This window comes from Nonomuraea sp. NPDC049607, assembly GCF_040675375.1.
Lineage (GTDB): Bacteria > Actinomycetota > Actinomycetes > Streptosporangiales > Streptosporangiaceae > Nonomuraea.
Genome location: NZ_JBFAOV010000021.1, coordinates 1 through 54,585, shown reverse-complemented (window position 1 = coordinate 54,585; position 54,585 = coordinate 1). Strand labels below are relative to the sequence as shown.

Here is a 54,585-nt window from a genome sequence, read left to right as displayed (position 1 = left end):
CAGCGCGTCGGCCTGGTCTTCCAGGACCCCGACGACCAGCTCTTCATGCCCACGGTCAAGGACGACGTCGCCTTCGGCCCGGCCAACGCCGGACTCAAGGGCGCCGAGCTCGACCGGGTGGTCCGCGACGCGCTCGACCGGGTCGGCATGCTGGAGGCCGCCGACCGGCCGCCGCACCACCTGTCGTTCGGGCAGCGGCGCAGGGTGGCGGTGGCCACGGTGCTGGCGATGCGGCCGGAGATCCTGGTGCTCGACGAGCCCTCCTCCAACCTCGACCCGGCCGCGCGCCGGGAGCTGGCCGAGATCCTGCGGTCGCTGGACGTGACGGTGCTCATGGTCACCCACGACCTGCCGTACGCGCTGGAGTTGTGCGAGCGCTCGCTGATCCTGTCGGGAGGCGTGATCGCCGCCGACGGCCCGACGCGCGAGCTGCTGGCCGACCCCGGGCTGCTGGCCGAACACCGCCTGGAGCTCCCTTACGGCTTCGCCGTCCCGGCCGGGTGAGGCGACCTGGCGCCCAGGTCGCGGGCCGGGTGGGAACCCTTGGCGCGACCTCCGGCGCGCGATCGATCCGGCCCAGTCCTTCCACATCCGGCTCTTCGTAGTTTGTGCATGCCCGCTATCCGGGGATGTCGAAGTACAGTGGCTCATCGAGGAGGGGCCAAATGAAGCTGCGGCTTGCGCGACACGCCCTGGGTGACGCCGTGGTGGTGGCCGTTGAGGGAGAGCTCGATCTGTTCACCGCACCGTTCCTCCGCGACGAGGTACGCGACGCCATCAAGCAGGACAGCGCCAGGCTCGTGCTCGACCTGCAGCAGCTGTCGTTCATGGACTCCAGCGGTCTTTCGGTGCTGATCGAGGCCTGGCGGCTGGCCACCGGAGAAGGCGGCGGGGTGTGCCTGGCCGCGCCCCAGGCGCCCGTGGCCCGCATCCTGCGGACCACGGGGCTCGACCGGCGGATCAAGGTGTACTCCGACGTCGACAGCGCCGTGGGGGGAATTTAACCCGCCCCGAGTAGAACTTCATTCGGTTGGCGCGTTAAGGTCCGGGATATGGACGTCAACGGATCTGCAGCAATCATCTCCGGCGGTGCCAGCGGCCTTGGCGAGGCCTCGGCCCGTGAGCTCGCCCGGGCGGGCGCCACCGTGGTCATCGCCGACCTCAACGAGGAGCGCGGCAAGGCCGTCGCCGACGAGCTCGGCGGCGTCTTCGTCAGGACGGACGTGTCGGACGACGATCAGGTGCAGGCGGCCGTCGACGCGGCCGTGGCCACGGGCAAGCCGCTGCGCGTCGTGGTCAACAGCGCGGGCATCGGCTGGGCCGAGCGCACGGTCAACCGCGAGGGCAAGCCGCACAACCCGGCCACGTACCGCAAGGTGATCGAGGTCAACCTGATCGGCACGTTCAACCTGATGCGCGTCGCCGCGGCCGCCATCGCCGCCACCGAGCCGGTCGACGCCGACGGCCAGCGCGGCGTCGTGATCAACACCGCCTCCGTGGCCGCCCTGGAGGGCCAGACGGGCCAGCTCGCCTACTCCGCCTCCAAGGGCGGCATCGTGGGCATGACGGTCCCCGCCGCGCGCGACCTGGCGGCCATCGGCGTACGCGTCAACACGATCTGCCCCGGCATCATCGACACCCCCATCTACGGCTTCTCCGGAAACGCCGAGGAGTTCAAGGCCAAGCTCGTGGCCCCGGTCGTCTTCCCCAAGCGCATGGGCCGCGCCGACGAGTTCGCCCACCTGGTCCACTCGCTCATCCAGAACGACTACATGAACGCCGAGGTCGTGCGCTTCGACGGCGGCATCCGCTTCCAGCCCAAGTGAGGTCTCGTGTCTGACGAAGTGCTCGTCGAGCAGTCCGGAAACGTCGCGATCATCACCATCAACCGGCCGAAGGCGCGTAACGCGATCAACGGCGCGGTGGCCCGGGGGATCGCCGAGGCGCTGGACACCTTCGACGCCCGCGCCGAGATCTCGGCGTACGTGCTGACCGGCGCCGGCGGCACGTTCTGCGCGGGCATGGACCTCAAGGGGTTCCTGACCGGCGACCTCCCGGTGGTCGAGGGCCGCGGCTTCGGCGGCATCGCCGAGGCGCCGCCCAAGAAGCCCCTGGTGGCCGCGGTCGAGGGGTACGCGCTGGCCGGCGGGTTCGAGCTGGCCCTGTCCTGCGACGTCATCGTGGCCTCGTCGGAGTCCACGTTCGGGCTGCCCGAGCCGAAGCGCGGGCTGGTGGCGGGCGCGGGCGGGATCATGCGGCTGCCGCGGCGCATCCCGTACCACGTGGCCATGGAGATCGCCCTGACCGGCGACCACTACCCGGCCTCCCGCCTGTACGAGCTGGGCCTGGTCAACCGGATCACCGAGCCGGGGGCCGCCCTGGAGGGCGCGCTGGAGCTGGCCCGCAAGATCGCCGCCAACGCGCCCCTGGCGCTCGCGGCGACCAAGAAGGTGATCATCGAGTCCCAGGACTGGTCGCTGGAGGAGATGTTCAAGAAGCAGGGCGCGATCATCAACCCGGTGTTCGGCTCCAAGGACGCGATGGAGGGCGCGGCGGCCTTCGCCGAGAAGCGCGCCCCCCAGTGGAAGGGCGAGTAACCCTCGCCGGCACGCCGGCCCCTTCCGGGACGTCCGGGAGGGGCGGCGTCAACGCGCGCGCGTGAGCTTTCCTGCGTACGGTAAAAAAGAGGAGACGACCACCAGGAGAGCGCATGAGCGACCAGTCCGGTTCCAGGTTCGAGTCGGCCAGGCGCGGCGCCGGCACCTTCCTGTCGAGCGCGATCAAGGCGATCGTCATCCTCGGGTCCATGCTCGCCGTGATGTGGGTGCTGGAAGGTGTCGACTACGTGATGGGCGGCGCGCTCGACTCGTACGGCATCGCGGGCTGGGACCCCGACGGCCTGCTGGGCATCTTCTTCGCGCCGTTCCTGCACGGCGGCTTCGGCCATCTCATGGCCAACTCGCTGCCGCTGCTGGTGCTGGGCTTCCTGGCGGCGGTGCGCGACATCCGCAAGTTCCTGTGGGCCACGCTGCTGATCGTGGTGATCGGCGGCGTCGGCACGTGGGTGTCCAGCCCCGGCGTGATCACGATCGGCGCGAGCGGCCTGGTCTTCGGCTACTTCGGCTTCGTGCTGGCCCGGGGGCTGTTCGACCGCCGCCTGGTGGACATCCTGATCGGCATCGGCGTAGGCGTGGCCTACTACTCGATCCTGTGGGGCCTGCTGCCCAACCAGCAGGGCATCTCCTGGCAGGGCCACCTGTTCGGGCTCCTGGGCGGCGTGGTGGCCGCCTGGGTGCTGCGGCGCAGGAAAGAGCTGCCCGCCTCGCTCTGAGCCCTACAGGTGCGGCTTGGTGTGCTCGGCCGGCGAGCTGGAGAGCATGCGGTCGATGAGCGCCAGGCCGATCGCCGAGGCCACGAACGCCAGATGGATGATCGTCTGCCACATGATCTTGTCGTTGGGCACGTCACGCGCCCGGATGAACGTCTGCAGCAGGTGCACCGACGAGATGCCGATGATGGCCGTGGCCAGCTTGACCTTCAGCACGTTGGCGTTGACGTGGGAGAGCCATTCGGGCTCGTCGGGATGGTCGTTGAGGTTGATGCGCGAGACGAACGTCTCGTAGCCGCCGATGATCACCATGATCAGCAGGTTGGAGATCATCACGACGTCGATCAGCGCCAGCACCGTGAGCATGACGACGACCTCGGCCGACGTGCCGTCGCCGGTCGCCGGGTGCAGGAAGACGCTGCTCAGCAGGTGCCACAGCTCGGTCATGAACTGCCAGACGTACACCGCCTGGGCCACGATGAGGCCCAGGTAGAGCGGGACCTGGAGCCAGCGGCTGGCGAACATGAGGTAGCCGAGGCTCCGGGGCAGCGCTCGCCCCTGGCCGATAGGGGGCTTTTCAGGCAAGAATGTTTCCTACTGATCGAGCCGGAGGACTGGTGAGTTGGCGAACCTGGGATCCCTGGAACGCGCGATCATGAACGTGCTGTGGGATGCCGGCCGGGCCATGCGCGTCAGGGAGCTGCTCGACAGGCTCAACGAGGAACGCGACCTCGCGTACACGACCGTGCAGACCGTGGCCGAGCGGCTGGTGCGCAAGGGGCTGCTCGTGCGCACGCCCTCGCGCAACGCCTTCCGCTACGCGGCCGCCTGCTCAAGGGCCGAGCACGTCAGCCGCCTGATGCTGGAGGCGCTTGCCGTCAGCACCGACAGGCTGCCGGTGCTGACGAGGTTCGCGCAGAGCGTCGAGGAGGAGGACGCCCTGGCGCTCCTGGACGAGCTGGCCCGCCGGACGCGCCGGCGGGCGCCGGGCTAGAGCCGCTCGACCACGTGGTCGACGCAGACCGTCAGCGCCTCGACGTCGGACGGCTCGATGGCCGGGAACATCGCGATGCGCAGCTGGTTGCGGCCCAGCTTGCGGTAGGGCTCGGTGTCGACGATGCCGTTGGCGCGCAGCACCTTGGCCACCTCTGCGGCGTCGACGTCGTCGTTGAAGTCGATCGTGCCGACCACCTGCGAGCGGAACTGCGGAGCGGCGAACGGCGTGGCGTAGGACGACTTCTCGGCCCAGGTGTACAGGCGCTGGCTGGAGTCGGCCGTGCGGGCGGTGGTCCAGGCCAGGCCGCCGTTGCCGTTCATCCAGTCGAGCTGGTCGGCCAGCAGGAACAGCGTGGCCACGGCGGGCGTGTTGTAGGTCTGGTCCTTGCCGGAGTTGTCGATCGCGATCGGCAGGCTGAAGAACTCGGGGACGTACCGGCCGGAGGCGGCGATCTCCTCGACCCTGGCCAGGGCGCGCGGCGACATGATCGCGATCCACAGGCCGCCGTCGGAGGCGAAGCTCTTCTGCGGGGCGAAGTAGTAGACGTCGGTCTCGGCGATGTCGACCGGCAGGCCGCCCGCGCCGGAGGTGGCGTCGACCAGCACCAGCGAGTCGTCGCCGCCCACGCGGGAGATCGGCATGGCGACGCCGGTCGAGGTCTCGTTGTGGGTGAGCGCGTAGACGTCGACGCCGTCCTCGGCCACCGCGGTGGGGTAGGTGCCGACGTCGGACTTGATCACGCTCGGGTCGCCCAGCCAGGGCGCCTTCTTGGCGACCGCGGCGAACTTCGAGGAGAACTCGCCGAACGCCAGGTGCTGGGACTTCTCCCTGATCAGCCCGAAGGCCGCGATGTCCCAGAACGCGGTGGTGCCGCCGTTGCCCAGCACGACCTGGTAGCCCTCGGGCAGCGAGAACAGGTCGGCGAGCCCGGAACGCACGCGGCCGACCAGGTTCTTGACCGGCTTCTGGCGGTGGGAGGTGCCCATGAGACTCGCGCCGGAGGCGGCGAGCGCGGCCAGTTGCTCGGTGCGAACCTTCGAGGGCCCGCAGCCGAAGCGGCCGTCGGCGGGCTTGATGTCAGCGGGAATCACGATGTCAGCCACGTGCCAAGCGTACTGAGGCCGTCCGGGTGACGTCGCGCGGGTCCGCCGAATGAGACGCGGAACGGCCCGCCCTTGATCGGGCGGGCCGTTCATGACACGGGCGAAATCGTGTCAGATCGTGCCGGCAACCTCGGAGGCGCCGGGGACGTCGCTGAGCGGGCGCGACGCCGGGCCGATGTAGTTGGCGCTCGGCCGCACCAGCCTTCCGGTGCGCTTCTGCTCCAGGATGTGCGCGGCCCAGCCGGCCGTGCGGGCGCAGGTGAACATCGAGGTGAACATGTGCGAGGGCACCTCGGCGAAGTCGAGCACCACGGCCGCCCAGTACTCGACGTTCGTGGCGAGCACCCGGTCGGGCTTGCGGGCGTGCAGCTCCTCCAGGGCGGCCTGCTCCAGCGCCGCCGCGACCTCGTAGCGGGGCGCGTCGAGCTCCTTGGCGGTACGGCGCAGCACGCGGGCGCGCGGGTCCTCCGCGCGGTACACGCGGTGGCCGAAGCCCATGAGCCTGTTGCCCTTGTCGAGCTCACCCTGGACGTACTTCTTGGCGTCGCCGAGCTGCTCCACGCCTTCGATCATGTGGAGCACGCGGGCGGGGGCGCCGCCGTGCAGCGGGCCCGACATGGCGCCGACGGCGCCGGACAGCGCCGCCGCCACGTCCGCGCCGGTGGAGGCGATGACGCGGGCGGTGAACGTGGACGCGTTCATGCCGTGCTCGGCGGCCGAGGTCCAGTAAGCGTCGATGGCCTTGACGTGCTTGGGATCAGGCTCACCGCGCCAGCGGATCATGAAACGCTCGACGATGGTCTTCGCCTCGTCGACCCGGCTCTCCGGCACCATCGGCAGGCCGAGGCCGCGCGCGGACTGCGCGACGAAGGAGAGAGCCATCACGGAGGCGCGCGCGAGCTGGTCGCGGGCCTCCTCGTCACTGATGTCGAGCAGGGGCTTGAAGCCATAGGCCGGAGCCAGCATGGCCAGCGCGCTCTGCACGTCTACACGGATGTCACCGGAGTGGACAGGGATGGGGTACGGCTCCGCCGGGGGCAGGCCCGGCTGGAACTTGTTGTCGACCAGCAGGCCCCAAACGTGCCCGAACGGGACACGGCCGACCAGCTCCTCGATGTCGACGCCCCGGTATCGAAGGGCGCCCCCTTCTTTGTCCGGTTCCGCGATCTCGGTCTCGAAAGCTACGACGCCTTCGAGGCCGGGTTTGAAGTCGGACATGCTCGGCCGCCTCCCTTTCTTGCCATGTAACGGCAATGCCTTGATGTCGAGATACCGGCGGGTCAATTTAACCCCCTCCCAGCTCATGGTCGGTCTCGGGACCCGCCGAAACGCCAAACCCGCTGGTAGGGAGCCTTCTGTGGGATCTGCCACATGAGCGCGCAAGAATACCTTCTCGTGGATGCCACCCCGCGCCCGCCCCTGCTGGCGGGGCTACGCCGAACGTACGAGGGCGAGCCGTTGCTCGAAACCGACCTCGCGTCCGACCCCATCGCGCAGTTCACCGTCTGGTTCCAGGAGGCGCTCGAATCCGGCCTGCCCGAACCCAACGCCATGGTCCTCGCCACCGCCTCCGCGGGCGGCCGGCCGAGCGCCAGGACCGTCCTGCTCAAGGGCTACGACGAACAGGGCTTCATCTTCTACACCAACTACGAGTCCCGCAAAGGCCGCGACCTGGCCGAGAATGGGCGAGCCTCGCTGCTGTTCCCCTGGCACGCCATCCGCCGCCAGATCCGCATCGAGGGCACGGTCGCCCGCATCTCCCACCAGGAGTCGGCCGACTACTACAACTCCCGCCCGTACGGCTCGCGCATCGGGGCCTGGGCCTCGCGCCAGTCGGCGGTCGTCCGCTCGCGCGAGGAGCTGGACGAGCGCTACGAGGAGCTGGCCGCCCGCTGGCCGGAGGATCCGCCGGTGCCCGACTTCTGGGGCGGCTTCCGGGTCACCCCGATCGAGGTGGAGTTCTGGCAGGGACAGCTGGACCGGATGCACGACAGGCTGCGGTACCGGCGTACCCGACCCGGGTGGGCCTTGGAAAGACTTGCCCCTTAAATTGCCTTAGGTGGCATTCGGGGAACTGGTCAAACGTCATTTTGTGGACACCAGGCCGCTGGCCGTGCCCGCTTACCGCCGGATCTGGTCCGGTCAGGCGGTCTCGAACGTGGGCGTCGCCGTCACCGTCGTGGCGGTCGGCCAGCAGGTCTACGACCTGACCCACTCCTCGCTCTGGGTGGGCCTGCTCGGCATGGCCAACCTGATCCCGCTGCTGGTCTTCGGGCTGTGGGGCGGGGCCGTCGCCGACGCCTTCGACCGGCGCAGGCTGCTCGTCATCGGCTCGCTCATCACCTGGGCGGCCACTCTGGTCATCCTGGCGCAGGCCCTGCTCGGGCTGGGCAACGTCTATCTGATCTTCGCGGCGACGGCGGTCAACGCCACCGGGTTCGCGATCACCGGCCCGACCAGGGGCTCGGTGATCCCGCGCATCCTCGACCCCGAGCTGGTGCCGGCCGCCAACGCGCTCAACTCGCTGGTCTACAGCCTCGGCGCGGTCGTCGGCCCGATGCTCGGCGGCGTGCTGCTGGCCACCGGCGGCGACCACCCCAACTACGCCGCCGCCTACGCGGTGGACGCCCTGCTGTTCAGCGCCGGCCTCTACGCGGCCCTCAGGCTGCCCGCCCTGCCCCCGCTGACCGAGGTGGGACGTCCAGGGGCCCGGGCGGTCTGGGAGGGCCTCAGCTTCATCGCCAGGAGCCCGGTGCTGCTGATGTCGTTCGTCGTGGACATCATCGCGATGGTCTTCGCCATGCCGCGCGCCCTCTACCCCGAACTGGCCGCCGAACGTTTCGGCGGCTCGATGACCGCGCTCGGCTGGGCGACCTCGGCCATGGCCATCGGCTCGGTCGCCGGCGCGCTGTTCTCCGGCTGGGTGGGCCGCGTCTCGCGCCAGGGCCTCGCGCTGGTGCTGGCGATCGCCATGTGGGGGCTCGCCGTGGCGGCCGCGGGGCTGGTGGGCGAGCTGTGGCTGGTCGTGGCGTTCATGGCGGTCGGCGGCGTGGCCGACGTGATCTCGTCGGTGTGGCGGCAGTCGATCCTGCAGCTCTACGCCCCCGACGAGATGCGCGGGCGCATGCAGGGAGCGTTCATGGTGGTGGTGGCGGGCGGCCCGCGCCTGGGCGACCTGCGCGCCGGGGCGACCGCGACCGCCTTCGGGCTCACCGGCGCCTGGGTGGGCGGGGGACTGGCGTGCGCGGTCACCGTGCTCGTCGTCGGCCTGTCGGTGGCCGCGTTCCGCGACTACCGCTCCGACACCCGCGCCGCGGCCCTGAGGTCGGAGACGAAGCCCGCGTAGGCCGCGTCCCTGTCGGGCGCGCGCAGCACCGCCGAGGGGTGGATCGTGGCCACCGCGAGCGCGTCGCCGAGCGGCACCGGCTCGCCTCTGTGCTCCGTCAGCCGGAACGCCCTGCCCAGCAGCGACCTGGCCGCCGTCGCGCCGAGCACCACGACGACCTCGGGCCGCACCAGCGCCAGCTCCGCGCCGAGCCACGGCCGGCAGGCCTCGATCTCGGCCACCGTCGGCTTCTGGTGGATCCTTCTCTTCCCCCGCGGAGTGAAGGAGAAATGTTTGACGGCGTTTGTCAAATAGACCGCGTCCCGTTCGATTCCCGCCTCCTCCAGCCCGCGGTCCAGCACGCGTCCCGAAGGACCCACGAAAGGATGCCCTTCCAGGTCCTCGCGATCGCCGGGCTGCTCGCCGACCAGCATGAAGCGGGCCTGCTCGGGGCCCTCGCCGAACACCGTCTGGGTGGCCGCGGCGTACAGGTCGCAGCCCTCGCAGCGGGCCGCCGCGGTCCGCAGGGAGCCGAGATCACGCCGGTCGGGAAGGAACTCGGCCGCCCCGTTGTTGCCGTCCTTAACCATCGTCGGTCGTTCTCCCAATAGGGTTCCTGAAGACTTCTGTGCCCGTAGCGGACGGGCTCAGTCCCCGCCACGACCGGCGTAGCATTTCAGTTGGGAGGAGCCTTGACCGCACACGGCCTGATCGACACGACGGAGATGTATCTCCGCACGATTTACGAGCTCGAAGAGGAGGGCATCGTCCCCCTTCGCGCCCGCATCGCGGAGCGCCTCCAGCAGAGCGGCCCCACCGTGAGCCAGACCGTCGCCCGCATGGAGCGCGACGGCCTCGTCCGCGTCGAGGGCGACCGGCATCTGTCGATGACCGACCTGGGCCGCACGCTGGCCACGCGCGTGATGCGCAAGCACCGTCTGGCCGAATGCCTGCTCACCCAGGTCATCGGCCTTCCCTGGGAAGAGGTGCACATCGAGGCGTGCCGGTGGGAGCACGTCATGTCCGAGTCGGTCGAGGCGCGGCTGGTGACGCTGCTCGACAACCCCACGGTCTGCCCGCACGGCAACCCCATCCCGGGGCTGGCCGAGCTGGGGGCGCCGGAGGCCGCCGAGGGCGCGGCCAACGTCCTGACCTCGATGTCCGAGGCCGCCGGGCCGAGGGACATTCCGGTCGTGGTGCGCCGGATCAGCGAACAAGTGCAAAGCGATCCTGCTGTGATGCTTAAACTCAAGCAAGTTGGGATACAACCCGGACGCGAGGTGACGCTCGCGGCGAGCGACGACGGTGTGCGGGTGACAGGTGACGGTGACGCGAACGACACTCCCGCGGAGCTTCCGCGTGACGTTGCCGCGCACGTTTTTGTCTCCAAGCGCTGACGCGCGCGCAGCCACTTGGTTGAATCCCTCTCGGGAGGCCCTCCACTCTCCCCTGGCCAAGACAGTTGCAGGAGCGCCCGTGGTCCGCTGTGCGCACAAGCCACCCCAAGGAGTGGTCTCCGGATGAAGCGATGGGGGGATCTGTCACAAGAAACGGCTGATCACCTTGGTGCCGGGTCCGTTCTGGACCATGCCGAAATGGCAGTGGTCGTGACAGACCGCTTCAGCAATCTCCTCTACTGGAATCCCTTCGCCGAGCAGCTGTTCGGCCGTCCCGGCAAGGCGCCGGCACGTGACGCGTCCGTCCTGTCCCTCGGGATCATGGACAAGGACCACCCGCAGGCGATCGAGCTGGCCAAGCACGTGCTCAAGGGTGGCGTGTGGGAGGGCACGTTCGACGTCAGGCGCGGCGACGGCACGATCGTCTACGTCCGCGCCCAGGCCGTGCCGCTGCGTCACCCGTCCGGCTCGGTCACCGGCATCGTCATCCTGGCCCGCGAGGCCCTGCGCAGCAACGAACGCGAGAAAGACCGTTTCGGGCTCCTTGAGCGCATCGGCGAACGCCTGGCCGGCTCGCTCTACGTCGAGGAGACGCTCAAGCGCGTCGCCGAGATGCTCGTCCCGCAGTTCGCCGACCACTGCTTCATCGAGCTCATGGAGGGCGACCGGCTCGTCCGCCGGGTCTCGGAGCACGTCCAGGGCTGGACCCCGCCCGCGGGCACGTGGAAGCCGGTGGGCGCGGAGATCCGCTACCCCTCCGGCCACTACGCCGACACCGCGCTGCGCCGCCAGGAGACCATCCTGGTGGAGGACTTCTCCACCACCAGCTACCCGATGCCCCACGAGGGCAGCGCGCGGCTGGCCGGCGAGATCGGCATGACCTCGGCCATCGTCGCCCCCCTGCTGGTGCGCGGCGAGACGCTGGGCCTGATGTACCTCGGCCTGTCCAACCTGACCGACCGGCGCAGCCCCCACTACGACGCCTTCGACCGCGACTTCGTGGGCGCCATCGCCACCCGCGTGGCCCTCGCGATCGACAACGCGCTGCTGTTCGAGGAGGAGCGTCACACGGCCGAGTCGTTCCAGAAGCACCTGCTGCCGCGGGCGCTGCCCCAGCTCGACGGCCTCGACATCGCGGTGCGCTACTACCCGGCGGCCCCCCTCGCCTCCCATGGCCAGGGCATCCAGACCCAGGTCGGCGGCGACTGGTACGACGTGATCCCGCTCTCGGCCGGCCGGGTCGGCATCGTGATCGGCGACGTCGAGGGCAGGGGCGCCAAGGCCGCGGCCATCATGGGCCAGCTCAGGGCGGCGCTGCGGGCCTTCGCCCAGGACGACAAGTCGCCCGCCGACATCCTGGCCAGGCTCGACGAGTGGACCCGCATCATCGCCACCCCCGAGCAGGACGACAACGGCGCCGACGTCAGCATCCCGCCCATCGTCACCTGCCAGTACCTGGTCTACGACGCCTGGTCCCGCCAGCTGTCCTTCGCCAACGCCGGGCACGCGCCGCCGCTGCTGGTGGTCGACGGCCAGTGCCTGGAGATGGACATCGAGGAGGTCGGCCAGCCGCTGGGCGTCCGGGCCAAGGGCCTGCACGCCGACCTGGTCTACAAGGAGGAGACCCGCACCCTCCCGCCGGGCGCGGCGTTGCTGCTCTACACCGACGGCCTGGTCGATCGGCGTCCGGGCCGCGACGGGCGGATGCCGAGCGAGGAGGAGACGCTCGGCGTGCTGTGCGAGAAGCTCGCCAAGATGGCCGACGCCGACGTCGAGCGCATCGCCGACGCCGCCACGGTCGCGGTGCCCGGCGAGATCGACGACGACATGGCGATCCTCGTCGTCCGCTCCAGCGACGTCGACCTCGACGTCGAGGAGCGCACCTTCCCGGCCCAGCCGATCATGGTCGGCGAGGCGCGCCGCATGGCCTCCGAGGCCTTCTCCGGCTGGAACGTGCCCGAAGAACGGGCCGAGCTGGCCTGCCTGCTCGTCTCCGAGGTCGTCACCAACGTGGTGCTGCACGCCTCCACCGCCAACTCCCCGCGCCGGGAGCTGGTCGTCGAGGGGCCGCCGCTGCCGTTCGAGGACTCCTGGGACATGCCGGGCTTCGAGGAGGAGCCGGCCGGCGACAAGGAGTTCACGCTGAGGCTGCGCAGGGGCGAGGAGTCGGTCTGGGTCGAGGTGTTCGACCAGGACCTGCGCCTGCCGCGCATCCGCAGCGCCGGTGAGAACGACGAGGGCGGCCGCGGTCTCTACCTGGTCGACCAGCTCGCCAAGCGCTGGGGATCCCGTCCCACCAGGGAAGGCAAAGCGGTCTGGTTCGAGATTCCCACCCGGCGCAGGTGAGTGGTTCACTGGGCCGCATGGAGCTGGCCTTCGAGCGCCGGGGCACCGGCGAGCCGCTGATCCTCGTCCACGGCATCGGACACCACTGGCAGGCGTGGTTGCCCGTGATGGACCGGCTGGCCGCCGACCACACGGTGATCGCGATCGACCTGCCAGGTTTCGGGGTGTCGCCGCGGTTGCCGGCGGGCATCCCGTACACCGCGGAGTCGCTGGCGGACGCGGTCGAGTCGTTCTGCGCGCTGCTCGGCATCCGGGAGCCGCACGTGGTGGGCAACTCGCTCGGCGGCTACATCGCGCTCGAACTCGCCTCGCGCGGCGTCGTGCGCACGGCGACCGCGTTGTCACCGGCCGGGTTCTGGTCGCGGTCCGAGCTGCTCTACTGCCAGTCGATGCTGAAGGCCCTGCGGGGCTCGGCCCGCGCGATGTCGCCGGAGCAGGCGGCCATGGCGGCCGGCAGCCCGTTCACGCGCGCCCTGTCCAGCGGCATCCTGGTCGCCCGGCCGGGCCGGCTCGACCCCGCCGGGCTCGTCGCGGCCACGCAGGCGCTGGCCGGAGCGGCCGGGTTCGACGAGACGCTGGAGTCGTTCGGCGGGCTGATGCCGCCGGCTCCGCCCAAGTGCCCGGTCACGATCGCGTGGGGCGAGCGTGACCGGCTGCTGCCGCGCCGCCAGGCCGTCCGCGCGGCGCGGTGGTCGGGGCAGCGGGTCAGGCTGCTCAAGGGCTGCGGGCACGTGCCGATGAGCGACGATCCCGGGCTGGTCGCCCGGGTCGTACTGGAGGCCGACCGGGCGGCCGGCTAACGTTCGGCGTTGGCCGCCATGCGGCGCAGCACGTCGACGGCGGTCAGGTACTCCTGCGGGCTCACGCCCTCGGTGATGCGCCGCCTGAATCGGGTGACGTGCTCGGAGACCGCGGCGTGCGTGGCCCTTCCCTCGGCGGTCAGCTCTCCGTCCGCGAGCCATCCCCTCGACGTCAGACTCTGTACGGCCTCCTCCACGCCCTCGAACGGCGCCAGCGCGGCGGCGTTCTGATCGTGGGCGGTGGCGTGGAGAAGCTGCCACTCCCTGCGCGAGGCGCCGTACGCGGACAGGGTCTGGCCCATCGCGTCCTCCAGCAGGTTGTCGAGGTGCTTCACCCAGTATCCGATAGGTTTGTCCATGCATGTACAATAACAACTATATGCATGAAGACAAGGAAATTGCCGCGATCGAACGCGCGATGGTCGCGATCAGGCGCAGGCAGAGCAGGCGGGCGCTGGCCCGGCGACAGGGCGCGACGGGGCCCGAGTTCGAGGTGCTCGACGTGGTCGAGGGCGCCGGCGGGCAGGTCACCGTGTCGATGGTCGCGGAGGCGCTGAACGTCGACCAGCCGCGGGCGAGCCGGCTCGTGACGGCGGCCGTGACGGCGGGGCTGGTGCGACGGGAGGCCGATCAGGCCGACGGGCGGCGGGCGTGGCTGGTGCTGACCGAGGCGGGCGTCGCGGCGCTCGGACAGGCCCGGCAGGCCAGGCAGGCGGCCTTCGCCTCGGCCACGGCAGACTGGTCGGCGGCCGAGCGGGCCGAGTTCGCCCGGCTGCTGACCCGGTTCGTGGAGGGGATGCCGGGCTGAGGCGCTCCCGGCGTCAGCGCATCGTCTGGCCCCAGACGAGCAGCATGGCGATGATGAACACGATCATCACGCCCACGTAGCCGACGGGGCCGAACCGGAACGCCCTGCGCACGCGGTTGAGCCCCCAGGCGAACAGTAACGCCAGGAAAACGAGGAGGATCAGGCCGCCGTCCATGCTGACAGTATGCGGCGCGGCCCGGCCCGGCGCGCGGCTGCCGTCAGAATCCGAAGGACCGGCCGATGATCTCTTTCATGATCTCGGTGGTGCCGCCGTAGATCGTCTGGACGCGGCTGTCCAGCCACGCCTTGGCGACCGGGTACTCCATCATGTAGCCGTAGCCGCCGTGGAGCTGGAGGCAACGGTCGATGACCTTGTTCTGCAGCTCGGTGGTCCACCATTTGGCCTTGGCCGCGTCCACGACGGTGAGCTGCTTGGCGTTGAGCGCCAGGATGCACTTGTCCACGTAGTGGCGGGCGATCTCCGTCTCGGTGGCCAGCTCGGCCAGGACGAAGCGGGTGTTCTGGAACGAACCGATGTTGCGGCCGAACGCCTGGCGGGTCTTGCAGTACTCGATCGTCTGCTCCAGCACCGCCTCCGCCGCGGCCACGGCCGCCACGGCGATCGACAGGCGTTCCTGGGGCAGGTTGTTCATCAGGTGGAAGAAGCCCTCGCCCTCGTTCGGGCCCAGACGGTTGGCCACCGGCACCCGGACGTTCTCGAAGAACAGCTCGGCGGTGTCCTGGGCCTTCATGCCGACCTTGTCCAGGTTCCGGCCGCGGTGGAAGCCGTCCATGCCGCGTTCGACCACGATCAGCGTCGTGCCTCTGGCGCCCGCGTCCGGGTCGGTCTTGGCGACCACGACCACGAGGTCGGCGTTGACGCCGTTCGTGATGAACGTCTTCTGGCCGTTGACCACGTAGTGGTCGCCCTCGCGGACGGCGGTGGTCCTGATGCCCTGGAGGTCGCTGCCGGCGCCCGGCTCGGTCATCGCGATGGCGGTGATGAGCTCGCCGGAGGCGAAGCCGGGCAGCCAGCGCTGCTTCTGCCCGTCGTCGGTGAGTTCGACGACGTACGGGGCCATGACGTCGTTGTGCAGGGAGAAGCCCAGGCCGGAGGCGCCGTTCCCGATGATCTCCTCGACGATCACCGCGTTGTAGCGGAAGTCGGTGATGCCGGATCCGCCGTACTCCTCCGGGACGCCGAAGCCGAACATGCCGAGCTCGCCGGCCTTCTTCCAGACCTCGCGGGGCACGATGCCGTCCTTCTCCCACTGGCCGTGGTGCGGCACGACCTCGCGGGCCATGAACTCGCGCACGGTTTCCCGGAAGAGCAGGTGCTCCTCGTCGAAGAGGTCTCGCTGCATCGGTTCGCCTCCAAGCAGGTGTCGTGCACGACAGAATACGATTCTGTTACCCGGAGGTATACCCGCTTTTCGGGCGAGGAGGACAGCGGGGGACACGGCTTCATCACAAGTGCTGGAACTTGAGGGAATCGGCCTGCGTTGGGGGTGTTTTCGACTCTAAGATCTACCCTCGGTCTATTTGTGATGATCGGAGTGTCCCGTGAGTCGGTGGCGCAGGGCGTTGCTCGCCGCATCGATCGGTTCCGTGGCGACGGCTGGTCTCCTGGCCGTGCCACCCGCGAATGCGGGCACGTTCAACCTGGTGGTCGACTACAGCTGCAGAGGCGGGGTCGCAGGGGACGGGCCGGTGACCCTCAGGGCGCGAGTGGGCATTCCCACGGTGGCGCAGAAGGGCGGCAACCTGGCGCTCACCTGGTCGCTCGAATACACCGGCGCTCGCAGGTTCATGTCCCCGGACTACTTCGAGGCGGGGGCGAGGGTCTCGGTTCTCGGGAACGTCCAGGCGGAAGGCGCGTGGACCGGCGTGCTCCAGCCGAAGGGCTCGAAGGACCAGGCGGCGCTCGAACCGAACGTCCGGCTGGAGCCCCCGGAGGGGCTCGCGTCGGAGGCCGCGCTGACCGAAGAGGGCGTGCTGAAGCTGACCGTCCAGGGCATGACGGTGGACTTCGTCCCTCCGAAGCAAGAGATCATCGTGAACGACGACAGAACCGACCGGGTGACCTACACCGGGAACTGGCAGCATGTGGGCTCGACCCGGCCCGAGTACAAGGACTGGCTGCGTGACGTCCACACCAGCGACGTCAAGGGAGACAGCGCCAGCATCACCTTCACCGGGACGGGGTTCGAGTACATCGGCCGCCGCATGCCGGACGTCAGCACCGTCAACGTGACCGTGGACGACGACGACACAGGGCGCGTCGACCCCAAGAAGCTGCCCAACGGCCAGGACACGAACGCGATCGAAGGCAACGTCAGCCTCTGGAAGCGTCACGACCTCGACTACGGCAAGCACACCGTCACGATCAGGAGCCTCGACGACGCGCCCGTCAACCTGGACGCCTTCAAGCTCCTGAACCGCGAAATGATCAGTCCCCCCACGCTCCACAGAGCCACCTGCACCGTCACCAGCAGGCCGGACACCGTCGAGATCATCGTGCAGGGCCCCTCCACGTCGCCGTCCCCGAGCTCGACCCCGACTACGCCCACCACGACGCCGACGACGACTCCGACGACCACCCCCACCAACACCGGCACGTCCACCGCGACCAGCACCCCCACGCGGAACCACTCCCGGCCCACCCCGAGCAGCGGGCTCGGGCACGTGATCGTGGTGCCGGCGGCGACCGGGACGAGTACCAGCACGAGCACGCCCACCGCGACCGGCCCGACGGCGACCACGTACGTCAGGGCGCAGGTGGCCAAGATCCCCAAGGGCGGGGTGGACACCGGTGAGGCGCCCGACGAGCCGGACCGGCCGTACGGGCTGATGGCCAGTGGGGCGATGTTGCTCATGGGCAGCGCGGGCGGCGGGCTCGCTCTGCGCCGGCGCAGGGCCGCGCACGCGGGAGGAACGAAGTGATGGCCGAGCAGAAGACTCCGATGCAGCGGGCGATGCCCGGACTGCTGATCGCCGGTTCGCTGGCCGGCGTCGGCGCGATCATGGTGGGCCTGCTCTCCGTGGCGCCCAAGGTGGACGACGGCTCCGGCACGCTGGCCGCCGCCGACCGGCCGACCACCGTGCAGATCGAGAACGCCGGCGCGTTCGTGCTGCCCGCGACCGTGGGTCCGGGCGGCAAGGGCGCGACGCTGACCCCGGCCCGGCCGGAGGCGCCGCCGCCGCTGGCCGCCGCGCCGACCGTGCCACCGATCCCCAAGGCGAAGACCAAGGCCGCCAAGGCCAAGGCCCGGCCCAGCCGGATCAAGATCCCCAAGATCAAGGTGAACGCCCCCATCGGCGGCGTCACCGTGGACATCAAGGGCAACCTGGGCACCCCGCCGCTGACCAGGCCGAACCAGACCGGCTGGTACCGCTTCTCGCCGGTTCCGGGCGAGCTCGGGCCCGCGGTCATCAACGGCCACGTGAGCACCCGTAAGGGCCCCGCCGTCTTCGACCGCCTCCGCGAGCTGGCCAAGGGCGACCAGATCTACGTGTACCGGTCGGACGGGAAGGTCACCCGGTTCACGGTGAGCGGGATCGAGCAGGTCAGCAAGTCGTCGTTCCCGACGTCCCGGGTGTACGGGAACACCAAGGACTCGCAGCTGAGGCTGATCACGTGTGGCGGCGTCTTCAACAAGGAGGCGCACAGCTACACCGACAACATCGTGGTGTACGCGACCCTGTCGAAGACGAAGGGCTGATGGGGTTTTTGGGGCGAATTTTGCGTTTTACGGGAAGTTGACAGGGACAGTTCGTAGGATCTCAACCGAACCGTGACCATCGGCTGGAATTCTGGCACGACTGTTGACACTGCGCTGAACGGAGATGGACCCGTGCTTACGTCCCAGGCGTGGCGCCGCCTCGCCCACAAGACCTCCGCCTTGGGATTGATGGGCACACTCGCCGTCTCCGTCGGCTCGGTGGTCGGCCTGTCCTTCCCTGCCGAAGCGGCGGCCCCGAAGACGTTCAGCTACACCTGCCAGGGTGGGCCCTTCACCTTTGGCGCCACTCCTCTCAGCGTGACGCTCACCGGCCCTGACTCGGTCGCTGCGGGCGGTACCTTCGACCTGTCGGTCGGCATTCCGGGGCTGACGCAGACGACTCCGGCCACGCAGGCGACGTATGTGCAGGCCACGGTGGCGTTGACCCCAACAGGAGGGACAGTCACTGATCCCGGAGTGAAGCAGGGAGCAGCTGTCACAGCGAACACCGCTGCCGTTCCTGCTGGCGAAGTGAAGTACAAGGTGTCGGTCGGCGCCACCACGACGGGCAAGGTGAGCATCAAGCCCGGCGAAATCAAGCTCGGTCTCCTTACCAACCCGAGCAGCGTGGCGACTTGTACTCCAGCGTCTACCACCGAGGTCCTCGACATTCCCATCGGAACCGGAGGCGGCGGTACCGGGACGGATGTGGTCGCGTACAAGTGTGATCTGGTGGACACGACGATCAACGATCCGGCCTATCCGGCCGACGTGGACATCAAGATCACTCCTGGCACCCTGCCCACCAACGCCAAGGCGAACGACGAAGTCAGCATCTCGTGGACCAGCACCATCGAGACCAGCAGCCTTGACACGCTGAAGGCCCCCACCGGCTTCCCCGCGAGCGGCGGCAAGTACTTCCTCAACATGAAGGCGTCCGGCGCGGGGGTCACCCAGCCCGCGGCGGCCGAGGGCGCGCTGACCAACGTCGTCGTCGGGCAGGACATCACCACTTTGCCCAGCGTCACCCTCAAGGTGAAGCCCACCACGACCGGCACGGTGACGCTCACCCCCGGCGACCTGATCCTCGGCACCTCGGCCACGGCGACCACCGGCAGCGTGATCAAGTGCGTGGCTCCCACGACGGGCCTCAAGAACTTCACCTTCCAGGTGGCGGCCGGCACGGGGACGAGCCCGTCGCCCAGCCCCAGCCCCAGCCCGAGTCCGACCCCCACGACGACCACCCCCAAGCCCACCAAGACCAGCACCGCGACCGTGACCGTCACCCCGCCCGACAAGTCGAAGACCCCCAAGGCCGGGGCCGACACCGGGGCCGGGGGTATGGCGGGGCCTGACGGGCGGCTGTTCGTCCTCACCGGCACCGTCCTGATCGCGGCCGCGGCGGCCGGTGGGCTGGTGCTGCGCCGGCGTACTGCGGGCAGGGGCTGAGCGGCGTGGCCGGGCAGTATCCCTACGGTGGCCCGCCGCCGCGGGACAGGGGGAGTGCCGCGCTCAGGACCGTGCTGATCGGCGCGGCCATCGCCGGGGTCGTCACGGTCGTGGCGGGCATGCTGATCGTGCTGCAGTCGCCCGAGGAGTACGGCATGGACAGGGACGCCCTGCCCGTGGCGGTGCAGACGCAGGCGTCGGGGCAGCCGCAGCAGGCGTTGTTCCAGGCGCCGCCGGACCAGCCGCCGCCGCTGCCGCAAATCGTGCCGGCGCCGCCGATGCTGCCCTCGACGCCGGTCCGGATCGTGATCAAGCGGCTCGGGATCAACGCGCCGATCAAGTCCGTGGGGCTGGCCAAGGACGGGGCGATCGAGGTGCCGCCGTCCGACAACCCCAACCTGGCCGGCTGGTACCGGAACATGTCCACGCCCGGCGAGGCGGGCCCGGCGGTGCTGCTCGGGCACAAGGACACCCGGACGCGCAGCGCCGTGTTCAGCCGCCTCGGCGAGCTGAAGAACGGCGACACCATCGAGGTCAGACGCCAGGACAAGACGACCGCCGTGTTCACGGTCGGCGGCGTGGAGCAGGCGAGCAAGAAGACGTTCCCGACCGAGCGCGTCTACGGGGGCAGGGAGAACGCCCAGCTCCACCTCATCACCTGTGGTGGGACCTACGATCGCACCATCGGGCACTACAACGACAACATCATCGTCTACGCGACGATGACGAGCTCCTATCGAAGCTGATTCGCGGAGGCGGGCATGGGCTGGATGGCGAAGCGGAGACTGCGTACTGGCCCGACGGCGGCATTGCCCGTCAAACCGGATACCGCCGAGCTGCTGCGGATCGTCCGGCTGGCCGATCCGGACGCACGACCCGACGGCGACGACATCGTGGCGGCCGACGTGCGGGTGTGCGCGCCGGTCGAGGCCGACAGCGAGCTGACCGGCGGGGTGCTGGAGAAGGTGTGGGCCTGCCGGGTCACCGCCGAGGGGCCGCTGCCGTTCGACTTCTTCGACCGCTACCTGGCCGAGGGGCTGGCCTTCCGGCTCAAGGGGCTCGCGGTGTGCCGGGGCGAGGTGAGCGATCCGGCTGATGGTGAGGGGGGCGGTCCCGCCGTCATCCTGCCGGTACGCCCGTCCGCCGAGGACCTGGCGCCCCTGCTTGAGCAGGGGGAGGACGAGTTCACGTACACGTCGGGCGACATCCGGGCCGCGCTGGTCCCGCAGAAGGGGCAGCCGCCAGCGGTGGGGGAGCTGCTGCCGTTCGCCACCGAGCTGACCGCGATCGAGCTGCGCGGCGACGAGCCCGTCAAGCTCGGAGGTCTGGCTCTGGAGCTGGCAGAATCGCTGAACGGGCTGGTCGTGGACCGGTGGCGGTTCAGGGTCGACGCCGCGGAGGACCTTCTGCCCCCGGAGTGACGAGCCACAGAACGTCGTTCTGTTGTAGTCTCTCCCTAATAACCGAATAATGCTCGGTTTCCAGGAGGCACTGTGGCAGAGGCGTACATCGTCGGAGCGGTCCGTACCCCGGTCGGCAAGAAGAAGGGCGGTCTGTCCACCGTCCATCCCACCGACCTGGCCGCCCACACGCTGAAGGCGCTCATCGACCGCACCGGCGTCGATCCGGCGGCGGTCGAGGACGTCATCATGGGGTGCGTCATGCAGTTCGGCCCCCAGAGCATGGACATCGCGCGAAATGCCTGGTTGTCGGCGGGGCTGCCCGAGACGACGGCCGGCGTCACGATCGACCGGCAGTGCGGCTCGTCCCAGCAGTCCATCCACTTCGCCGCCCAGGGCGTCCTGTCGGGCACCCAGGACCTGGTGGTGGCCGCGGGCGTGGAGTCGATGAGCATCGTCCCGATGGGCGCGTCGATCACCGCCGCGCTGGAGAAGGGCATGCCGTTCCCGTTCGGCGACAAGTGGGTCGAGCGCTACGGCAAGCAGGAGATCTCCCAGTTCCGCGGCGCCGAGCTGATGTGCGAGAAGTGGGGACTCCAGCGTGACGTGCTGGAGCAGTTCGCCTACGAGTCCCACCAGCGCGCCGCCAAGGCCGTCGCGAACGGCTACTTCAAGGACCAGATCGCCCCGATCAACGGCGTCGAGGACGACGAGGGCCCCCGGCCCGACACCACGCTGGAGAAGATGGCCGGGCTCAAGACCCTGAAGGAGGGCGGCCAGATCACCGCGGCCACCTCCTCGCAGATCTCCGACGGCTCCGGAGCCGTGCTGATCGCCTCCGAGCAGGCCGTGCGCGAGCACAACCTGACCCCGCGCGCCCGCATCCACCAGCTCGCGCTCATGGGCGACGACCCGGTGTACATGCTGACCGCGCCGATCCCGGCCACCCGGCGGGCCCTGAAGAAGGCGGGCATGTCGATCGACGAGATCGACGTCGTGGAGATCAACGAGGCGTTCGCCCCGGTGCCGCTGGCCTGGATCAAGGAGCTGGACGCCGACCCGGCCAAGGTCAACCCCAACGGCGGCGCCATCGCGCTCGGCCACCCGCTGGGCGGCACGGGAGCGATCCTGATGACCAAGCTCCTGCACGAGCTGGAGCGCACGGGCGGCCGCTACGGCCTGCAGACGATGTGCGAGGGCGGCGGCCAGGCCAACGTCACCATCATCGAGCGGCTCTAGGAGAACCGGTCCAGGAAAGGGTGAGCGCCGCCTCCCGGGCGTAAGAGGGGAGGCGGCGCTCGCTAACTACCATCCCGGTAGTTGTCTAGCGGCCCTTGGACGGGATGATCCGGCGGGGCGAAACGACCGGTCGCTGCGGCATCTTGGGCAGTTGCCGGGGCGGCACGGGCGTGGCGGTCTTCTTCCTGGCTGAACGAACTCGCATGTGAAGCTCCTTTACGCGGACTCAGGACGCGGCTCCGGAAAGGGCCGGGCGTCGGCGAGCACAGCGTGGCCGCGTCTGTCGGACGATGGACTGAGGTGGCTGCTGTCACAGGTAAAGGCGCATGACCGACAAGCTACGGCGTGTCCGTGACGGCGGGCAACTGAATTAACCGGCCGCCGCGAGCTGCTGTTCGAAGCCCGTCACCATGGCCCGCAGGCCCGCGTCGAACCACTGGTCGTAGAAGCGCAGGGCGTCCGCGTCGTGGGTCTCGGCGGTGGAGCCGACCTGGGCCAGGGCGTGGCCGAGCACGTAGACGCCCACCGACTGCACCGCGTTGACGGTGTCGGCGGTGGGCACGCCCGCCGCCTCGAAGCGGGCCAGGAGGCCGGAGATCAGCTCGGTGGCGAGCCGTACGTCCACGGGGTGGGTGGCCAGCAGCGGGACGGCGCGCGGGTGGGCGAGCAGGAAGCGGCGGTAGGCCACGGCGAACCCGGCCAGCGCCCGCGGCCAGTCGGAGACCGGCGTGTAACCGGCCATGGCCTCGGCGAACAGCCGGTCGACGACCAGGGCCACGAGCGCGTCCCGGTTGGGCACGTGACGGTAGAGCGACATGGCCGCCACCCCGAGGTCGGCGCCCAGGCGGCGCATGGTCAGCGCGTCGGGGCCCTCGGCGTCGAGGATGCCGACGGCCGCGGCCACGATGCGCTCGACGCTGAGCACGGCCGGTCGCCCCGCCCGCCTGGGTGCCTGAGTCATGCGGTCAGCGTAACGACGATCGTGGTCGCCAGCATGAGCAGGGACAGCACGCCCACCACCATGTGCTGGACGTCGATGACCACGGCACGGCCCGCGGTCGGCAGGACCTTCCAGGTGCGGCTGTACTCGCGCCGGTAGAGCTCGCGCTGCTCGTCCGTGGCCGTGCCGAAGTAGGGCAGCCACCAGCTCCGTACGTGACCGGCCATGACCAGGAGGCACAGAACCGTCGCGGCGGCGAGCGACCACGTCCGGTGCAGCGCGACGCCGGCCGCGATGAGCAGCGGGAACGGGTAGTTGATCGCGGCGGCCAGGGCCCGCCCCTTGACGTTCGCCCCGCTGAGGTCGTTGAGCGGGAACATGGGCACCCAGTCGATGAGGACGAGCCAGGCGAGCCATACGAGCGGGACGGCGACGGCGACCGCGGTCATCGGGATCTCCTCGAATTTGCTTACTTGGTAAGCTTACACAGTACACAAATTCGGACGACGGCGGTCACGAGCCCTGCGAGGGCCGCGGCGAGCAGGGTGATCGACAACGACGCCGGGAAGTAGGTGAGCTGCTCCCAGGTCACGTACCGGCCGTTGAGCAGCACGGAGACCCAGTTCGGGTAGAACGCGAACACCAGGACCGGCAGCAGCACCGGCACCAGCCGCAGGGCGATCCGCCACCACGGCTTCCCCGACCGCCGGTTCGCCCACCGCCGCGCCCGCAGCACGCCCATGACCCCGAGGCCGGCCGCCACGACGGCGAGCAGGCCCAGCACCAGGTCGTAGAGCTGCCGGTCGCCGCCCAGGGCCGCCGGCGCGCGGCCCTCGCTCATCGCGGCCAGGCCCCGCATGATGTCGTAGGTGGGGTCGTAGAGCGAGGCGCCGTTGGTCATGACGGCGAAGCCGTAGCCGGTCTTCGGCGAGACGGCCTCGACGGCGTTGTAGGTGAACAGGTTGCCGGAGTGCACGAGCAGTCCGGACTCCTCCTCCAGGCCCCAGCCCATGCCGTAGCCCTGCAGGCCGGGCTTGTGCATGGTCTCCAGGCTCTGCTTCTTGACCAGCGGGCGGCCGGCGCCGTTCTGGGCGATCAGCCACTTGCCCATGTCCGCGGCAGTGGTGATGACCGCGCCCGAGCCGCTGCCGTCCAGGAACCCGGACGCCTCCGGCCGGGGCAGCCACATGCCGTAGACCGAGACGAAACCGTCCGCCGGCCGGACGGCCTGGGCGCTCACGGCGCTGCCGGTCATGCCGAGCGGGCCGAAGACGCGGTCCTTCATGAAGGCGTCGAAGGGCCGGCCGCTCGCAGTCTCGACCAGCCGGGCGGCCAGGTCGTAGTTGACGTTGCAGTACGCGTACCGGCTGCCCGGGTCGGCGGCCAGGCGGCCCTCGGCCAGGCGGGCGGTGTAGTCGGCCAGCGAGCCGGCGGACTCCAGGTCGCCGATGTCCAGCGAGCTGTCGGACAGCCCGGAGGTCTGGTTCAGCAACTGGCGCACAGTGATCTTGGCATGGCGCGGGTCGGCCATCCGGAAACCGGGAAGCTGCCCGGCCACCGGCTCATCCAGTGCAATCTTCCCCTGCTCCACCAGGGTCATCACGGCCAGCGCGGTGAACGACTTGCTCACCGAGGCCACCCGCATCGGCGTGGCCGCGGTGATCGCACGCCCTTCGGAATCCTTGCCGTACCCGGCGGCGTGCACGACCTTGTCGCCGTGGGTCACCACGACGGACAGGCCGGGCACGCCGGTGGCCTCCAGCGCCTCGCGCAGATATGAGTCCACGGCGGCGGGGGTCGGCTCGACGGGGGCCGAGGCAAAGGCCGGGGCGGAAGCGGGGGTGAGGGTCAGGGCCGCGGCCAGCCCGGCGAGGGCGATCTTCAAGCTCATGCAGGCAAACGTACGGAGAACGCCCCCACCTCCGAATCTGCCGACGGTCCAGTGGTACCCCCGACGAAAGTCAGGTCTCCGTGGGGGACGGCAGCCGCTCCGGCACCGTGTCGTGCACCTGCTGGAAGATCACCGAGGTGCGGAAGCCGACGATCTCCTTGCGCTTGCTGAGCCGGTCGAGCAGGAAGGCATGGAGGTGGTCGAGGTCCTGGACCGCGACGTGCAGCAGGAAGTCGTCGCCGCCGGCCAGCACGAACACGCTCAGCACCTCGGGCAGCTCGGCGGCCGACTGCTTGAAGGCGTTGATCACGGCCCGGCTCAGCGGGCGGACCTGGACCGAGACCATCGCCTGCGTGTTCCGGTTGAGCGCGGCGGGGTCGATGTCGGCGTGGTAGCCGCGGATCACGCCGCGCCGGGTGAGCGCCCTCACCCGTTCCAGGCAGGTCGAGGGGGCGATGCCGAGCCGGCGGGCCAGTTCCCGGTTGGACTGCCGCGCATCCGTTTGGAGCAGGCGGATGATCGCCGAATCAAGTTCGTCCATGACGCGATTCTGCACCCTTCTCCGATCGAACGTTCGGTGGAGCGGGGGCGGGGCCGAACGATCGGGCTACTTTCACGTGCGTGACTGAACAGGGCCGGATGGGTGCGGGGCAGGGCGTGGCGTTGCTGGTGGGCGCGGTGCTGGGGCCGGGGATGCTGGTGCTGCCGCAGCTCGCCGCCGCGGCGGCGGGGCCGGCCTCCGTGCTGGCCTGGGCGGGGCTGCTCGCGCTGAGCGTGCCGGTGGCGCTGACGTTCGCGGCGCTCGGCGTCCGGTATCCCGACGGGGGCGGGGTGGCGAGCTTCGCGGGGCTGGCCTTCGGGCCGCGGGCCGCCGCCGTGGTCGGCTGGTGGTTCTACGGGGCCGTGCCGGTCGGGACCGTGGCGGGCGCCCTCGTGGGCGGCCGGTACGTCGAGGCGTGCCTGGGCGTGGACGGCACCCTGGCCGGCGTGCTGATCCTGGCCGCGGCGTTCGCCGCCAACGTCGCCGGGCTGCGTACCGCGGGGCGGTTGCAGCTCGCCTCCGTCGCGCTGCTCGTCGCCCTGCTGGCCGTCGCCGTGGTCACCGCCGCCCCGCGGGCCGACCTCGACCGCTTCACCCCCTTCGCCCCGCACGGGCTCGCCGGGGTGGCCGGCGCGGCCGGGGTGCTCATGTTCGCCTTCGTGGGCTGGGAGGCGGCCAGCCACCTGTCGGCCGAGTTCGCCGCCGGGAGGCGCGGGCTGACCAGGGCCACCGTGGTCACCCTCGTCGTGGTCGGCGGGTTGTACCTGGGCGTCAGCATCACCTCGGTCGGCGTGCTCGGCGCGGACATGCCGGGCGTGCCGCTGAGCGCGCTGCTGGAGGCCGGCCTCGGGGGAGTGGCGCGGCCGGTGACCGGGGTGCTGGCGGTGCTGCTGACGTTCGGGGCGGTCAACACGTACCTGGCGGGGGCGGCGCGGCTGGGGGTGGCGCTGGCCAGGGACGGGGCCATGCCCGCCTGGCTGGCCGGGGGACGGGGGCCGTACCGGAGCCTGGGGGCGCTGGCCGTGCTGACGGTGCCCGTCGTGGTGTGGGCGGTGGATCTGGACCTGCTGATGCGGGCCACCTCGGCGTGCCTGGCGGCCGTCACGGCGGCGGGCGTGGCGGCGGCGGTCCGGGTGCTGCCCGCCGGGCGGCTGCGGGTCACCGCCGTCGTGGCGACCGGGATGTCGGCGGTCGCGCTGGCGTGCTGCGGGGCCTTCCTGGCGGTGCCGGCCGTGCTGGCCGCCGTCGCGCTGGGCGTGCTTAAAGCTGTCAGGCGGGCAGTACTCCCAGCACATGACGGCGCACCGTCGGGAGGGTGCCATGAGTGAGCAGACCAAGTACGCGGAGAGCAGGCAGGTCGGCGAGCAGGCCAGGGAGCGCGAATGGACGCGGCCCAGCTTCGCCAAGCAGCTGTTCCTCGGCGATCTCCGGCTGGATCTGGTGCATCCGGCGCCCAGGCCGCCGGACGAGGCCGCCAGGCGGGGCGAGGAGTTCGTCCGGGCGGTACGGCGCTACCTGGAGGACCACGTCGACCCCGCCCTCATCGAGCGCACCGCGCAGGTGCCCGACGAGGTGGTCAAGGGCCTGGCCGCCCTCGGGGCGTTCGGCATCACGATCGGCGAGGAGTACGGCGGCCTCGGCCTGCCCTACCTGTACTACTGCCGCACCCTCACGCTGGTCGGCTCCTACTGCCCCGCGCTGGCCACGCTGCTGTCGGCGCACCAGTCGATCGGTGTGCCGCAGCCGCTCAAGCAGTTCGGCACCGAGGAGCAGAAACGGGAGTTCCTGCCCCGCTGCGCGGCCGGCGAGATCTCGGCCTTCCTGCTCACCGAGCCCGACGTGGGCTCGGACCCCGCGCGGCTGTCCACGACCGCCGTGCGCGACGGCGACGACTACGTGCTGAACGGGGTCAAGCTCTGGACGACGAACGGCGTCGTCGCCGACCTGCTCGTGGTCATGGCCAGGACCGGCAAGAAGATCAGCGCCTTCGTGGTCGAGGGGGACAGTCCGGGCATCACGGTCAGGCGGCGCAACAGCTTCATGGGCCTGCGCGGCATCGAGAACGGCGTCACCGAGTTCTCCCAGGTCAGAGTTCCGGCAAGGAACCTGATCGGGCAGGAGGGCCAAGGGCTGCGGATCGCGCTCACCACGCTCAACACCGGCCGCCTGTCCCTTCCGGCGACCTGCGCGGGCAACGCCAAGTGGGCCCTGAAGATCGCCCGTGAGTGGGGGAACGCCCGCGAGCAGTGGGGCCGCAAGGTGGGCCGGCACGAGGCCGTGGCGACCAAGATCGCCTTCATCGCGGCCACCGCGTACGCCCTGGACGCCGTCAGCGAGCTCACCGCCCGCCTGGCCGACGACCGGCGCAACGACATCAGGATCGAGGCCGCCCTCGCCAAGCTGTACGCCACCGAGATGTCCTACCGGTCGCTGGACGAACTGGTCCAGATCAGAGGCGGACGCGGCTACGAGACCGCCGAGTCGCTGGCCGCCCGCGGCGAGCGCGGCGTGCCCGCCGAGCAGATGCTGCGCGACTCCCGCATCAACCGCATCTTCGAGGGCTCCTCCGAGATCATGCACCTGATGATCACCCGCGAGGCCGTGGACGCCCACCTGACCGCGGCCGGTGAGCTGATCAACCCCGAGGCGTCCCGCCAGGAACGTGCCCAGGCGCTCGGCCGGGCGAGCCGCTTCTACGCCGGCTGGCTGCCGACCCTCATGGCCGGCTCGGGCAACCTGCCCACGGCCTACACCGCCTTCGGCCCGCTGGCCCAGCATCTGCGGTTCGTGGAGCGGACCAGCAGGAAACTGGCCCGGTCCACCTTCTACGGCATGTCGCGCTGGCAGGGCAGGCTGGAGCACAAGCAGTCCTTCCTCGGCCGGATCGTCGACATCGGGGCCGAGCTGTACGCCATGACGGCCGTCTGCCTGAAGGCCGAGGAGGACGCCGACGACCTCGGGCGCAGGCCGTACGAGCTGGCCGACACCTTCTGCAGGCAGGCCCGCCGCCGCGTCCGCACGCTCTTCGACGAGCTCTGGGACAACAGCGACGAACAGGACGTCCGCCTGGCCGGTTACGTGCTCGACGGCCGTTACGAGTTCCTGGAGGAGGGCATCCTCGACCCGTCCATCGAGGGGCCGTGGATCGGGACGCCGGACGGCGGGGAGAACGTGCGGAGAAAGATCCTGTGACGCGTGGTCTAGACCGGTTGTGAGCTTTTTCTGCCCTGAGTGTTTTCAAACCGATACCAGCCGGTATAGACCGGCTGCTGAACACAGGCTTACTCTGGCGCAAACGCGTTGAGCTGTGGCTCTCGCACCCCTCATCCCCTTGGACGGGGTCAGGTAGCTGGTACGGACCAGCCACCCGTCCGACGAGAAGGCGGTATCACCAGTGAACATGAAGCTTGTGGGCGGCGCCGCTCTCGGCCTTGCCACGATGCTGGTCCTGTCCAGCTGCGGCTCCGACGGCGGTTCGGGTGGCGGCGGGAACAACACCCAGGCCTCGGGCGGCGGCCAGGTCACCCTCAAGATGGTCGCCGCCGACTACGGCGACGGCCCCGGCAAGCCGAACTCGGGCGAGACGTTCTGGAAGGGCGTCGTGGACGAGTTCCAGGCCGCCAACCCGAACATCAAGGTCGACGTCCAGGTCATCAACTGGAACGACATCGACAAGCAGGTCGCCACCATGGTCCAGAACGGCCAGGTGCCCGACATCCTGCAGACCGGCGACTACTCCGGCTTCGTCAAGGACGGCCTGCTCTACAAGGTCGACGAGGTCGTGTCCCCGGCCGTGTCCGGCGACCTGCTGCAGAAGTTCGCCGACTTCGGCAAGGTGGACGGCGCCGCGTACGGCCTCCCGTTCGTCTCCTCCGCCCGCGCGCTGTTCTACAACAAGGACCTGTTCACCAAGGCCGGCATCGCCGAGCCGCCCAAGACCTGGGACGAGCTCAAGGCCGACGCCGAGAAGCTGAAGAAGGCCGGCGTGAGCCAGCCGTTCGGCCTCCCGCTGGGCCAGGAGGAGGCCCAGGGCGAGTCGTTCCTGTGGATGCTGGGCAACGGCGGCGGCTACAAGGACGCCTCCGGCAAGTGGGCCATCAACTCCCCGCAGAACGTCGAGACCTTCACCTACATGAAGGGCCTGGTCGACGCCGGCCTCACCACCCCGAACCCGGGCACCAAGGACCGTAAGACGGTCTGGGAGGACTTCGGCGCGGGCAAGGTCGGCATGGTCAACGGCGGACCCATGTCGATCCCGATCTTCGACGCGGCCGGCCTGAAGAACTACGGCGTCGCGGCGATCCCCGGCAAGTCCGGCCCGCTCGACACCACCCTCGGCGTCATGGACTGGATCATGGCGTTCAACAAGAACGGCCACGCCGCCGAGATCAAGAAGTTCTTCGACTTCTTCTACACCGGCAACGCCGCCCAGAAGATCTCCGACACCTACAAGCTGCTGCCCGTCACCAACGGCGGCATCCAGAAGCTGTCCGGCGACGAGAAGCTCAAGCCGTTCCTCGACGCGCTGCCCAACGCCAGCTTCTACCCGTTCCAGGACCCGAAGTGGGCCGAGGTGAACCCGGCGATCAAGCAGACCATCGGCGGTGCCGTCAAGGACGACCCGGCCAAGGTCCTCGGCGAGCTGCAGAAGACCGCCGAAGCCAGCTGATCCAGCGGGGGTCTGTGGAGCCGGCGCGCGGGTCGCGTCCCCGCGCCGGCTCCACCGTCATGGAAGGTTCCTCATGAGAAGGTTGCGCGCCCTCGAACCCCTGGCCTGGATCGGGCCGGCCGTGGTGCTGATCGCGCTGGTCGTGCTCTGGCCCGTGATCGAGATGATCCGGTCGTCGTTCCTCAAGATCAGCCGGTTCGGAGTGGTCCAGGGAGACAATTTCCCGGACAACTACACGAAGCTGTTCGGCGAGAAGGACTTCGCCGACATCATGATCCGCAGCGTGGTCTGGGTGGTCGCGGTCGTCGCGCTCACCGTGCTGATCTCGCTCGCCCTCGCCCAGCTGTTCAACCAGCGCTTCCCCGGCCGCAAGATCGCTCGCTGGGCGCTCATCGCGCCCTGGGCGGCCTCGGTGCTGATGACGGCGATCATCTTCAAGTGGATGCTCGACCCCGAGGTCGGGGTGATCAACCAGATCAGGGTGAGGCTGGGGCTCATCGACGCGATGGGCGGCGCCTCCGCCGACCAGCTCGGCGACGCCTCCAGCGCGATGCCGTGGCTGGTGTTCGTGGCGGTCTTCGTCTCCGTGCCGTTCACGACGTACGCGCTGCTGGCCGGGCTGGCGACCATCCCCGCCGACGTCTACGAGGCAGCCAAGATGGACGGCGCCACCAAACTCCGGACGTACTGGTCGATCACGCTACCGCTGCTGCGCCCCGCGCTCACCGTGGCCGCGCTGATCAACGTCATGAACGTCTTCAACAGCTTCCCGATCATCTGGGCGATGACCCACGGCCAGCCGGGCTACTCGACGGCCACCTCGACCATCCTCATGTTCATCCTCAAGAACTCGAACATCGGTGAGTCGGCCGCGATGTCCGTCGTGAACTTCGGCATGGTCATCGTGCTGACCGCGATCTTCTTGAAGGTGTCGCGCTGGAACAAGGAGGTGGCGTGATGGCCGTGCAGACCATGTCCAAGGCCGGTCCGCGCCGCCAGTCCGGTCACCGCGGGCGGGCGCAGCGCCGCCTGCCCAGGGTCAAGACCGTCATCGTGGCGGCCGCGGCGTACATCGTCGCGTTCGTCTTCCTGTTCCCGTACCTCGTCATGCTGCTGACCTCGCTGCGGTCGCAGGAGTCGCTGCGCGAGGTGACGTTCTGGCCCGACGAGTGGGTGTGGTCGAACCTCGCCAACTTCTGGACCAGCGGCCTGGCCGGGAACCTGTGGGTGACGCTCAAGGTCGCCGGCGGCTCGACGATCCTGGTGCTGCTCGTGGCGCTGCCGGCCGCGTACTACTCGGCCCGGCACAAGTTCCGGGGGCGCACGGCGTTCCTGATCCTGGTGCTGATCACCCAGATGTTCCAGCCCACGGCCATGCTCGTCGGCATCTACCGCGAGTTCTACCAGTTCGGCCTGGTGGACTCGATCTGGTCGCTGATCCTGGTCAACGGCGGGTTCAACCTGGCGTTCGCGGTGTGGATCCTGAACGCCTACTTCGCCTCGATCCCGCGTGAGCTGGAGGAGGCCGCCTTCATCGACGGCAACGGCCGCTTCGGCGCGCTGTTCCGGATCACGCTGCCGCTGGCCATGCCGGGCGTGATCACCGCGCTGATCTTCACGTTCATCGCGGCGTGGAACGAGTTCGTGGTCGCCCTGACCCTGACCACGACCCCGGCGAACCAGCCGCTCACGGTCGCGCTGAACTCGTTCATCGGCCAGTACCAGGTGGACTGGCAGAACCTCTTCGCGGGCTCGGTGATCGCCACCATCCCGGTGATCATCCTGTTCGCGCTGATCGAGCGGAAGGTCGTCGGCGGACTGACCGCCGGCTCGATCAAGTAGAAAACGTCCGGCCGCCACCAACCCACCGGGTGGCGGCCGGGCTCACTTTCCGCGGGCCTGTTTCTGCGGGCCTACTTCTGCGGGACGCGGGCCACGCAGAACACCGTCTGGCCGAACGGCGGACGGATGAACCGCTCGATCAGCCGCGTGGCCGGGACCACGGTGCGGTCGTAGATCTTGACCAGGCGCGGGTCGGGGTAGCCGACGCCGCCCCGCCGGACCGCCGCCCACCAGGCGATGCCGCCCAGGAAGTTGATCGGCTTGAGCACGTCGATGTCGAGCCCCGCCTTGGAGACCGTCGCGCGCAGGGTCTTGGGCGTGTAGCGCTGGACGTGACCGACCTTGCGGTCGAAGTCTCCGTAAAGCTGCATGTAGCCGGGCACCCAGATGATGATCCGGCCGCCGGGCAGCGTGACGCGGGCCAGCGAGCGCAGCGCCTCGGCGTCGTCCTCGATGTGCTCCAGCACGTTCATCATGACGACGGTGTCGACCTTGTCCTTCAGCGGGATGTCGGTCGGCAGGCCGAACTGCAGGACGTCGATGTCGTCGCGGCCCTCGAAGCGCTTGCCGAGCTGCTCGACGCAGTAGGGGTCGAAGTCGCTGACGACCAGGCGGTCGAGCCGCGGCAGGAACTGCTCGGCGAAGTGGCCCAGCCCGGAGCCGATCTCCAGCATCGAGCGGCCGACGTGCGGGGCGACCATGTCGAACTCGTACTGCCGATAGTTCTTGGCCTCGTCCCCACCCAGGTGGTTCTCCAGGGCCTCGTCACCGGCCGCCGGTTGCACTACACGGTCATACCCAGAAGACATAGTCCCGTTCCTTTGAGGGGCAGACGGATTGCACGAGTCTAATGCCCCCGAGGATGACCTGATGCGTGAAACGCCCTTCCCCGCGCCCGGCCGGATGCGATGGAATGCGACACGCCATGGACGACGACGAGGCGATCGCCCGCTCCCTCGACGGTGACCTGGGGGCCTACGAGGCCCTGGTCGCCAGGTACAGCGCGCTCGCCCATCGCACCGCCGCCATGCTCGGCGCGGGCGACGAGGCCGAGGACGTCGTGCAGGAGGCGTTCGTCAAGGCTTTCCGTCATCTGTCCGGGTTCCGGAGGGACGCGCCCTTCCGTCCCTGGTTGCTGCGGATCGTGGCCAATGAGACGCACAACCTGACCCGGGCCCGCGGGCGCCGCTCCGACCTGGCCGTACGGCTCACCGCCGCCGCCGATCCCGCGGCCCCCGACGACCCGGCGGGCGCGGCCGTCGCCACCGACCGGCGGGCCCGGCTGCTGGAGGCCGTACGCGGCCTGCCCGAACGGGAACGCCAGGCGGTCGTGTGCCGGTACTTCCTGCAACTGTCGGAGGCGGAGACGGCCCAGGTGCTCGGCTGGCCGGTCGGTACCGTCAAGTCCAGCACCCATCGGGGGCTGGCCCGGCTGAGGGAGGAGGTGGGCGGTGAGCTCGCATGACCCCTTCGACGACCTGGAAGCCGAACTGACCGCCCTCGGCGACCTCCTCGACACCCCGTCCCCGCCCCCGCCCGACGTCGCCGCCGCGGTCCGCGCCCGGCTGGAGACCCCGTCGCCGCCTCCGTCCGACGCCGCCGCCGTCCGTGCCCGCCTGGAGACCCAGCCCCAGGACAGCGCGCGGCGCGTACGGCGGGCCAGGTGGAAGGTCGTGGCGGCCGTCGTGCTGGCCGTCATCGCCGTCACGGCCGCCACCCCCCAGGGCCGCGCCGCCGTGGCCCGGGTCCTCCGCTTCGCCGGCATCGAACTGCAACTGGCCGACACACCCCCGGCACCGGTACGGACCACCGCGAACCTCCCCGGTGAGCGCCCGGTCGCCCCCGACGACCTGCCCGCCCTGGTGAAGTTCCCGATCAGAACCCCGTCAGAGCTCGGCGCCCCCGACCACGCCACCATCGCCGACCAGGACCGCGTCGTGTCGATGTTCTGGCCGGACGGCGTCCGGCTCGACCAGTTCCAGGGCGGCGTGGACCCGTTCTTCTTCAAGCAGCTCGGCCCGCCCTGGCCCGACTACGTCCAGGTGGCCGGCACCTCGGCCTGGTGGATCCCCGGCGAGCACCCGCTCGGCTACATCCGCCGCCAGGACGGCACCGAGGTCCCCCTGCGCCAGGCCGCCCCCACCCTCGTCTGGCAGCGCGACACGCTCACCTACCGCCTGGAGGGCGCCGGGACCAAGGAGAGGGCGGTGAAGATCGCCGAGTCACTCCGGTGAGCCGGTCAGCCAGTCGTCCACGCCCTTGAGCAGCTCCTTGCGCACGGTCTCCGGCGCGGTCGAGGACCGGATCGACTGCCGCGCCAGCTCGGCGACCTCGGCGTCGGAGAACTCGTAGACCTCCCTGGCCAGCTCGTACTGCCGCAGCAGCCGCGTGCCGAACAGCAGCGGGTCGTCGGCGCCCAGCGCGATCGGCACCCCGGCGTCGAACAGCCGCCGCAGCGGCACGTCGGCCGCCCGCTCGGCCACGCCCAGCCCCACGTTGGACGTCGGGCACACCTCGCAGCAGATCTGCCGGTCGGCCAGCCGCTGCATCAGCCACGGGTCCTCGGCCGCCCGGACGCCATGCCCGACCCGGTCGGCGCCCAGGTCGTCGATGCACTGGGCCACGCTGCGCGGCCCGAGCAGCTCGCCGCCGTGCGGCACGGCCAGCAGCCCGCCGCGCTTGGCGATGCGGAAGGCCCGCTCGAACTCGCGCGCCTCGCCGCGCCGCTCGTCGTTGGACAGGCCGAAGCCCACCACGCCCTTGTCGGCGTATTGGGTAGCGAGCCTGGCCAGGGTGTTCGCGTCGAGCGGATGCCTGGTCCGGTTGGCCGCCACGACCACCGGCATGTGGACCCCGGCGTGCTCGGCGGCCTGCCGCGCCGCGTCGAGCATCAGCTCCAGCGTCGCCGTGAGCCCGCCGAACCGCGCCGCGAACCCGGACGGGTCCACCTGGATCTCCAGCCACCGGGAACCGGCCGCCGCCTCGTCCTCCGCGGTCTCGCGCAGCAGCCGGTAGACGTGCTCGGGACGGCTGAGCACCGACCTGGCGATGTCGTACAGCCGCTGGAACCTGAACCAGCCGCGCTCGTCGGTGGCCCGCAGCCGCGGCGGCCAGTCCTGCTCCAGCGCGTCGGGCAGGTGCAGCCCCTGCTCCCTGGCCAGCTCGATCAGCGTCGAGTGTCGCATGGAGCCGGTGAAGTGCAGGTGGAGATGGGCTTTGGGCAGCGTGTGCAGGGGCCGGTGCATTTCCATATTTTGCCACTGGCCCCAGGTGCGGATTCGCGTGTCGCGGAAGGCGACGGGTCCGGCATCGGCCCGGGATCGGCCTGGGATCGGCACGGGATCGGCCTGGGATCGGCCCGGCATCGGCACGGTAGAGGTCGCCCGGATCGGGGGATCAACCGTCCATGATCCCTGAGGGAGGCGGTGTCGCCGGGCAGGGCCGGCGCGCGCTGCTCGCCGGACTGGCGTTCGCGATGACGGCTCTCGTCATCTACGCCCTGTTCCAGTCGGGTTTCGGCCGTTCGCATCCGCCTTCGGCGGGTTCGTCGTACGTGCCGGCGCCGCCCCTGAAGGTGGCGCCCCGCCCCGGCGCCGCGGCGGCGGCCCCGCCCGAGCCCCTGTTCGCGGTCGTCTCCGACGACCTCTGGCTCACCTACCTGCCGCGCGGCCTGCGCCGCAGCGGTGGGGGAGCGGTCGCCCCCGACGGCGTCCGGGCCAGGTACGGCACTGCGGATCGCTTCGTGGAAGCCCAGGTCGAGCACGGTACGGCGGCCGCGGACTGGGACACCTACCGCGCGCACCTCGACGTGCCGGACGCCCGCGAGACCACGGTCCGCGGCCGGCCCGCGATCGTCGGCCCGCACCCGCGCGGCGGCAGGGTGATCGCCTGGCTGGAGCGCCCCGGGACGGGCGCCTGGATCCGGGTGAGCGACTCCCTCGCCGGCGAACTGCTGCCTATTGCCGCCTCGGCCCGTGGTCCTGTAGGAGACTAGGAGCCTTTTCCCTGGTTGATCCCACGAGTCATGGGGGGACGATGCGGCGTCCGGCAGCGGTGTTCATCACGTTCGCGCTGGCCGCCGGCACGGCAGGGTGCGGCGGCGACACGCCGCGGCCGCCCAGCGCCACCCCGCCGCCGGCCAGCGAGCAGGCGAGCGACCCGGCGGCCGGGAAGCCCGTCACGCTGGCCTGCGGATCGACCAGGCTCAAGGTCCCCGGCGCGCCGCCGCCGCTGGCCCGCTCGGGCAGCTTCGGCCGTCTGGACGCGCTCGCCAGGCGCCTCAAGGTCAGAGGCGTGACCTGGCGCGACGACGAGGGCGAGCTGCTGCGGGTGGGCGTGGTGTGCGGCGTGCGGACGGCCGAGCAGTTCGCCACACTGGTGGCCCGCTCGACCCTGACCGCCTACCGCGGCAAGCCGGCGCTGCGCTGGACGACCCGCGGCGGCCTGCGCAACTTCATGTGGCTGGAGAGCCCCGGTACGGCCGTCTACCTCGCCGCCACACCCGGCATGACCGCCCAGCTCCGCCAGACCGCCGCCGCCATCAGAGAAGGCGCCTCCTGAACCGCGAAGGCGTCTTCTGCGACCTTGTGGAACCGCCGAGGCGCCCGGCCGGGCCCGCGAAGGCCGGGCAGGGCGCCTTCCACGTCGCTCAGTGAGCCTCGGACAGCAGCTTGGCCATGCGGCTGACGCCCTCGACCAGATCGTCGTCACCGAGGGCGTAGGACAGCCGGAAGTAGCCCGGCGTGCCGAACGCCTCGCCCGGCACGACCGCCACCTCGGCCTCCTCCAGGATCAGCTCGGCCAGCTCCGCCGACGACCCGGGCCGCCGGCCGCGCAGCTCCTTGCCCAGCAGCTCCTTGACCGACGGGTACGCGTAGAACGCCCCCTTGGGTTCCGGGCAGAACACGCCCGGGATCTCGTTGAGCATCCGCACCATGGTCTGGCGCCGCCGGTCGAAGGCCGTACGCATCTCGGCCACGGCCGACAGGTCGCCGGACACCGCGGCGAGCGCGGCGATCTGCGACACGTTGGCCACGTTCGAGGTGGCGTGCGACTGCAGGTTGGTCGCCGCCTTGACCACGTCGGACGGCCCGATCAGCCAGCCCACCCGCCAGCCGGTCATCGCGTACGTCTTGGCCACGCCGTTGAGGATCACGACCCGGTCGCCCAGCTCGGGAACGGCCGTGGCGATGCTGGTGAACTCGGTGCCGCCGTAGACCAGGTGCTCGTAGATCTCGTCGGTGACCACCCACAGCCCGTGCTCGGCCGCCCACCGGCCGATCGCCACGGTGTCCTCGCGCGAGTAGACCGCGCCCGTCGGGTTGGACGGCGAGACGAACAGCAGGACCTTCGTGCGCTCGGTGCGGGCCGCCTCAAGCTGCTCGACGCTCGCCAGGTAGCCCGTGGACTCGTCGGTCACCACGTCGACCTGGACGCCCCCGGCCAGCTTGATCGCCTCGGGGTAGGTCGTCCAGTAGGGGGCGACGACGATGACCTCGTCGCCCGGGTCGAGCAGCGTGGCGAACGCCTCGTAGACGGCCTGCTTGCCGCCGTTGGTGACGAGCACCTGGGACGGCTCGACGGAGTAGCCGGAGTCGCGCCGCGTCTTGTCGGCGATGGCCTTCTTCAGCTCGGGAAGGCCACCCGCCGGCGTGTACTTGTGGTTGCGCGGGTCGCGGGCCGCCTCGACCGCGGCCTCGACGATGTAGCCGGGCGTCGGGAAGTCGGGCTCGCCCGCGCCGAAGCCGATGACGGGGCGGCCGGCCGCCTTCATCGCCTTGGCCTTGGCGTCCACCGCGAGCGTGGCGGACTCGGAAATCGCGGAGATTCTTGCGGAGATACGGGGTCGCGTGGACATGCTCACCATGCTCCCACGCGGGCGTGACCTGGGCGATCAGGTTTGGGTTCGACGTACCGGGCAATCCCCCGTATGCTTTCGCCTGGTCCTTCCGCCGCATGTCGGCGAGCGGTTCGGTCCAGGCAGTGAGTCGATCAGGGTAGTGTGGTTGACGACATAGGGCACTGGCGCAATTGGTAGCGCACCGGTCTCCAAAACCGGCGGTTGGGGGTTCGAGTCCCTCGTGCCCTGCGAGTGCGGTCCGCGCAAATGGCGTGTAAGCGCGCCGCAGAACTGCGTTGGATACGACAGATTCAGGTGAGGACTGTGGCGATCGACACGCGCGGCGAGACCGCAGGCAAGCCCAGTGGCGAGAAGAAGACGCGCACTTCACCTGCCCTTTTTTATCGGCAGGTCGTCAACGAGCTTCGCAAGGTCATCTGGCCGACACGCAAGGATCTCATCACCTACACCACGGTCGTTCTGGTATTCGTTCTGATCATGGTGGCGATCGTCTATGGGCTTGACGCCGCTCTCGGCTGGGCCGTCCTCCGCGTCTTCGGCGGGGAGTGAGCCCGCCTAGCTCGACGCCGTGTGGTGTCGGCTGATGGCGACACCATTCGATTCGAGGAAATGAGGAAAGGTCACGTGTCCGAGTCTTCTGTTCCGGCCGAGGAGCCACGCGACGAGCGAGGCGACGACGAGCTGGGAGAGACCACCGACGAATGGGGCGACGAGCTGGGTGAGGCTCGCGACGAAGGCGTCGAGGCGGCTCTCCAGGAGGCCGACGAGACCGACGAGGTCGAAGAGTCGGAGGAGGCCCCCGCTGACGCGGAGGCCGAGCCCCTGCCTGAAGTCGACCCGGTCGAGGAGTTCAAGAGCTCGCTGCGCGGGCTCCCCGGCGAGTGGTACGTGATCCACTCCTACGCCGGCTACGAGAACCGCGTGAAGTCCAACATCGAGAGCCGCAACGTGTCGCTCAACATGGAGGACTACATCTACCAGGTCGAGGTGCCCACGCACACCGTCCAGGAGTTCAAGAGCGGCAAGAAGGTCCCGGTCAAGGAGCGCGTGCTGCCCGGCTACGTCCTGGTGCGCATGGAGCTGACCGACGAGTCCTGGGCCGCCGTGCGCAACACGCCCGGCGTGACCGGTTTCGTCGGCCTGTCCAACAAGCCGAGCCCGCTCAGCCTCGACGAGGTCGCCAAGCTGCTGGCGCCCGAGCCGACCGAGGAGAGCAAGAAGGCCACCGCCAAGGCGGCCAGCGGCCCCACGGTCGAGTTCGAGATCGGCGAGTCCGTCACGGTCATGGACGGCCCGTTCGCCACCCTTCCCGCCTCGGTCAGCGAGATCAGCCCCGAGTCGCAGAAGCTCAAGGTGCTCGTCTCGATCTTCGGTCGTGAGACCCCGGTCGAGCTCTCGTTCAACCAGGTCTCGAAGATCTAGGACGATCACCTACACTTAGACGTTCGGTCGGCCGCCTTTCGCGAAAGGTGGCCTTCCGACATGTCCGGGCGCATCCGCGTCCGGACGGCATCACGATCAGGACCCGGAGAAGGACTCATGCCTCCGAAGAAGAAGATCGCGGCGCTCGTCAAGGTCCAGCTCCCCGCTGGCCAGGCCACGCCCGCTCCGCCGGTCGGTACCGCCCTCGGTCCCCACGGCGTCAACATCATGGACTTCGTCAAGCAGTACAACGCTGCGACGGAGGCCCAGCGGGGCAACATCATCCCCGTTGAGATCACCATTTTCGAAGACCGCAGCTTCACCTTCATCACGAAGACGCCCCCGGCGCCCGAGCTGATCAAGAAGGCCCTGGGTCTCGACAAGGGCAGCGCCGTCCCCCACAAGGACAAGGTCGGCCGTCTGACGCGCGAGCAGCTGCGCAGCATCGCCGAGACCAAGATGCCCGACCTCAACGCCAACGACGTCGAGGCTGCTGAGAAGATCATCGCCGGCACCGCCCGGTCGATGGGCATCACGATCGCCGACTAAGACTTTTCCCAGATCCGTGGGAGGGCCGGGTCCCGGCCCGCGAACCACAAGGAGACAGACATGAAGCGCAGCAAGGCGCACAAGGACGCGGCCGCCAAGGTCGACCGCGACAAGCTCTACACGCCCGCCGACGCCGCCAAGCTGGCCAAGGAGACGTCGACCACCAAGTTCGACGCCACCGTGGAAGTGGCGCTGCGGCTGGGTGTCGACCCTCGCAAGGCCGACCAGATCGTGCGCGGCACGGTCAACCTCCCGCACGGCACCGGTAAGACCGCCCGGGTCCTGGTCTTCGCGACCGGTGACCGTGCCGAGGCAGCCCGCGAGGCGGGCGCCGACATCGTCGGCGCCGACGAGCTGATCGACGAGATCGCCAAGGGCAACCGGCTCAACGAGTTCGACGCCGTGGTGGCCACCCCTGACCTCATGGGCAAGGTCGGCCGTCTGGGCCGCGTGCTCGGCCCGCGTGGTCTCATGCCCAACCCCAAGACCGGCACCGTGACGCCCGACGTCGCCAAGGCCGTGACGGAGATCAAGGGCGGCAAGATCGAGTTCCGCACCGACCGGCAGGCGAACCTGCACTTCATCATCGGCAAGACGTCGTTCCCCGAGCGTCAGCTCATCGAGAACTACGCCGCCGCCCTTGACGAGGTGCTGCGTCTCAAGCCGTCCGCGGCCAAGGGGCGTTACCTGAAGAAGGTCACCTTCTCCACCACCATGGGCCCCGGCGTCCCCGTCGACCCCAACCTCACCCGTGGCCTGACCGCCGAGCTCGACGCGTAACGGCTTCGTTCTTCCGAAGGTCCCCGCCTGTCTCAGGCGGGGACCTTTTGGTTTTCCGCACGTCGTGCGGGGAGGTGCCCGCGAGGCGCGACGTTTCTGTTCCGGATGATCTCGCCAGGTGGGCGGGGTTGTGGAGGAATCGTGCACAGTCTGTGGGGGAGAACCCTGGGTTTTCCCCGAATTATGCGGGGAAGTCGCCACGACGGGACAACTCAACCGTAGGGTCAAAACATGCTGAAGCGCAGGATAAGTCTCGCCACCGCCGCGGCCGGAGCTGCCCTCATCGCGGCCACGGTCGCCGGGTGCGGTACGAACGTGCAGCCCGTCCAGATCAACCTGGCCGCCTCGGAGGTGCTCGCGCAGGCCGCGCAGAAGACCGCGGAGGTCACCAGCTACACGGTGGACGCCGTCGCGAACGTGACGCACCCCCAAGAAGGCAACGGCAAGGTGCAGGGACGCATGCTCTACCAGAGCAAGCCCCAGCTCGCCGTCGACCTGACCCTCGACACCGTCGACATGGGCGGACGGAACCTGCCGGGCGGCGTACGCGCCATCCTCCAGGGTGACACCGTCTATGTGAAGGTCGAGGCGCTCAAGCAACTCGTCGGCGCGACCAAGCCGTGGATCAAGGTCTCGCTCGCCGACGTGGGCGACCAGAACCAGGTCAACCAGTACCTCAGCCAGATCCAGCAGTTCGACCTGGCCAACGTGACCAAGCTGGTCACCGCGTCCAAGGACGTGCAGCAGGTCGGCACCGAGAGCGTCAACGGCGAGGACGCCACCCACTACAGCGGCACCTTCCCCGTGGACGCGGCCGTCGGCCAGCTGCCCGCCGACAAGCAGCAGCAGGCCCGTACGAACCTCGCCGAGCTCAAGGACGTCAAGTTCGACATCTGGGTGGCCGGCGACGGCCTGCCCCGCAAGCTCGCCCTGAACGGCTCCAAGGAGGGCGCGACGCTGGACGCCACGCTGCTCTTCAAGGGCTTCAACGAGCCGGTGAAGGTCGAGGCCCCGGCCGCCGACCAGGTCGGGGAGCTGCCGAAGACGACCGTCAACTGAGAATCGATTTGGAAACTCGGCGACCAGCACGTACTCTGGTCGTTGCCGAAGACCGCCGGTCGTCGTCAGGTGCATCAGTCCTGGCGACCGAAGGATCCACGTTCTGTGGACGGCCCGCGCAGGTGTGATGCGAGTTTCCCATATGGTGTAGTTCCATATGTGAGCCCCGTGCGCCCCTGCGCCCGGGGCTGTTCTCATTTCCAGGGGCCTTCGCCGGCGGCACACCTGGAAGGAGGCCCATGGCGAGGGCGGATAAGGCGACAGCCGTTGCCGAGCTCAAGAGCGAGTTCGAAGGCAGCAGCGCCGCCGTTCTGACCGAGTACCGCGGTCTCACCGTCGCCCAGCTCAAGCAGCTGCGCGTTGCTCTTGGTGAGAATGCGAAGTTCGCCGTGGCGAAGAACACCCTGACCAAGATCGCGGCCAACGAAGCCGGTCTGTCGTTCCCCGACGACCTGCTCACGGGCCCGACTGCGATCGCCTTCGTCAACGGCGACGTTGTCGAGGCGGCCAAGGGTCTGCGTGACTTCGCCAAGGCCAATCCCCTTCTGGTGATCAAGGGCGGCGTGCTGGAGGGCAAGACCCTCGACGCCACCGAGATCACCAAGCTCGCCGACCTCGAGCCCCGCGAGGTCCTTCTCGCTAAGCTCGCCGGTGCTCTCAAGGCCAAGCAGAGCGCTGCGGCCGCGGTCTTCGCCGCGCTGCCCACGCAGATGGCTCAGCTGGCCGACGCCCTTCGTGCCAAGCGCGACGAAGAAGCGGGCGAGTAACACGGGGGTTGCCGCAACTTCCGCGGTCCCGTTCCTAGTTTTCTGCAAGTCCTAAACGTAAGGAAAAGCATCATGGCGAAGCTCAGCACCGACGAGCTGCTCGACGCGTTCAAGGAGATGACCCTCCTCGAGCTGTCCGGGTTCGTGAAGCAGTTCGAAGAGGTCTTCGACGTCAAGGCCGCCGCCCCCGTCGCGGTCGCCGCCGCCCCCGCCGCCGGTGGCGGTGGCGAGGCCGCCGCCGTTGAGGAGCAGGACGAGTTCGACGTCATCCTCGAGGCCGCCGGCGACAAGAAGATCCAGGTCATCAAGGAGATCCGCGCCCTCACGTCCCTGGGCCTCAAGGAGGCCAAGGACCTGGTGGACGGCGCTCCCAAGCCGGTCTTCGACGGCAAGGTCAACAAGGAGCAGGCGGAGAAGGCCAAGGCTGCCCTCGAGGGCGCCGGCGCCACCGTGACCGTGAAGTAACTTCCCACTTCACACAGCTCTTCGGAAGAGGCGGACACACCCTGGTGCCGGGTGTGACCGCCTCTTTTCGCATGTACGGGGACGCCTCAGGAGATTCTCATCCGCGTCTCATCGCCCGGCCAACGGGCCTGCCTGGCGTGCAGGTGTGCTGAGCGAAGCGAGATCCCGCGTGGCGTTGGCCGTGCTGCTCCTCGGCGCCGGAGTCCTCTACGTGTGGGGGCTCGGGGCGTCGGGGTGGGCCAACTCCTTCTGTTCGGCGGCCGTGCAGGCCGGGAGCCAGAGCTGGAAGGCGTTCTTCTTCGGGGCGTCCGACGCCGCGAACGCGATCACCGTCGACAAGACCCCCGCCTCGCTCTGGCCGATGGCGCTCAGCGTACGGATCTTCGGCCAGAACTCCTGGGCCGTCCTCGTGCCCCAGGCGCTCATGGGCGTCGGCGCGGTGGCCGTGGTGTATGCGACCGTGCGCCGGTCGTTCCCCGCCCGGGCGGCGCTGCTGGCCGGGACGGCGATGGCGGTGACACCCGTGGCCGTGCTGATGTTCCGGTTCGACAACCCCGACGCCCTGCTGGTGTTGTCGCTGACCGTCGCCGGGTACTGCGTGACGCGGGCCCGGGAGCGCGGTTCGACGCGGTGGCTGCTGGGCGCGGGGGCGGTGATCGGGTTCGCGTTCCTGGTCAAGATGTTGCAGGCGTTCCTGGTGGTGCCGGGGTTCGCGCTGGTGCATCTCGTCACCGCGCCGGGCGTCCTGTGGCGGCGGGTGTGGCAGCTCCTGGCGGCCGGTGCGGCGATGGTGGCGGCGGCCGGGTGGTGGCTGCTGCCCGCGGCCCTGGCGCTGCTCGTCGCGGTCACGTGGCTCACCCGGCGGGCGTCCCGGACCGATCCAGTGCGGGCCGCGGTGTGGGTGTGGGAGAGCTGGCTGGTGGTGACCGGGCTGGTGTTCAGCCTGATGCAGGGGATCTTCCACGCGTACTACACCGTCGCCCTGGCTCCGGCCGTCGCCGTGCTGGTGGGGACGGGCGGTACCCGTGGGGCGGACAGGACGGCGGCCGGCCGCCGGGCGGACGCGGCGGGGCCGGGGGCCTGCTCGACGCGGGCACGCCGCCGGCCGAGCTGACCGCTCTGCTCCGCCAGGACGGCTGCACGTGGACCGCGGCGACCGTCGGCTCGAACAACGCCGCCGCCTACCAGCTCGCCACCGGCCTGCCCGTCATGGCCGTGGGCGGCTTCAACGGCACCGACCCCGCCCCCACACTGGCCCGGTTCAAGCAGTACGTGGCCCAGAAGCGCGTCCACTCCTTCATAGGCACCGGGATGGGCGGCTTCGGCGGCGCCGGATCCGGCGGCAGCGACGAGGCGGCCCGGATCGCCGCCTGGGTACGGGACGCCTTCACCGCCACGACGGTCGGCGGCGTCACCGTCTTCGACCTCACGAGCTGAGCGCCGCCTCCCGGACCTTGGCGATGGCGCTGGCGTCCATGAAGTCCTTGCAGTGGACGATCCTGCCGTCCCTGATCCGCAACATCAGCAGGCCGGGGACGGTGATCGGCCGGTCGCCCACCCTGACGTGCGCGTTCTGCTCGACGACGACGACCTCGGGATCGTCCGTACGGTGCAACGCGACCCGCTCCACCTCCTGCGGCACGGCGGGGGACACGCCCCAGGCCGCCCGGTACCCCGCGCGCACCGCCTCCCGCCCCTCGTACGGCGGCAACCCGCCGAACGGGAACTCGTGCAGTCCGTCCTCCGCGTACAGGTCGGCCAGCTCGTCGGCCGACTTGTGCAGCATCGCGCCGTGGAAGGCGACGACGATCTCCTCGACGGTCATGTTCACAACCTCGCATCTCGCTCAACGGTCGTTGACTCAACGAGCGTAGAGCGAAAGTGGAGCAACGGTCAACACGGGTAGAGTCGGACCGTGAGCGAGCGAGTGCTGCCCCGCGCCGAACGGCGGCGCCGGACCGAGGGAAGGATCCTCGACGCGGCCAGGGCCCTGTTCGCGGAAGTCGGCTACGAGCGCGCCACCATCAGGGCGGTCGCGAAGGCCGCCGAGGTCGACCCCGCCCTGGTCATGCAGTACTTCGGCAACAAGCAGGAGCTCTTCCGGGCCGCCGTGCGCGCGACCCCCGACCCGGGCGCCGTCCCCGGCCCCGACGAGCTGGTCGAGCACCTGCTGGCCACGCTCGACGTGAAGATGAGCGAGCTGCCCCAGGGCTCGCTGGCGATGATGCGTTCGATGCTCACCCACCCCGAGGCGGCCACGGCGGCCCGCGAGGCGCTCGCCCGCCAGATCGACCGGCTCGCCGCGTCGATCCCCGGCGAGGACGCCCGCGTGCGCGCGGCCCTGATGACCACGATCCTGCTCGGCGTGACCGTCGGACACCAGCTCCTCGGCCTGCCCGAGCTGCGCGACGCGCCGTCGGCGGAGATCGCCCGGCTGCTGCGCCCGAGCCTGCGGACCCTCACCGGGCCGGAAGTCCCGTAACCGCCGGGCGGCGAGAGGCTCCAATTCGCCGGAACGGCATCCGGGAAGTAAAGTGTGCGGCACGTAATCCCCTGAGTACTCCCTGTGATCGGGAAGGTGGCCAGTGGGCGTCGAGGTCGTGGTCGACGGGTTGACCAAGTCGTTCGGTCGGCAGGTCGTCTGGCGGGACGTCTCGCTCACGCTGCCCGCGGGGGAGATCTCGGTGCTGCTCGGCCCCTCGGGCACCGGCAAGTCGGTCTTCCTCAAGACGCTGGTCGGCCTGCTGCGCCCCGACCGCGGCCACATCTGGATCGACGGCCACGACCTGGCGAGCTGCGGCGAGCGCAAGCTCTACGAGCTGCGCCGGCTGTTCGGCGTGCTGTTCCAGGACGGCGCCCTGTTCGGCTCGCTCAACCTCTACGACAACATCGCCTTCCCGCTGCGCGAGCACACCAGGAAGACCGAGGCGGAGATCCGCCGGACCGTGATGGCGAAGATCGACCTGGTGGGCCTGGCCGGCGCCGAGGGCAAGCTGCCCGGCGAGATCTCCGGCGGCATGCGCAAGCGCGCCGGCCTGGCCAGGGCGCTGGTGCTCAACCCGGAGATCATCCTGTTCGACGAGCCCGACTCCGGCCTCGACCCGGTCCGCACCGCCTTCCTCAACCAGACGATCGTCGACCTCAACGCCGACGTCGAGGCCACGTTCCTGATCGTCACCCACGACATCAACACCGCCCGCACGGTCCCCGACAACATCGGGCTGCTGTTCCGCCGCGAGCTGGTCATGTTCGGGCCGCGCGAGATGCTGCTGTCCAGCGACGAGCCGGTGGTCCGGCAGTTCCTCAACGCCCGCAGGCACGGCCCGATCGGCATGTCGGAGGAGAAGGACGTCTCCGAGCTGGCGGCCGAGGCGCGGCTGGGCCACGATCCCGGCGGGCTGCCGCCGATCCCGCCGCAGCTCATGCCGTGCGGCAACGTGATCCGCCGCTCGCAGCAGCCGCCCGGCCGGTGGCTGGCGGCCCACGGCGTGACCCCGCCGCAGGGCTCGTTCGTGGACGAACAGGGCCGCGACTGGCTGGAGGAGTACCCCCGGCTGCTCGACGCCCACGCGAACGGCGTCGCGTAGATCATGAACTCCGAAGAGCGCCCTCGCACGGCCCACGACGGTCACCGTCCGCTTCGAGGCGGGTGCGCATGGTGATCGAGGAGATCGGGCGGTTCGTCGCCATGTCGCTCGACACCGCCAGGGCCGCCGGGCGGCGGCCGTTCCAGGTGCGCGAGCTGGTCCGGCAGGCGTGGTTCATCGTCAGCGTGAGCGCCCTGCCCACCGCCCTGGTCGCCATCCCCTTCGGCGCGGTGCTCGCCATGCAGACCGGCAACCTCATCCGCCAGTTCGGCGCCCAGTCCTTCACCGGCGCCACCGCCGTGCTCGGCATCGTGCGCGAGGCGGGCCCGGTGGTGACCGCGTTGATGATCGCGGGCGCGGCCGGCAGCGCGATCTGCGCCGACCTCGGCGCCCGCCGGATCAGGGACGAGATCGACGCCATGGAGGTGCTCGCCGTCGACCCGCTCCACCGGCTCGTCGTGCCCAGGGTCGCCGCGTGCGCGCTGGTCGCGCCGCTGCTCAACGGCCTGGTCACCACGGTCGGGCTGGTCGCCGGCTACCTGTTCAACGTGGTCGCCCAGGGCGGGTCGCCCGGCGCGTACCTCCAGTCGTTCAACGCCCTGGCCGAGCTCTCCGACCTGTGGGTGTCGGAGGGCAAGGCGCTGGTCTTCGGCGTCACGACGGGGCTGTTGGCCGCGTACAAGGGGTTGAGCGCGGCCGGCGGGCCCAAGGGGGTGGGGGAGGCGGTCAACCAGGCGGTGGTGTTCGCCGCCCTGGTGCTGTTCGCCGAGAACTTCCTGATCAGTGCGGTCTACAACGAGCTGGTGTTGTCATGAGGACGCTCAACCGGCAGGGCGAGTTCTACGCCAGGGCGATCAGGGCCGTCCCGGCCGCCGCGCGCCACCGCCGGGAGGTGCTCAGGCTGCTGGCCGAGGTCGGGCTCGGCAGCGGCGGCCTGGCGGTGATCGGCGGCACGATGACGATCGTCGCCTTCATGACCTTCTTCACCGGCACCGAGGTCGGCCTGCAGGGCTACACCGGGCTCGACCGCATCGGCGGCTCGGCCTTCACCGGCTTCCTGTCCAGCTACGTCAACACCCGCGAGATCGCGCCGCTGGTGTCCGCGATCGGCCTGTCGGCCACCGTGGGCTGCGGGTTCACCGCCCAGCTCGGCGCGATGCGGGTCGGCGACGAGATCGACGCGCTGGAGGTCATGGCGGTCCCGTCGGTGCCGTTCCTGGTCACCACGCGGCTGATCGCCGGGTTCGCCGCCGTCATGCCCCTGTACGTGCTCGGCCTGCTCGCCTCCTACGTCGCCACCCGGCTGATCGTGACCGTGCTCCACGACCAGTCCACGGGCACCTACGACCACTACTTCGAGCTGTTCCTGTCGCCGTACGACGTGTTGTGGTCCTTCGGCAAGGCGATGGTCTTCGCCGTCCTGGTGATCCTCGTCCACTGCTACTACGGCTTCCACGCCACCGGCGGCCCGGCCGGGGTCGGGGTGGCGGTCGGGCGGGCCGTACGCGCGGTGCTGGTGACGGTGAACGTCGCGAACCTGCTGCTCGGCCTGGCCATCTGGGGCACGACGACGACGGTGAGGCTGGCCGGATGAGATACGGCGTCGCGCTCCTGGCGATCATCGCCGCGTTCACGGCCCTGACGCTGGCCGTCTACCTCAAGGTGTTCTCCACCGCCCGGCACGTCACGCTGCTGCTGCCGGCCGCCGGGCTCCAGCTCGACCGCCGGGCCGACGTCAAGGTCAACGGGGTCGTGGTCGGCGAGGTGGCCGACCTGGCGCCGGCCGGGCACGGCGCCCGCCTCACCCTGGCCCTCGACCACGACGTCGATCGCGGCTCGACCGCCGAGCTGCGGGCCAAGACCCTGTTCGGCGAGAAGTACGTCGCCCTGATCCCGCCCAGGTCCCCGCGCGGCCCGCTGCGCGACGGCGACGTCATCAGGTCCTCGGCCGCCGCCGTCGAGATCACCCGGATCCTCGACCGCCTGCTGGCCCAGCTGCGCGCCGTCCACCCCGAACGCCTGAGCAACGCCCTGAACGCCCTGGCCACCGCCCTCGACGGTCGCGGCGCCCGCCTCGGCACGACCCTGGACAGGACCGACGCCTACCTCCGGCGCCTCCAGCCCCACCTGCCGACCCTGAAGCGGGACATCGCCAAGCTCGCCGACGTCGCCGCCCTGTACGGCCAGGCCGCCCCCGACCTGCTGCGCACCCTCGCCAACGGCGCGGCGATCGGCCGCACCCTCACCGCCGCCCCGCTCGGCCCGGCCACGGCCGCCGTCACCCGGGCCGCCACCGCCGCCGACCTGCTGCTCACCTCGAACGAACCGGGCCTCGTCGGCCTTCCGCACGTCGTCCGCCCGGCCCTCGACGTCGCCGCCCACCACGCGCCCGTCATCCCGTGCGTCCTGCGCGGCCTCGACCGCCTCCGGCCGCTGCTCGACGACGCCTTCGGCCACGGCAGCACGAAGGCGGTGCTGGAGATCGTCCGGCCGGCGCATCCGTACGAACCGGGCAAGGACACCCCGCGTTACGCCGACCGCAGGGGTCCGGCCTGCTACGGCCTGCCCGACCACGCGCCCGTGCCCTTCCCGGGGGTCCGCTTCGACGACGGCACGGCCGACCTGGCGAGGCTGATGCTGCGATGACCACGCTCGGGCCGGCGCTCAAGCTGGCCGTCTTCGCCCTCGTCACCACCCTGTGCGTGGCCACCCTCGCGATCACGATCTCGGGCGCCCGCTTCACCGCCGCGGTCGTCTACCACGCCCTGTTCACCGACGCCTCGGGGCTGCGCGAGGGCGACGAGGTCCGCATCGCCGGCGTGCCGGTCGGCCGGGTCGAGGACGTCGCGCTGGCGGGCACGCGGGCCGAGGTCGCCTTCTCCGTACGGCGCACCACCGCCCTGCCCCGCGCGGTCGTGGCGGCGATCCGCTGGCGCAACCTCATCGGCGACCGCTACCTGACGCTCTCCACCGGCCCCGGCGGCCCCGGCCTGCTCCCGCCGGGCGCCCACGTCGCCGCCACCCGCCCGGCGCTCGACGTCACGGCCCTGTTCAACGGCTTCAGGCCGCTGCTCAACGCCATCCGCCCCCAAGACGTGAACAAGCTGAGCTGGCAGATCGTCCAGGTGCTCCAGGGTGAGGGCGGCACGGTCGAGGCCCTGCTCGGCCACATCGCCTCCCTCACCGGCACGCTCGCCGACCGCGACGCCGTGATCGGTCGAGTGATCACCAACCTCGGCGCGGTCCTCGGCGAGATCGCCGGCCGCGAGCACGACTACGACCGGCTGCTGATCGACCTGCGCGCCCTGATCGGCGGCCTGGCCGGCGACCGCGAGGCCATCGGCGACTCGCTGGCCACGCTCGACCGCCTGACCGCCGTCACCGGCGGCCTGGTCCGCAGGGCCCGCCCCGACCTGCGCGCGAGCGTCCGGCACGCGGGCGGGCTGCTCAAGGCGCTCAACGCCAGGAGCGCCCTGGTCGAGGACACCGTCGCCCGCGCGCCCGACCGCCTCGGCCAGCTCGTCCGGGCCTCCTCCTACGGATCCTGGTTCAACTTCTACCTCTGCTCGCTCACGGTCAGGAGCGGTGGCGTACGCACCCCGAAGATCGTCAACGGGAGCCCGCGATGCCACTGACCCCCTTCAGGCGACGCGACCCCGTGCCGCTCGGCGTCGGCGGCATCGTCGTGGCCCTGGCGCTGGTCGTGGCGGCCCTGGCGGTCGGCGGCCTGCCGCGCGGCAGCACGTACTCGGCCGCGTTCGCCGACTCGGCGGGGCTGCGCGAGCACGACGACGTGATGATCGCCGGGGTCAAGGTAGGGGAGGTCGTCGGGGTCGACCTGGAAGGCGACCACGTACGCGTCGACCTGCGGGTGGCCGACGACGTCCGGCTCGGCTCGCAGACCAAGGCGGACATCCGGATCAAGACCCTGCTCGGCGCCCACTTCGTCATGCTCGTCCCCGAGGGCGACGGCCGGCTTCAGGGGCAGATCCCGCTGTCGCGCACGAGCGTTCCCTACGAGGTGGCCCCCGCCGTGGGTGATCTGGGGCGAGCCGCCGGCCGCGTCGACGAGCGGGCCCTGGCCGAGGCCATGACCGTGCTGTCGCAGACCATGGAAGGCTCCTCGGCGGAGATCCGGGGATCCCTGAAGGGCCTCGGCAGGCTCTCGCGCACCGTCGCCGACCGCGACACCCGCCTGCACGAACTGGTCGGCCACGCCCGTACCGTCACCGGGCTGCTGGCCCGCAGGAACGCCGACCTGCACGGCCTGGTCACCGACGGCGACCTGCTGCTGCGCGAGGTCTCCGCCCGGCGGGCCGTCGTCCACGGGTTGCTGGTCAACACGGTGGTGCTGGCCGGGCAGATCGACGGCCTGGTCGCCGACAACAGGACCACGATGAGACCCGCTCTCGAACGGCTGCGCTCGTTCGTCGCCGTGCTGCGCCGCCAGGAGGAGAGCCTCGACCGGTCGCTCGCCCTGCTCGGGCCGTTCGCCCGGCAGCTCGCCGACGCGACCGGCAACGGGCGCTGGTTCGACACGATCATCCAGAACCTGGTCCCGCTGCCCGCCTCGATCCGGCCGCCCGACCCCCTGCCGGAAGGACTCCTCCGATGAGAGGCCCGCTCGTCCTGGCGCTGCTGCTCCTGACCGCTACCGGGTGCGGCTTCGAAGGAGTGGCCTCGCTGCCGCTGCCCGGCGGCGCCGACCTGGGCGAACGGCCGTACCCGGTGATCATCCGGTTCGCCGACGCGCTCGACCTCGTGCCGCGCTCGCCGTGCAAGGTCGACGACGTCACCGTGGGCGAGGTCACCCGGGTCGAGCTGGGTGCCGACTGGCGGGCCGACGTGGTCTGCGCGGTACGCGGCGACGTCGCCCTGCCCGACCTCACGACCGCGGCGATCTCGCAGACGAGCCTGCTGGGGGAGAAGTTCGTCAAGCTGCTGCCCGCCGGGCGCGGGCGGCTGAGCGGCCCGATCCCGGTGGCCCGCACCAGCACGACCGCCGAGGTCGAGGAGGTGCTGTCGGCCGCCTCGCTGCTGGTCGAGGGCGGCGGACTCGACCAGGTCGCCACCGTCAACCGCGAGCTGGGCGACGTGCTGGACGGCCGCTCGGCCCGCGTGAAGGACCTGCTGCGCAGGCTCGGCGCGTTCGCCGCCGGGCTCGACGGCTCGAAGAGGCAGATCGTCCGGCTGATCGACGCCCTCGACGGCCTCACCCGCACCCTGGCCGCCCAGCGCGCCACGATCAGGGCCACCGCCACCGACATCGGCCCGGCCGTCACCCTGCTCAAGGACCAGCGCGCCGGCCTGACCGCCATGCTCGCCGCCCTCGACCGGCTCGGCCGCACCGCCACCCGCGTCGTCGAGCGCTCCCAGGCCGACACCCTCGCCGACCTCCGCCACCTGCGCGAACTCCTGCGCAACCTCGACCGGGCGCGCGACAGCGTCGCGTCGGGGCTGGCGACGGCGATCACGTTCCCGTTCCCGGGGTCGGCCTCGTCCATGCTGCGCGGCGACTACGCCAACGCCGACCTCACCGTCGACGCCTCGCCGGGCACGGCGCTGCGCAATCTGCTCGGAGGCGCACGATGACCGTCCGGCTGCTGGCGTTCGCGCTGATCGGGGTGGTGGCGGTGGCGTACACGCTGGTCAGGTACGCCCGGGTGGGCGCCGACCTGGTCGATCCCGCCTACCGGGTCACGGTCGAGCTGGCCGACGCGAGCGGGCTGTTCGACGGCTCGGAGGTGACCTACCGCGGGGTGCCGATCGGCCGGGTGGAGTCGCTGGCCGTGGCGGGCGACGGCGCGCGGGCCGTGGTCAGGCTCGGGGCCGGCACGCCCGTCCCGTCCCGCGGCCTGCTGGCCGTGGTGGCCAACCGGTCGGGCGTGGGGGAGCAGTACCTGGACCTGCGGCCCACCGGGGGCGCCGGGCCGTACCTGCGGGCGGGGGACGTGATCGGGCGCGAGCACACGCGCCTGCCGGTCAGCACCGCCCAGTTGCTCGGCGACACCGACCGGCTGCTGTCCTCGGTCGATCCGCGCGACCTGGAGACGGTCGTGACCGAGCTGGACAAGGGCCTCGGCGGCAACGGGCCGTACCTGCGGCGGCTGGCCGACGCGGGCGAGACGCTGCTCGGACAGGCCGAGAGCGTGCTTCCCGAGACGGTGGCGGTGCTTCACGACGGGGAGACCGTGCTCGACGCTCAGCGGGCTTCTGGGAGCCATCTGAAGGCATTCGCCGGGGATCTGGCCGGCTTGACCGATTCGCTTCGGGACGGGCGCGGCGACCTCGCCCACGTCATCGACCGCACCCCGCGCGCCGCCCGGTCACTCGAACGCCTGGCCGACGGCGTCGCCCCCCACCTGCGCCCGCTGCTGACCCACCTCGTGGTCGGCGGCAGCACGGTCTCCGCCCGGGTCACCGCCCTGCGGCAGCTCCTGATCGGCTACCCGGCCGCCGTGGCGGGCGCGTTCTCCGTGGTCGACCGGGACGGCCTGCACTTCGGCCTCGACCTCGACCTCAACGTGCCCAGGCCCTGCACCCGCGGCTACGAGGGCGTACGCCGGCGCCGCCCGCAGGACGTCAGCCCGCGGCCGCCCGACCCGGAGGCGTACTGCCGGGAGCCGCGCGGCAGCGCGACCGGGGTGCGCGGCGCCCGCAACGCCCCCGCTCCCCAACCGCCTCCGTCGATTCCGGGGCTTCCGGCGTGGCTGGCGGGTTATGATCCGGCGACCGGCCGGAAGGGGTGAGCACAGGTGGGAGGACTTCCCGCGCGCCCGGCCCGCATCCTCGTGGCCGCCCTCAGCGTGACGCTGGCGGCGCTCGTCGCCGGCGGCGTGTGGATCTCCTTCCAGGCGCGTGACGCGCAGGCCCTGGCCGACGAGAGGCAGGCCGCGCTGCTGGCGGCGGGCACCCACGCCAAGAACCTGGTCTCGCTCGACTACAAGACCGTCGACGCCGACGTGGAACGCATCCTCGCCACCTGCACGGCCGGCGCCAAGACCGGCTACCAGGCCATCGCGGGCAAGCTCAAGAGCACCACGGTCGCCAACAAGGTCGTCCAGCACGGAGTGCTGCGCGCGACCGGCCTGGTGTCGATGTCCGGCGGCACGGCCAAGGTGCTGGTGGTGGCCGACGCCGAGATCCGCTGGGACGGCTCCAAGAGCCCGCCCCAGGAGCGCTTCTACCGCTGGACGATGGACGTGACCAAGGTCGACGGCGTCTGGCTGGTGTCGAAGGTGGTGCAGGTGGTGTGAGAACCGTCACGGTGGTCCTGCTCGGCGTCCTGGTGATCGTCGCGGGCGTGCTGGTGCCCAGGATGTGGTTCGACCTGAGCGACCTGCGTGGGGCCGACGGGGCGGCGGCCGAGGCCATGGCGACGGCCCGGCAGGTCGCCCCCGACATGTTCTCCTACGACTACCGCTCGGTGGAGGCCGATCTGGCCAGGGCGGGGGCGTACACGACAGGTGAGCTGACCAGGCATTACAAGGAGCTCACCACGTCGCTGGTGTCCAAGGCAAAGGCGGAGAAGACCGTCCGCACCGCGGCCGTGGTGGACGCCGGCGTCGAGCGCGCCACGCCCGACAGGGTCGAGGTCCTGTTGTTCGTGAACATGGTTACGGTAAAAGTAGTGCCGAACCAGGACAGGCCCCAGCAACAGGTCACCCAGAACCGCGCCCGGTTCGTCATGGTCCGGCAAGACGGGCGCTGGCTGGTCGAGGGGCTGTCCACGCTGCTGGGGACGGCCTGAGCCGCCGGGCGCGCCGCTACCTTCAATTGTTACCAAAAATCAGGTTTGGCGAAGCCCTTGATAGGGGTACTCCAGTCACAGCTACACCGGCGGTCGGCATGGGTTCGACCCCTGGGGTGACGGAGCGTTAACCGCCCACGATCGCGGGTATCGTCTTGGGCCTGGCGGTAGGCGCCCGATCACACTGGGGAGAAAACTCCAGCGTCCGGGCCTCTAGGCGGCTAAAAGTCGGGCTCGCGGGCTTGACGTTTGCGGCTGAACGGGCGATGCTGCGACCAACGTGGAGCATGCAGCGAGAGCGAAGTGGACAGGCGTGTGCCGTTCGGCTACACTGCCCCTTTGCGCTGCCCTTTGACGACCCGTGATGCTTGCTCACGTTGCGAGGTTGTCTGGCGTGCGTGTAGTCAGTCCGCCGCGAGCCCTCGGAAGGACATCTGTTGGCAGCCTCGCGCAACGCCTCCGCCGTACCCGCTGGTCCCCGTCGCGTCTCTTTCGCGCGTATCCAGGAGCCCCTCGAAGTTCCTGACCTTCTCGCCCTCCAGACCGAGT

General features: G+C 70.3%; 62 protein-coding genes and 1 tRNA gene (1 of these 63 only partly in view). 48 read left to right on the top strand and 15 right to left on the bottom strand.

Annotation, left to right across the window (positions count from 1 at the left end; translation table 11 throughout):
- The 5 genes from AB0J97_RS33020 to AB0J97_RS33000 all read left to right on the top strand — a co-directional run.
- On the top strand, positions 1–504 hold the 3' portion of the coding sequence (locus AB0J97_RS33020) for an ABC transporter ATP-binding protein (RefSeq protein WP_364096206.1). The gene continues 231 nt to the left of window position 1, outside the view; 504 of the gene's 735 nt are visible here — the last part of the coding sequence; its start codon lies beyond the left edge, outside the window; the stop codon is at positions 502–504.
- A 161-nt stretch (positions 505–665) separates the two neighbouring features.
- Positions 666–1,004 (top strand): STAS domain-containing protein, encoded by a 339-nt coding sequence (locus tag AB0J97_RS33015; RefSeq protein WP_364095958.1) that lies wholly within the window; start codon positions 666–668, stop codon positions 1,002–1,004.
- A gap of 48 nt (positions 1,005–1,052) precedes the next feature.
- Positions 1,053–1,826 (top strand): SDR family NAD(P)-dependent oxidoreductase, encoded by a 774-nt coding sequence (locus AB0J97_RS33010; protein ID WP_357708202.1) that lies wholly within the window; start codon positions 1,053–1,055, stop codon positions 1,824–1,826.
- A 6-nt stretch (positions 1,827–1,832) separates the two neighbouring features.
- Positions 1,833–2,597, top strand: a complete 765-nt coding sequence (locus AB0J97_RS33005) for a crotonase/enoyl-CoA hydratase family protein (RefSeq protein WP_357708204.1) — start codon at positions 1,833–1,835, stop codon at positions 2,595–2,597.
- Positions 2,598–2,710: 113 nt separating this feature from the next.
- Entirely contained in the window at positions 2,711–3,331 is a 621-nt protein-coding gene (locus tag AB0J97_RS33000; RefSeq protein ID WP_364095954.1) for a rhomboid family intramembrane serine protease, read from the top strand.
- 3 nt (positions 3,332–3,334) lie between these two features.
- On the opposite strand, the gene AB0J97_RS32995 is transcribed toward AB0J97_RS33000, so the two are convergent.
- Positions 3,335–3,913 carry a TIGR00645 family protein gene (locus AB0J97_RS32995; RefSeq protein ID WP_357708207.1) on the bottom strand — a complete coding sequence of 193 codons (579 nt, stop codon included), beginning with the start codon at positions 3,911–3,913 and terminating at the stop codon, positions 3,335–3,337.
- A 37-nt stretch (positions 3,914–3,950) separates the two neighbouring features.
- On the opposite strand from AB0J97_RS32995, the gene AB0J97_RS32990 reads away from it, so the two are divergent.
- The gene (locus tag AB0J97_RS32990; protein ID WP_364095949.1) at positions 3,951–4,322 is read left to right on the top strand and encodes a BlaI/MecI/CopY family transcriptional regulator; all 372 of its coding nucleotides are present in this window, start codon (positions 3,951–3,953) and stop codon (positions 4,320–4,322) included.
- On the opposite strand, the gene serC is transcribed toward AB0J97_RS32990, so the two are convergent.
- A complete protein-coding gene (serC, locus tag AB0J97_RS32985; protein WP_357708210.1) occupies positions 4,319–5,428 on the bottom strand; it encodes a phosphoserine transaminase in 1,110 nt (369 codons plus the stop codon). The two genes, AB0J97_RS32990 and serC, sit on opposite strands and share 4 nt — an antisense overlap.
- 111 nt (positions 5,429–5,539) lie before the next feature.
- The gene (locus AB0J97_RS32980) at positions 5,540–6,646 is read right to left on the bottom strand and encodes a citrate synthase 2 (protein WP_357708212.1); all 1,107 of its coding nucleotides are present in this window, start codon (positions 6,644–6,646) and stop codon (positions 5,540–5,542) included.
- A 153-nt stretch (positions 6,647–6,799) separates the two neighbouring features.
- Between AB0J97_RS32980 and pdxH the strand changes: the two genes are divergently transcribed.
- Entirely contained in the window at positions 6,800–7,477 is a 678-nt protein-coding gene (gene pdxH / locus AB0J97_RS32975; RefSeq protein ID WP_357708213.1) for a pyridoxamine 5'-phosphate oxidase, read from the top strand.
- A 10-nt stretch (positions 7,478–7,487) separates the two neighbouring features.
- Entirely contained in the window at positions 7,488–8,774 is a 1,287-nt protein-coding gene (locus AB0J97_RS32970) for an MFS transporter (RefSeq protein WP_357708215.1), read from the top strand.
- Here the strand turns inward: AB0J97_RS32970 and AB0J97_RS32965 are convergent.
- Positions 8,720–9,343, bottom strand: a complete 624-nt coding sequence (locus tag AB0J97_RS32965) for a UdgX family uracil-DNA binding protein (protein ID WP_364095943.1) — start codon at positions 9,341–9,343, stop codon at positions 8,720–8,722. The genes AB0J97_RS32970 and AB0J97_RS32965 overlap by 55 nt on opposite strands.
- Before the next feature lie 102 nt (positions 9,344–9,445).
- On the opposite strand from AB0J97_RS32965, the gene AB0J97_RS32960 reads away from it, so the two are divergent.
- From AB0J97_RS32960 to AB0J97_RS32950, 3 genes are all read left to right on the top strand, one after another.
- Complete coding sequence (locus tag AB0J97_RS32960) at positions 9,446–10,150, top strand: metal-dependent transcriptional regulator (protein ID WP_357708219.1); 705 nt, start codon at positions 9,446–9,448, stop codon at positions 10,148–10,150.
- Positions 10,151–10,273: 123 nt separating this feature from the next.
- Entirely contained in the window at positions 10,274–12,496 is a 2,223-nt protein-coding gene (locus AB0J97_RS32955; RefSeq protein WP_364095939.1) for a SpoIIE family protein phosphatase, read from the top strand.
- A complete protein-coding gene (locus AB0J97_RS32950; RefSeq protein ID WP_357708221.1) occupies positions 12,493–13,296 on the top strand; it encodes an alpha/beta fold hydrolase in 804 nt (267 codons plus the stop codon). The genes AB0J97_RS32955 and AB0J97_RS32950 overlap by 4 nt, the downstream gene beginning before the upstream one ends.
- Here the strand turns inward: AB0J97_RS32950 and AB0J97_RS32945 are convergent.
- Positions 13,293–13,655, bottom strand: a complete 363-nt coding sequence (locus tag AB0J97_RS32945) for a MarR family transcriptional regulator (protein WP_364095936.1) — start codon at positions 13,653–13,655, stop codon at positions 13,293–13,295. The genes AB0J97_RS32950 and AB0J97_RS32945 overlap by 4 nt on opposite strands.
- A gap of 20 nt (positions 13,656–13,675) precedes the next feature.
- On the opposite strand from AB0J97_RS32945, the gene AB0J97_RS32940 reads away from it, so the two are divergent.
- Positions 13,676–14,104 carry a MarR family winged helix-turn-helix transcriptional regulator gene (locus AB0J97_RS32940; RefSeq protein WP_364095933.1) on the top strand — a complete coding sequence of 143 codons (429 nt, stop codon included), beginning with the start codon at positions 13,676–13,678 and terminating at the stop codon, positions 14,102–14,104.
- Between the two features lie 13 nt (positions 14,105–14,117).
- Here the strand turns inward: AB0J97_RS32940 and AB0J97_RS32935 are convergent, their stop codons facing one another.
- Positions 14,118–14,279, bottom strand: coding sequence for a hypothetical protein (locus AB0J97_RS32935; protein ID WP_357708225.1), 162 nt, complete (start codon positions 14,277–14,279; stop codon positions 14,118–14,120).
- Positions 14,280–14,322: 43 nt separating this feature from the next.
- Positions 14,323–15,468: an acyl-CoA dehydrogenase family protein gene (locus tag AB0J97_RS32930; protein ID WP_364095929.1), complete on the bottom strand. Its 1,146-nt coding sequence runs from the start codon at positions 15,466–15,468 to the stop codon at positions 14,323–14,325.
- Between the two features lie 268 nt (positions 15,469–15,736).
- Here AB0J97_RS32930 and AB0J97_RS32925 point away from each other — a divergent pair, with 268 nt between their 5' ends.
- The 6 genes from AB0J97_RS32925 to AB0J97_RS32900 all read left to right on the top strand — a co-directional run bounded on the left by AB0J97_RS32925 (position 15,737) and on the right by AB0J97_RS32900 (position 21,914).
- On the top strand, positions 15,737–17,047 hold the full coding sequence (locus AB0J97_RS32925; protein ID WP_364095926.1) for a hypothetical protein: 1,311 nt from the start codon (positions 15,737–15,739) through the stop codon (positions 17,045–17,047).
- Positions 17,047–17,826, top strand: a complete 780-nt coding sequence (locus AB0J97_RS32920) for a class F sortase (RefSeq protein ID WP_364095923.1) — start codon at positions 17,047–17,049, stop codon at positions 17,824–17,826. Before AB0J97_RS32925 ends, AB0J97_RS32920 begins: the two co-directional genes overlap by 1 nt.
- Before the next feature lie 72 nt (positions 17,827–17,898).
- Positions 17,899–19,275, top strand: coding sequence for a hypothetical protein (locus AB0J97_RS32915; protein WP_364095920.1), 1,377 nt, complete (start codon positions 17,899–17,901; stop codon positions 19,273–19,275).
- A gap of 71 nt (positions 19,276–19,346) precedes the next feature.
- Complete coding sequence (locus AB0J97_RS32910) at positions 19,347–20,021, top strand: class F sortase (RefSeq protein ID WP_357708230.1); 675 nt, start codon at positions 19,347–19,349, stop codon at positions 20,019–20,021.
- Between the two features lie 24 nt (positions 20,022–20,045).
- Positions 20,046–20,696, top strand: coding sequence for a hypothetical protein (locus AB0J97_RS32905; RefSeq protein WP_364095917.1), 651 nt, complete (start codon positions 20,046–20,048; stop codon positions 20,694–20,696).
- Between the two features lie 72 nt (positions 20,697–20,768).
- Positions 20,769–21,914: an acetyl-CoA C-acetyltransferase gene (locus AB0J97_RS32900; protein ID WP_364095914.1), complete on the top strand. Its 1,146-nt coding sequence runs from the start codon at positions 20,769–20,771 to the stop codon at positions 21,912–21,914.
- Between the two features lie 370 nt (positions 21,915–22,284).
- On the opposite strand, the gene AB0J97_RS32895 is transcribed toward AB0J97_RS32900, so the two are convergent.
- From AB0J97_RS32895 to AB0J97_RS32880, 4 genes are all read right to left on the bottom strand, one after another.
- Positions 22,285–22,875, bottom strand: a complete 591-nt coding sequence (locus AB0J97_RS32895; RefSeq protein WP_364095911.1) for a TetR/AcrR family transcriptional regulator C-terminal domain-containing protein — start codon at positions 22,873–22,875, stop codon at positions 22,285–22,287.
- Positions 22,872–23,303, bottom strand: a complete 432-nt coding sequence (locus AB0J97_RS32890; protein ID WP_364095908.1) for a hypothetical protein — start codon at positions 23,301–23,303, stop codon at positions 22,872–22,874. The genes AB0J97_RS32895 and AB0J97_RS32890 overlap by 4 nt, the downstream gene beginning before the upstream one ends.
- A 20-nt stretch (positions 23,304–23,323) precedes the next feature.
- Positions 23,324–24,745 carry a serine hydrolase domain-containing protein gene (locus tag AB0J97_RS32885; RefSeq protein ID WP_364095905.1) on the bottom strand — a complete coding sequence of 474 codons (1,422 nt, stop codon included), beginning with the start codon at positions 24,743–24,745 and terminating at the stop codon, positions 23,324–23,326.
- A 70-nt stretch (positions 24,746–24,815) separates the two neighbouring features.
- A complete protein-coding gene (locus tag AB0J97_RS32880; protein WP_364095902.1) occupies positions 24,816–25,286 on the bottom strand; it encodes an Lrp/AsnC family transcriptional regulator in 471 nt (156 codons plus the stop codon).
- Between the two features lie 80 nt (positions 25,287–25,366).
- Between AB0J97_RS32880 and AB0J97_RS32875 the strand changes: the two genes are divergently transcribed.
- From AB0J97_RS32875 to AB0J97_RS32855, 5 genes are all read left to right on the top strand, one after another.
- On the top strand, positions 25,367–26,614 hold the full coding sequence (locus AB0J97_RS32875) for an amino acid permease (RefSeq protein WP_364095899.1): 1,248 nt from the start codon (positions 25,367–25,369) through the stop codon (positions 26,612–26,614).
- Positions 26,607–28,478 (top strand): acyl-CoA dehydrogenase family protein, encoded by a 1,872-nt coding sequence (locus AB0J97_RS32870; RefSeq protein WP_364095896.1) that lies wholly within the window; start codon positions 26,607–26,609, stop codon positions 28,476–28,478. The genes AB0J97_RS32875 and AB0J97_RS32870 overlap by 8 nt, the downstream gene beginning before the upstream one ends.
- Positions 28,479–28,686: 208 nt before the next feature.
- Complete coding sequence (locus AB0J97_RS32865) at positions 28,687–29,955, top strand: extracellular solute-binding protein (protein WP_357708241.1); 1,269 nt, start codon at positions 28,687–28,689, stop codon at positions 29,953–29,955.
- 73 nt (positions 29,956–30,028) lie between these two features.
- On the top strand, positions 30,029–30,913 hold the full coding sequence (locus AB0J97_RS32860; protein WP_364095893.1) for a sugar ABC transporter permease: 885 nt from the start codon (positions 30,029–30,031) through the stop codon (positions 30,911–30,913).
- Positions 30,913–31,797, top strand: coding sequence for a carbohydrate ABC transporter permease (locus AB0J97_RS32855; protein WP_364096203.1), 885 nt, complete (start codon positions 30,913–30,915; stop codon positions 31,795–31,797). Before AB0J97_RS32860 ends, AB0J97_RS32855 begins: the two co-directional genes overlap by 1 nt.
- A gap of 71 nt (positions 31,798–31,868) precedes the next feature.
- Here AB0J97_RS32855 and AB0J97_RS32850 read toward each other — a convergent pair whose 3' ends face one another.
- Positions 31,869–32,606 (bottom strand): methyltransferase domain-containing protein, encoded by a 738-nt coding sequence (locus AB0J97_RS32850; protein WP_357708244.1) that lies wholly within the window; start codon positions 32,604–32,606, stop codon positions 31,869–31,871.
- 116 nt (positions 32,607–32,722) lie between these two features.
- Between AB0J97_RS32850 and AB0J97_RS32845 the strand changes: the two genes are divergently transcribed.
- Together AB0J97_RS32845 and AB0J97_RS32840 are read left to right on the top strand one after the other, a co-directional pair.
- Entirely contained in the window at positions 32,723–33,262 is a 540-nt protein-coding gene (locus AB0J97_RS32845) for an RNA polymerase sigma factor (RefSeq protein ID WP_357708245.1), read from the top strand.
- Positions 33,249–34,031, top strand: coding sequence for a hypothetical protein (locus AB0J97_RS32840; RefSeq protein ID WP_364095889.1), 783 nt, complete (start codon positions 33,249–33,251; stop codon positions 34,029–34,031). The genes AB0J97_RS32845 and AB0J97_RS32840 overlap by 14 nt, the downstream gene beginning before the upstream one ends.
- On the opposite strand, the gene AB0J97_RS32835 is transcribed toward AB0J97_RS32840, so the two are convergent.
- Entirely contained in the window at positions 34,020–35,042 is a 1,023-nt protein-coding gene (locus AB0J97_RS32835; protein WP_357708247.1) for an adenosine deaminase, read from the bottom strand. The two genes, AB0J97_RS32840 and AB0J97_RS32835, sit on opposite strands and share 12 nt — an antisense overlap.
- Positions 35,043–35,203: 161 nt before the next feature.
- On the opposite strand from AB0J97_RS32835, the gene AB0J97_RS32830 reads away from it, so the two are divergent.
- Positions 35,204–35,791 carry a hypothetical protein gene (locus AB0J97_RS32830; RefSeq protein WP_364095886.1) on the top strand — a complete coding sequence of 196 codons (588 nt, stop codon included), beginning with the start codon at positions 35,204–35,206 and terminating at the stop codon, positions 35,789–35,791.
- Between the two features lie 41 nt (positions 35,792–35,832).
- Positions 35,833–36,357: a hypothetical protein gene (locus AB0J97_RS32825; RefSeq protein ID WP_364095883.1), complete on the top strand. Its 525-nt coding sequence runs from the start codon at positions 35,833–35,835 to the stop codon at positions 36,355–36,357.
- A gap of 88 nt (positions 36,358–36,445) precedes the next feature.
- Here the strand turns inward: AB0J97_RS32825 and AB0J97_RS32820 are convergent, their stop codons facing one another.
- The gene (locus tag AB0J97_RS32820; RefSeq protein ID WP_357708252.1) at positions 36,446–37,654 is read right to left on the bottom strand and encodes a pyridoxal phosphate-dependent aminotransferase; all 1,209 of its coding nucleotides are present in this window, start codon (positions 37,652–37,654) and stop codon (positions 36,446–36,448) included.
- A gap of 158 nt (positions 37,655–37,812) precedes the next feature.
- On the opposite strand from AB0J97_RS32820, the gene AB0J97_RS32815 reads away from it, so the two are divergent.
- The 10 genes from AB0J97_RS32815 to AB0J97_RS32770 all read left to right on the top strand — a co-directional run bounded on the left by AB0J97_RS32815 (position 37,813) and on the right by AB0J97_RS32770 (position 44,136).
- Positions 37,813–37,885 (top strand) — tRNA-Trp (locus tag AB0J97_RS32815).
- A gap of 75 nt (positions 37,886–37,960) precedes the next feature.
- On the top strand, positions 37,961–38,206 hold the full coding sequence (secE, locus tag AB0J97_RS32810; protein WP_125642950.1) for a preprotein translocase subunit SecE: 246 nt from the start codon (positions 37,961–37,963) through the stop codon (positions 38,204–38,206).
- Between the two features lie 75 nt (positions 38,207–38,281).
- Entirely contained in the window at positions 38,282–39,079 is a 798-nt protein-coding gene (gene nusG / locus AB0J97_RS32805; RefSeq protein WP_364095878.1) for a transcription termination/antitermination protein NusG, read from the top strand.
- Between the two features lie 117 nt (positions 39,080–39,196).
- Complete coding sequence (gene rplK / locus AB0J97_RS32800; protein WP_357708255.1) at positions 39,197–39,628, top strand: 50S ribosomal protein L11; 432 nt, start codon at positions 39,197–39,199, stop codon at positions 39,626–39,628.
- A gap of 60 nt (positions 39,629–39,688) precedes the next feature.
- On the top strand, positions 39,689–40,408 hold the full coding sequence (gene rplA, locus AB0J97_RS32795; protein WP_352325431.1) for a 50S ribosomal protein L1: 720 nt from the start codon (positions 39,689–39,691) through the stop codon (positions 40,406–40,408).
- Between the two features lie 231 nt (positions 40,409–40,639).
- Complete coding sequence (locus AB0J97_RS32790) at positions 40,640–41,467, top strand: LppX_LprAFG lipoprotein (protein WP_357708256.1); 828 nt, start codon at positions 40,640–40,642, stop codon at positions 41,465–41,467.
- A 239-nt stretch (positions 41,468–41,706) separates the two neighbouring features.
- Positions 41,707–42,234 (top strand): 50S ribosomal protein L10, encoded by a 528-nt coding sequence (gene rplJ, locus AB0J97_RS32785; protein ID WP_357708257.1) that lies wholly within the window; start codon positions 41,707–41,709, stop codon positions 42,232–42,234.
- 72 nt (positions 42,235–42,306) lie between these two features.
- A complete protein-coding gene (rplL, locus tag AB0J97_RS32780) occupies positions 42,307–42,699 on the top strand; it encodes a 50S ribosomal protein L7/L12 (protein WP_357708258.1) in 393 nt (130 codons plus the stop codon).
- Between the two features lie 169 nt (positions 42,700–42,868).
- The gene (locus AB0J97_RS32775; protein WP_364095872.1) at positions 42,869–43,813 is read left to right on the top strand and encodes a glycosyltransferase family 39 protein; all 945 of its coding nucleotides are present in this window, start codon (positions 42,869–42,871) and stop codon (positions 43,811–43,813) included.
- A 95-nt stretch (positions 43,814–43,908) separates the two neighbouring features.
- Positions 43,909–44,136, top strand: coding sequence for a hypothetical protein (locus tag AB0J97_RS32770; protein WP_364095869.1), 228 nt, complete (start codon positions 43,909–43,911; stop codon positions 44,134–44,136).
- Here AB0J97_RS32770 and AB0J97_RS32765 read toward each other — a convergent pair.
- Positions 44,126–44,524 (bottom strand): nuclear transport factor 2 family protein, encoded by a 399-nt coding sequence (locus AB0J97_RS32765; RefSeq protein WP_364095866.1) that lies wholly within the window; start codon positions 44,522–44,524, stop codon positions 44,126–44,128. The two genes, AB0J97_RS32770 and AB0J97_RS32765, sit on opposite strands and share 11 nt — an antisense overlap.
- Positions 44,525–44,614: 90 nt before the next feature.
- On the opposite strand from AB0J97_RS32765, the gene AB0J97_RS32760 reads away from it, so the two are divergent.
- From AB0J97_RS32760 to AB0J97_RS32710, 11 genes are all read left to right on the top strand, one after another.
- Complete coding sequence (locus AB0J97_RS32760) at positions 44,615–45,181, top strand: TetR family transcriptional regulator (protein ID WP_364095863.1); 567 nt, start codon at positions 44,615–44,617, stop codon at positions 45,179–45,181.
- 103 nt (positions 45,182–45,284) lie between these two features.
- A complete protein-coding gene (locus tag AB0J97_RS32755) occupies positions 45,285–46,286 on the top strand; it encodes an ABC transporter ATP-binding protein (RefSeq protein ID WP_364095860.1) in 1,002 nt (333 codons plus the stop codon).
- Positions 46,287–46,354: 68 nt separating this feature from the next.
- Entirely contained in the window at positions 46,355–47,101 is a 747-nt protein-coding gene (locus tag AB0J97_RS32750) for an ABC transporter permease (protein WP_364095857.1), read from the top strand.
- Positions 47,098–47,880, top strand: coding sequence for an ABC transporter permease (locus AB0J97_RS32745; RefSeq protein ID WP_364095854.1), 783 nt, complete (start codon positions 47,098–47,100; stop codon positions 47,878–47,880). Before AB0J97_RS32750 ends, AB0J97_RS32745 begins: the two co-directional genes overlap by 4 nt.
- Positions 47,877–48,932 carry an MCE family protein gene (locus tag AB0J97_RS32740; protein ID WP_364095851.1) on the top strand — a complete coding sequence of 352 codons (1,056 nt, stop codon included), beginning with the start codon at positions 47,877–47,879 and terminating at the stop codon, positions 48,930–48,932. The genes AB0J97_RS32745 and AB0J97_RS32740 overlap by 4 nt, the downstream gene beginning before the upstream one ends.
- The gene (locus AB0J97_RS32735; RefSeq protein WP_364095848.1) at positions 48,929–49,921 is read left to right on the top strand and encodes an MCE family protein; all 993 of its coding nucleotides are present in this window, start codon (positions 48,929–48,931) and stop codon (positions 49,919–49,921) included. Before AB0J97_RS32740 ends, AB0J97_RS32735 begins: the two co-directional genes overlap by 4 nt.
- Positions 49,912–50,901: an MCE family protein gene (locus AB0J97_RS32730; protein WP_364095845.1), complete on the top strand. Its 990-nt coding sequence runs from the start codon at positions 49,912–49,914 to the stop codon at positions 50,899–50,901. Before AB0J97_RS32735 ends, AB0J97_RS32730 begins: the two co-directional genes overlap by 10 nt.
- Complete coding sequence (locus AB0J97_RS32725) at positions 50,898–51,878, top strand: MCE family protein (protein ID WP_364095842.1); 981 nt, start codon at positions 50,898–50,900, stop codon at positions 51,876–51,878. Before AB0J97_RS32730 ends, AB0J97_RS32725 begins: the two co-directional genes overlap by 4 nt.
- Entirely contained in the window at positions 51,875–53,035 is a 1,161-nt protein-coding gene (locus AB0J97_RS32720; protein WP_364095839.1) for an MlaD family protein, read from the top strand. Before AB0J97_RS32725 ends, AB0J97_RS32720 begins: the two co-directional genes overlap by 4 nt.
- A 6-nt stretch (positions 53,036–53,041) precedes the next feature.
- Complete coding sequence (locus AB0J97_RS32715; protein WP_357708274.1) at positions 53,042–53,542, top strand: hypothetical protein; 501 nt, start codon at positions 53,042–53,044, stop codon at positions 53,540–53,542.
- Positions 53,539–54,036 (top strand): hypothetical protein, encoded by a 498-nt coding sequence (locus AB0J97_RS32710; protein ID WP_364095836.1) that lies wholly within the window; start codon positions 53,539–53,541, stop codon positions 54,034–54,036. The genes AB0J97_RS32715 and AB0J97_RS32710 overlap by 4 nt, the downstream gene beginning before the upstream one ends.
- Positions 54,037–54,585: the final 549 nt, after the last annotated feature.

Bases quoted from the DNA above. Each gene is read 5' to 3' on its own strand.
- AB0J97_RS32930 (WP_364095929.1), bottom strand. From the start codon at position 15,468: ATGCAGCGAGACCTCTTCGACGAGGAGCACCTGCTCTTCCGGGAAACC.
- AB0J97_RS32865 (WP_357708241.1), top strand. From the start codon at position 28,687: ATGAAGCTTGTGGGCGGCGCCGCTCTCGGCCTTGCCACGATGCTGGTC.
- AB0J97_RS32740 (WP_364095851.1), top strand. From the start codon at position 47,877: ATGAGATACGGCGTCGCGCTCCTGGCGATCATCGCCGCGTTCACGGCC.
- AB0J97_RS32965 (WP_364095943.1), bottom strand. From the start codon at position 9,343: ATGGTTAAGGACGGCAACAACGGGGCGGCCGAGTTCCTTCCCGACCGG.
- AB0J97_RS32730 (WP_364095845.1), top strand. From the start codon at position 49,912: ATGCCACTGACCCCCTTCAGGCGACGCGACCCCGTGCCGCTCGGCGTC.
- AB0J97_RS32750 (WP_364095857.1), top strand. From the start codon at position 46,355: ATGGTGATCGAGGAGATCGGGCGGTTCGTCGCCATGTCGCTCGACACC.
- AB0J97_RS32935 (WP_357708225.1), bottom strand. From the start codon at position 14,279: ATGGACGGCGGCCTGATCCTCCTCGTTTTCCTGGCGTTACTGTTCGCC.
- AB0J97_RS32855 (WP_364096203.1), top strand. From the start codon at position 30,913: ATGGCCGTGCAGACCATGTCCAAGGCCGGTCCGCGCCGCCAGTCCGGT.
- AB0J97_RS32895 (WP_364095911.1), bottom strand. From the start codon at position 22,875: ATGACTCAGGCACCCAGGCGGGCGGGGCGACCGGCCGTGCTCAGCGTC.
- AB0J97_RS32825 (WP_364095883.1), top strand. From the start codon at position 35,833: ATGCGGCGTCCGGCAGCGGTGTTCATCACGTTCGCGCTGGCCGCCGGC.
- AB0J97_RS32790 (WP_357708256.1), top strand. From the start codon at position 40,640: ATGCTGAAGCGCAGGATAAGTCTCGCCACCGCCGCGGCCGGAGCTGCC.
- AB0J97_RS32725 (WP_364095842.1), top strand. From the start codon at position 50,898: ATGAGAGGCCCGCTCGTCCTGGCGCTGCTGCTCCTGACCGCTACCGGG.
- AB0J97_RS32940 (WP_364095933.1), top strand. From the start codon at position 13,676: ATGCATGAAGACAAGGAAATTGCCGCGATCGAACGCGCGATGGTCGCG.
- AB0J97_RS32835 (WP_357708247.1), bottom strand. From the start codon at position 35,042: ATGCACCGGCCCCTGCACACGCTGCCCAAAGCCCATCTCCACCTGCAC.
- AB0J97_RS32945 (WP_364095936.1), bottom strand. From the start codon at position 13,655: ATGGACAAACCTATCGGATACTGGGTGAAGCACCTCGACAACCTGCTG.
- pdxH (WP_357708213.1), top strand. From the start codon at position 6,800: ATGAGCGCGCAAGAATACCTTCTCGTGGATGCCACCCCGCGCCCGCCC.
- AB0J97_RS32820 (WP_357708252.1), bottom strand. From the start codon at position 37,654: ATGTCCACGCGACCCCGTATCTCCGCAAGAATCTCCGCGATTTCCGAG.
- AB0J97_RS32720 (WP_364095839.1), top strand. From the start codon at position 51,875: ATGACCGTCCGGCTGCTGGCGTTCGCGCTGATCGGGGTGGTGGCGGTG.
- AB0J97_RS32830 (WP_364095886.1), top strand. From the start codon at position 35,204: ATGATCCCTGAGGGAGGCGGTGTCGCCGGGCAGGGCCGGCGCGCGCTG.
- AB0J97_RS32860 (WP_364095893.1), top strand. From the start codon at position 30,029: ATGAGAAGGTTGCGCGCCCTCGAACCCCTGGCCTGGATCGGGCCGGCC.
- AB0J97_RS32880 (WP_364095902.1), bottom strand. From the start codon at position 25,286: ATGGACGAACTTGATTCGGCGATCATCCGCCTGCTCCAAACGGATGCG.
- AB0J97_RS32955 (WP_364095939.1), top strand. From the start codon at position 10,274: ATGAAGCGATGGGGGGATCTGTCACAAGAAACGGCTGATCACCTTGGT.
- AB0J97_RS32905 (WP_364095917.1), top strand. From the start codon at position 20,046: ATGGCGAAGCGGAGACTGCGTACTGGCCCGACGGCGGCATTGCCCGTC.
- AB0J97_RS32920 (WP_364095923.1), top strand. From the start codon at position 17,047: ATGGCCGAGCAGAAGACTCCGATGCAGCGGGCGATGCCCGGACTGCTG.
- AB0J97_RS32770 (WP_364095869.1), top strand. From the start codon at position 43,909: ATGGCCGTGGGCGGCTTCAACGGCACCGACCCCGCCCCCACACTGGCC.
- AB0J97_RS32735 (WP_364095848.1), top strand. From the start codon at position 48,929: ATGACCACGCTCGGGCCGGCGCTCAAGCTGGCCGTCTTCGCCCTCGTC.
- AB0J97_RS32870 (WP_364095896.1), top strand. From the start codon at position 26,607: ATGAGTGAGCAGACCAAGTACGCGGAGAGCAGGCAGGTCGGCGAGCAG.
- AB0J97_RS33010 (WP_357708202.1), top strand. From the start codon at position 1,053: ATGGACGTCAACGGATCTGCAGCAATCATCTCCGGCGGTGCCAGCGGC.
- AB0J97_RS33000 (WP_364095954.1), top strand. From the start codon at position 2,711: ATGAGCGACCAGTCCGGTTCCAGGTTCGAGTCGGCCAGGCGCGGCGCC.
- AB0J97_RS32890 (WP_364095908.1), bottom strand. From the start codon at position 23,303: ATGACCGCGGTCGCCGTCGCCGTCCCGCTCGTATGGCTCGCCTGGCTC.
- rplA (WP_352325431.1), top strand. From the start codon at position 39,689: ATGAAGCGCAGCAAGGCGCACAAGGACGCGGCCGCCAAGGTCGACCGC.
- rplK (WP_357708255.1), top strand. From the start codon at position 39,197: ATGCCTCCGAAGAAGAAGATCGCGGCGCTCGTCAAGGTCCAGCTCCCC.
- rplL (WP_357708258.1), top strand. From the start codon at position 42,307: ATGGCGAAGCTCAGCACCGACGAGCTGCTCGACGCGTTCAAGGAGATG.
- AB0J97_RS32980 (WP_357708212.1), bottom strand. From the start codon at position 6,646: ATGTCCGACTTCAAACCCGGCCTCGAAGGCGTCGTAGCTTTCGAGACC.
- AB0J97_RS32850 (WP_357708244.1), bottom strand. From the start codon at position 32,606: ATGTCTTCTGGGTATGACCGTGTAGTGCAACCGGCGGCCGGTGACGAG.
- AB0J97_RS33015 (WP_364095958.1), top strand. From the start codon at position 666: ATGAAGCTGCGGCTTGCGCGACACGCCCTGGGTGACGCCGTGGTGGTG.
- AB0J97_RS32885 (WP_364095905.1), bottom strand. From the start codon at position 24,745: ATGAGCTTGAAGATCGCCCTCGCCGGGCTGGCCGCGGCCCTGACCCTC.
- AB0J97_RS32745 (WP_364095854.1), top strand. From the start codon at position 47,098: ATGAGGACGCTCAACCGGCAGGGCGAGTTCTACGCCAGGGCGATCAGG.
- AB0J97_RS32845 (WP_357708245.1), top strand. From the start codon at position 32,723: ATGGACGACGACGAGGCGATCGCCCGCTCCCTCGACGGTGACCTGGGG.
- AB0J97_RS32765 (WP_364095866.1), bottom strand. From the start codon at position 44,524: ATGACCGTCGAGGAGATCGTCGTCGCCTTCCACGGCGCGATGCTGCAC.
- rplJ (WP_357708257.1), top strand. From the start codon at position 41,707: ATGGCGAGGGCGGATAAGGCGACAGCCGTTGCCGAGCTCAAGAGCGAG.